Annotated in this window: 43 protein-coding genes (1 of these 43 running past the window's edge); 16 read left to right on the top strand and 27 right to left on the bottom strand. The window is 61.4% G+C overall.

Annotated features, from left to right (window positions below; genetic code table 11):
• From KY459_04490 to KY459_04510, 5 genes are all read right to left on the bottom strand, one after another.
• Positions 1-210: hypothetical protein (locus KY459_04490; protein MBW3563961.1), on the bottom strand; the 210-nt coding region annotated here is incomplete at its 3' end.
• A 366-nt stretch (positions 211-576) separates the two neighbouring features.
• Positions 577-1,329, bottom strand: a complete 753-nt coding sequence (locus KY459_04495) for a hypothetical protein (GenBank protein MBW3563962.1) — start codon at positions 1,327-1,329, stop codon at positions 577-579.
• A 37-nt stretch (positions 1,330-1,366) separates the two neighbouring features.
• Positions 1,367-2,497 carry a cysteine desulfurase gene (locus tag KY459_04500; GenBank protein MBW3563963.1) on the bottom strand — a complete coding sequence of 377 codons (1,131 nt, stop codon included), beginning with the start codon at positions 2,495-2,497 and terminating at the stop codon, positions 1,367-1,369.
• Positions 2,497-3,777 carry a polynucleotide adenylyltransferase PcnB gene (gene pcnB / locus KY459_04505; GenBank protein MBW3563964.1) on the bottom strand — a complete coding sequence of 427 codons (1,281 nt, stop codon included), beginning with the start codon at positions 3,775-3,777 and terminating at the stop codon, positions 2,497-2,499. Before pcnB ends, KY459_04500 begins: the two co-directional genes overlap by 1 nt.
• Complete coding sequence (locus KY459_04510) at positions 3,774-5,084, bottom strand: hypothetical protein (GenBank protein MBW3563965.1); 1,311 nt, start codon at positions 5,082-5,084, stop codon at positions 3,774-3,776. Before KY459_04510 ends, pcnB begins: the two co-directional genes overlap by 4 nt.
• A 139-nt stretch (positions 5,085-5,223) precedes the next feature.
• Between KY459_04510 and KY459_04515 the strand changes: the two genes are divergently transcribed.
• Positions 5,224-5,985: a hypothetical protein gene (locus KY459_04515; GenBank protein ID MBW3563966.1), complete on the top strand. Its 762-nt coding sequence runs from the start codon at positions 5,224-5,226 to the stop codon at positions 5,983-5,985.
• 17 nt (positions 5,986-6,002) lie between these two features.
• On the opposite strand, the gene KY459_04520 is transcribed toward KY459_04515, so the two are convergent.
• On the bottom strand, positions 6,003-8,861 hold the full coding sequence (locus tag KY459_04520; GenBank protein MBW3563967.1) for a hypothetical protein: 2,859 nt from the start codon (positions 8,859-8,861) through the stop codon (positions 6,003-6,005).
• Positions 8,862-9,502: 641 nt separating this feature from the next.
• Between KY459_04520 and KY459_04525 the strand changes: the two genes are divergently transcribed.
• Positions 9,503-11,281 carry a hypothetical protein gene (locus KY459_04525; GenBank protein MBW3563968.1) on the top strand — a complete coding sequence of 593 codons (1,779 nt, stop codon included), beginning with the start codon at positions 9,503-9,505 and terminating at the stop codon, positions 11,279-11,281.
• 1,105 nt (positions 11,282-12,386) lie between these two features.
• Positions 12,387-12,665 carry a hypothetical protein gene (locus tag KY459_04530; GenBank protein ID MBW3563969.1) on the top strand — a complete coding sequence of 93 codons (279 nt, stop codon included), beginning with the start codon at positions 12,387-12,389 and terminating at the stop codon, positions 12,663-12,665.
• Between the two features lie 239 nt (positions 12,666-12,904).
• Here the strand turns inward: KY459_04530 and KY459_04535 are convergent, their stop codons facing one another.
• Together KY459_04535 and KY459_04540 are read right to left on the bottom strand one after the other, a co-directional pair.
• Positions 12,905-13,987: a calcium/sodium antiporter gene (locus tag KY459_04535; protein ID MBW3563970.1), complete on the bottom strand. Its 1,083-nt coding sequence runs from the start codon at positions 13,985-13,987 to the stop codon at positions 12,905-12,907.
• A 28-nt stretch (positions 13,988-14,015) separates the two neighbouring features.
• Positions 14,016-15,389, bottom strand: a complete 1,374-nt coding sequence (locus KY459_04540; GenBank protein ID MBW3563971.1) for an MBL fold metallo-hydrolase — start codon at positions 15,387-15,389, stop codon at positions 14,016-14,018.
• 340 nt (positions 15,390-15,729) lie between these two features.
• Between KY459_04540 and KY459_04545 the strand changes: the two genes are divergently transcribed.
• Positions 15,730-18,825 carry a BamA/TamA family outer membrane protein gene (locus tag KY459_04545; protein ID MBW3563972.1) on the top strand — a complete coding sequence of 1,032 codons (3,096 nt, stop codon included), beginning with the start codon at positions 15,730-15,732 and terminating at the stop codon, positions 18,823-18,825.
• A 245-nt stretch (positions 18,826-19,070) separates the two neighbouring features.
• Here KY459_04545 and KY459_04550 read toward each other — a convergent pair whose 3' ends face one another.
• From KY459_04550 to KY459_04560, 3 genes are all read right to left on the bottom strand, one after another.
• Entirely contained in the window at positions 19,071-23,876 is a 4,806-nt protein-coding gene (locus KY459_04550; protein ID MBW3563973.1) for an NAD-glutamate dehydrogenase, read from the bottom strand.
• Between the two features lie 213 nt (positions 23,877-24,089).
• On the bottom strand, positions 24,090-25,052 hold the full coding sequence (locus KY459_04555) for a hypothetical protein (GenBank protein ID MBW3563974.1): 963 nt from the start codon (positions 25,050-25,052) through the stop codon (positions 24,090-24,092).
• Positions 25,049-25,453: an acyl-CoA thioesterase gene (locus tag KY459_04560; GenBank protein MBW3563975.1), complete on the bottom strand. Its 405-nt coding sequence runs from the start codon at positions 25,451-25,453 to the stop codon at positions 25,049-25,051. The genes KY459_04555 and KY459_04560 overlap by 4 nt, the downstream gene beginning before the upstream one ends.
• 88 nt (positions 25,454-25,541) lie before the next feature.
• Between KY459_04560 and KY459_04565 the strand changes: the two genes are divergently transcribed.
• Entirely contained in the window at positions 25,542-26,654 is a 1,113-nt protein-coding gene (locus KY459_04565; GenBank protein ID MBW3563976.1) for an alcohol dehydrogenase catalytic domain-containing protein, read from the top strand.
• 8 nt (positions 26,655-26,662) lie between these two features.
• Here KY459_04565 and KY459_04570 read toward each other — a convergent pair whose 3' ends face one another.
• Both KY459_04570 and KY459_04575 read right to left on the bottom strand, forming a co-directional pair.
• Entirely contained in the window at positions 26,663-27,367 is a 705-nt protein-coding gene (locus tag KY459_04570; protein ID MBW3563977.1) for a M23 family metallopeptidase, read from the bottom strand.
• A 478-nt stretch (positions 27,368-27,845) separates the two neighbouring features.
• On the bottom strand, positions 27,846-29,495 hold the full coding sequence (locus KY459_04575) for a S41 family peptidase (protein MBW3563978.1): 1,650 nt from the start codon (positions 29,493-29,495) through the stop codon (positions 27,846-27,848).
• 84 nt (positions 29,496-29,579) lie between these two features.
• On the opposite strand from KY459_04575, the gene KY459_04580 reads away from it, so the two are divergent.
• From KY459_04580 to KY459_04600, 5 genes are all read left to right on the top strand, one after another.
• A complete protein-coding gene (locus tag KY459_04580) occupies positions 29,580-29,819 on the top strand; it encodes a twin-arginine translocase TatA/TatE family subunit (GenBank protein MBW3563979.1) in 240 nt (79 codons plus the stop codon).
• Between the two features lie 17 nt (positions 29,820-29,836).
• On the top strand, positions 29,837-30,583 hold the full coding sequence (tatC, locus tag KY459_04585) for a twin-arginine translocase subunit TatC (GenBank protein ID MBW3563980.1): 747 nt from the start codon (positions 29,837-29,839) through the stop codon (positions 30,581-30,583).
• Positions 30,584-30,585: 2 nt separating this feature from the next.
• Complete coding sequence (locus KY459_04590) at positions 30,586-31,017, top strand: histidine phosphatase family protein (GenBank protein MBW3563981.1); 432 nt, start codon at positions 30,586-30,588, stop codon at positions 31,015-31,017.
• Positions 31,018-31,333: 316 nt separating this feature from the next.
• Positions 31,334-33,490, top strand: a complete 2,157-nt coding sequence (locus tag KY459_04595) for a DUF2330 domain-containing protein (GenBank protein ID MBW3563982.1) — start codon at positions 31,334-31,336, stop codon at positions 33,488-33,490.
• A gap of 251 nt (positions 33,491-33,741) precedes the next feature.
• Positions 33,742-34,710, top strand: coding sequence for a pyridoxal-phosphate dependent enzyme (locus tag KY459_04600; protein MBW3563983.1), 969 nt, complete (start codon positions 33,742-33,744; stop codon positions 34,708-34,710).
• On the opposite strand, the gene KY459_04605 is transcribed toward KY459_04600, so the two are convergent.
• Together KY459_04605 and KY459_04610 are read right to left on the bottom strand one after the other, a co-directional pair.
• Complete coding sequence (locus tag KY459_04605; GenBank protein ID MBW3563984.1) at positions 34,699-35,142, bottom strand: VOC family protein; 444 nt, start codon at positions 35,140-35,142, stop codon at positions 34,699-34,701. The genes KY459_04600 and KY459_04605 overlap by 12 nt on opposite strands.
• Positions 35,143-35,144: 2 nt before the next feature.
• On the bottom strand, positions 35,145-36,230 hold the full coding sequence (locus KY459_04610) for a transporter substrate-binding domain-containing protein (protein MBW3563985.1): 1,086 nt from the start codon (positions 36,228-36,230) through the stop codon (positions 35,145-35,147).
• A gap of 122 nt (positions 36,231-36,352) precedes the next feature.
• On the opposite strand from KY459_04610, the gene KY459_04615 reads away from it, so the two are divergent.
• Together KY459_04615 and KY459_04620 are read left to right on the top strand one after the other, a co-directional pair.
• Entirely contained in the window at positions 36,353-36,901 is a 549-nt protein-coding gene (locus KY459_04615) for a dienelactone hydrolase family protein (GenBank protein MBW3563986.1), read from the top strand.
• A gap of 81 nt (positions 36,902-36,982) precedes the next feature.
• Positions 36,983-37,426 carry a hypothetical protein gene (locus tag KY459_04620; protein ID MBW3563987.1) on the top strand — a complete coding sequence of 148 codons (444 nt, stop codon included), beginning with the start codon at positions 36,983-36,985 and terminating at the stop codon, positions 37,424-37,426.
• Between the two features lie 60 nt (positions 37,427-37,486).
• Here KY459_04620 and KY459_04625 read toward each other — a convergent pair whose 3' ends face one another.
• The gene (locus KY459_04625; GenBank protein ID MBW3563988.1) at positions 37,487-39,400 is read right to left on the bottom strand and encodes an endonuclease/exonuclease/phosphatase family protein; all 1,914 of its coding nucleotides are present in this window, start codon (positions 39,398-39,400) and stop codon (positions 37,487-37,489) included.
• Between the two features lie 57 nt (positions 39,401-39,457).
• Between KY459_04625 and efp the strand changes: the two genes are divergently transcribed.
• The gene (gene efp, locus KY459_04630) at positions 39,458-40,015 is read left to right on the top strand and encodes an elongation factor P (GenBank protein ID MBW3563989.1); all 558 of its coding nucleotides are present in this window, start codon (positions 39,458-39,460) and stop codon (positions 40,013-40,015) included.
• Positions 40,016-40,293: 278 nt separating this feature from the next.
• Here efp and KY459_04635 read toward each other — a convergent pair whose 3' ends face one another.
• From KY459_04635 to KY459_04655, 5 genes are all read right to left on the bottom strand, one after another.
• The gene (locus tag KY459_04635; protein MBW3563990.1) at positions 40,294-41,070 is read right to left on the bottom strand and encodes a helical backbone metal receptor; all 777 of its coding nucleotides are present in this window, start codon (positions 41,068-41,070) and stop codon (positions 40,294-40,296) included.
• Entirely contained in the window at positions 41,067-41,285 is a 219-nt protein-coding gene (locus KY459_04640) for a hypothetical protein (protein MBW3563991.1), read from the bottom strand. Before KY459_04640 ends, KY459_04635 begins: the two co-directional genes overlap by 4 nt.
• Positions 41,286-41,297: 12 nt before the next feature.
• Entirely contained in the window at positions 41,298-42,350 is a 1,053-nt protein-coding gene (locus KY459_04645) for a 2-oxoacid:ferredoxin oxidoreductase subunit beta (GenBank protein ID MBW3563992.1), read from the bottom strand.
• On the bottom strand, positions 42,343-44,190 hold the full coding sequence (locus KY459_04650) for a 2-oxoacid:acceptor oxidoreductase subunit alpha (protein MBW3563993.1): 1,848 nt from the start codon (positions 44,188-44,190) through the stop codon (positions 42,343-42,345). The genes KY459_04645 and KY459_04650 overlap by 8 nt, the downstream gene beginning before the upstream one ends.
• An 80-nt stretch (positions 44,191-44,270) precedes the next feature.
• On the bottom strand, positions 44,271-45,542 hold the full coding sequence (locus KY459_04655; GenBank protein ID MBW3563994.1) for a pyridoxal phosphate-dependent aminotransferase: 1,272 nt from the start codon (positions 45,540-45,542) through the stop codon (positions 44,271-44,273).
• Between the two features lie 655 nt (positions 45,543-46,197).
• On the opposite strand from KY459_04655, the gene KY459_04660 reads away from it, so the two are divergent.
• On the top strand, positions 46,198-46,677 hold the full coding sequence (locus KY459_04660; protein MBW3563995.1) for a prepilin-type N-terminal cleavage/methylation domain-containing protein: 480 nt from the start codon (positions 46,198-46,200) through the stop codon (positions 46,675-46,677).
• On the opposite strand, the gene KY459_04665 is transcribed toward KY459_04660, so the two are convergent.
• Genes KY459_04665 through KY459_04680 form a run of 4 tightly spaced genes read right to left on the bottom strand, consistent with a single transcriptional unit; the run spans position 46,678 to position 52,243 of the window.
• Positions 46,678-47,781, bottom strand: a complete 1,104-nt coding sequence (locus KY459_04665) for an AI-2E family transporter (protein MBW3563996.1) — start codon at positions 47,779-47,781, stop codon at positions 46,678-46,680. It abuts the gene before it with no gap.
• A gap of 60 nt (positions 47,782-47,841) precedes the next feature.
• Positions 47,842-48,996 carry a carotenoid 1,2-hydratase gene (locus KY459_04670; protein MBW3563997.1) on the bottom strand — a complete coding sequence of 385 codons (1,155 nt, stop codon included), beginning with the start codon at positions 48,994-48,996 and terminating at the stop codon, positions 47,842-47,844.
• Positions 48,993-51,614 (bottom strand): ABC transporter permease, encoded by a 2,622-nt coding sequence (locus tag KY459_04675; GenBank protein MBW3563998.1) that lies wholly within the window; start codon positions 51,612-51,614, stop codon positions 48,993-48,995. Before KY459_04675 ends, KY459_04670 begins: the two co-directional genes overlap by 4 nt.
• On the bottom strand, positions 51,575-52,243 hold the full coding sequence (locus tag KY459_04680) for an ABC transporter ATP-binding protein (GenBank protein ID MBW3563999.1): 669 nt from the start codon (positions 52,241-52,243) through the stop codon (positions 51,575-51,577). Before KY459_04680 ends, KY459_04675 begins: the two co-directional genes overlap by 40 nt.
• Positions 52,244-52,339: 96 nt before the next feature.
• Here KY459_04680 and KY459_04685 point away from each other — a divergent pair, with 96 nt between their 5' ends.
• Positions 52,340-54,865 carry a response regulator gene (locus tag KY459_04685; GenBank protein ID MBW3564000.1) on the top strand — a complete coding sequence of 842 codons (2,526 nt, stop codon included), beginning with the start codon at positions 52,340-52,342 and terminating at the stop codon, positions 54,863-54,865.
• A gap of 23 nt (positions 54,866-54,888) precedes the next feature.
• Here the strand turns inward: KY459_04685 and KY459_04690 are convergent, their stop codons facing one another.
• Both KY459_04690 and KY459_04695 read right to left on the bottom strand, forming a co-directional pair.
• Positions 54,889-55,533 (bottom strand): O-methyltransferase, encoded by a 645-nt coding sequence (locus KY459_04690; protein ID MBW3564001.1) that lies wholly within the window; start codon positions 55,531-55,533, stop codon positions 54,889-54,891.
• Between the two features lie 100 nt (positions 55,534-55,633).
• Positions 55,634-56,665 (bottom strand): DUF1573 domain-containing protein, encoded by a 1,032-nt coding sequence (locus KY459_04695; protein ID MBW3564002.1) that lies wholly within the window; start codon positions 56,663-56,665, stop codon positions 55,634-55,636.
• A 135-nt stretch (positions 56,666-56,800) separates the two neighbouring features.
• Between KY459_04695 and mpl the strand changes: the two genes are divergently transcribed.
• On the top strand, positions 56,801-57,671 hold the 5' portion of the coding sequence (gene mpl / locus KY459_04700) for a UDP-N-acetylmuramate:L-alanyl-gamma-D-glutamyl-meso-diaminopimelate ligase (GenBank protein ID MBW3564003.1). It continues 575 nt past the right edge of the window; the window shows 871 of its 1,446 coding nt (coding positions 1-871); its start codon is at positions 56,801-56,803; the stop codon falls past the right edge of the window.

The following is a 57,671-nucleotide window of genomic DNA, read 5'->3' on the forward strand; positions in this document are numbered from 1 at the left end:
GGCGTCGCCGACATTGTCGGCGCTGTGACCGATCTTCACCGGGATACCCGCTTTGCGAAGGTTCTCGACGACATAGCCGTCGGCGACGTCGGAGCCTTGAACCGAATAGCCGAGCTGATGCATCACCTCTGGCTCCACAACGAACGATTCATTGCTCACCCGGGAAGGCCCAAAGCCATCGCTTCCTGACCGAAAAAACAAAAAACTCATCAAAGGAAAAGACACAACCCAGACTCGAAGCCCAACTCAACGATCCAGTACGATCGAGTCGACCTCGAAAGGATCTCGCGGCGAGCAGCAGTCACCGCTTCGACCGCGTCCCCAGAGTGAGGCGGCTCAACCATTCAGGATCTCCCTCTGCACCTCGAGTGCGTATAGAAGAAGCCGAGACGGCTCGTTGAGCTGACAAAAAAACAAAGACAAAACCCGGGGGGCTTGACATGGCCTACTCATAGAAGATCCTTCGCCCGTGCTCCGCCGGGCTCAGGATGACGAGTGTTGGATGGGGCAGAGCAAAACGAATCGACCCTCCCCGCTTCGCTCGCAACCCGCAACCGGCAACCGGCTACCGTCTTTTCATCGGAACGAAGGCTCGATGTATCGCGCGTGGTGGGTCTCGTTGTCGAGGATCGTCGCGTAAACGACGACGCCGTCGTCGGAGGGTTCCGCGACGAGTGTCAGATCGCTTCCCGAACCGAGAACGGAAAAATATTCGGGAAGACCGCGATGGATGAGCTCACCGGGACCGAGGACGATCGTCGTGATGCCGATGCTTCGATTGTCGACTCGCTGGAGCGCGAGGGTCACGATGCGCACTCCATCGCTCGCGTTCGCGATTCCGACGTTGGTCCGGTACTCCTCGTCCGAGCGAAGGCCGCGGAGCACCGCGTTCACCGGACCGATCGACGCGGGATAGGAAGGGATGTTCTGGCTCGTGATTGCCTTTCCGTCCTTCCATCCGGTGACGATGGTACGCACGGATACCGGCGCCGTCCCGATCGAATTGACCTCGAGAACGCCCTTCACCCCCGGGCTCGAAAGAACCCCGCCGACGAGCTCCGCGAGAGGGATGACCTGGCCCGGTTCCATCGTCGTGAAAAAGAAGGGTTCATTGGCCGCGAGGAGGGTCAGCCCGACGGTCAGCTCGCCAGCAGTTCGGTTCTGCAGAGCGAGATCGGTCTTCCACAGCACCTCGCCGACACCAACGAGATGCCCGACGACGGGAACGAACATCCTGTGGGTTCGAGGAGCCGCCGCCTCCTGTGCCGAAAGCGTCGATGCCGTCAGTGCAATCGCGACTGCCAGCCCGCATGTGAGCGAACTTCTCATCTGTAACTCAGACGACCCGGCAGCGCGCTGGTTCGCGTCACAACTCCATCTCCCGCAGCTTCGGAATCAGGCGGGCGGCATCCGCGCAGAACGCGGCGACCTCATCCATCGTGTTGCCTCGTCCGAGACCGACGCGGATGGTACTGAGCGCCGCCCGGTCGTCGAGTCCGATCGCGCGAAGCACGTGAGAGGGCTGCCGGTCGCCCGAACTGCACGCCGAGCCCGTCGATAATGCGAACTTCTCCATCGCCATGATGAAAGCCTCGGCGTCCACCCGCTCGAGGGTGAAACTGAGGTTGCCGGGAAGCCGATGGTCCTCGTCGGCGGGACCGTTGATGGAGACGCCGCCGATGCTGTCGAGGCAGTCGACGAGCGCGTCCCTCAGCTCTCGAAGCTTCTCCGCCTCGCTCGTCATCCGCTGCTTCCGCAAGTCGAGCGCGGCTGCCATTCCGACGATCCCCGGAACGTTCAGCGTGCCCGATCTGAGCTTCCGCTCCTGCCCGCCCCCTTCCATCATCGCGGTGAGTCGCATCGGTTTCCGAGCCACCAACGCTCCCACCCCCTTCGGCCCATAACACTTGTGCGCGGACATCGAAAGGTAATCACACGGAACCACCGAGAGATCCGTCTCGATCTTTCCGACTGCCTGGGTCGCGTCGGTATGAAAGGGAACGTTCTTCTCGCGGCAGAGCCGGGCGATCTGCTCGACAGGCTGGATGGTTCCGATCTCTCCGTTTGCCCAGCCGATCGTGACGAGCTTCGTTCGCGCTTCGATCGCGCTCTCGATCCGCGCGGGATCGACGAAACCCTGGGAGTCGACGTCGATCACCGTGACGGCCGCACCTGAACGCTCGAGTGTCCGGATCGGTTCGAGGACCGATTTGTGCTCGACGGCTGAAGTGACGACGTGGGCACCTTCGCTGACGAGGCTCCGGATGACGAGATTGTTCGACTCGGTGGCTCCGGCCGTGAAGATCACGCAGTCGGCCGCTACTCCGAAGAAGCTTGCGATCCGCTCCCGAGCCTCCCGGACGGCCATGGCCGCCGCCCGCCCCTGAACGTGAGTGATCGCCGACGGGTTGCCGTACCCCTCCGTGAAGAAGGGCAACATTTTCTCCACCGCGTCCGGATCGCAGGGAGTCGTTGCATGGTGGTCGAAGTAGGCCATCAGCGGCGGCGTCTTCTTCTTGCTCTGCGGCGAGCGGGGCGTTCACCCGCCCTGACTCGCCTGGCGAGAGCATGCCATTCGGTGAACGCATCGGCGTGTCTGCCGGATGAAATCGCATAGAGCTCGAACAGCGCCAGCGCATCCGAGCTTCGATCCCGCAGCATGAGTCTCAGATCGCGACGGTTGTCCGAGGGTGGCTCCTGAAAGCGCCAGACGAGCTCCAGATTCTGCTCGATCTCATGTCGCATCCAGGCAGGGATGACGAGCCTCCGCATCAGCAGTTCGATCCGTTCACGAATGAATGGAAGAACTTCGAGCGGTTGCATCCTCTCCCGCCTCGCGGTCTCGAGCTCGAACACCGCCTCCACGACCGTCGGCATCGCCACGACACTCAGAAGCATCGTGTCCTGAAGCACCTTTCCGGCGCGGGTGGTGCGGTCCAGAACCTCGAGCATCTTCCAGAAATAGGCCCCGCGCCCGCTCTCGAGAAGCTCCGACACCTCCGGAATGAGAGATCGCAGCACCTGGGTGTCGTCGAGAAGATGAATCGACTCGAGCGCAAAACCTCGCCTGAGGAGCTCGAGCAACTCGTCGGTCACTCGCGCCGGCGAGGCTTTGAGGATCTCCTCCCGGTGCTCGACGATTGCGTCGAAGGTGGCCGCTTCGATCTCGAAGTCGAGCCGTGCCGCGAACTCGATCGCGCGCAACATTCTCACGGGGTCTTCGCGAAAGCGGAGGTCGGGATCCCCGATCACGCGGATCAGCCTCGCTTCGAGGTCCGCGACTCCGTCCACGTAGTCGAGAACACGGTAATCGGCAATGTCGTAGAACAGACCGTTGACCGTGAAATCCCGACGACGAGCATCCTGCTGCGGACTGCCGAAAACGTTGTCGCTGCGCACGAGCACTTCGCCCTCGGCCGGATTGGCTTCCGGCTCCCGTCGGAACGTGGCGACCTCGACCACCATGTCCTGAAAGAGGATGTGGACCAGGCGAAACCGGCGACCGATGATGCGGCTGTTTCGAAACAACCTTCGCAGTTCCTGCGGCCGCGCGTCGGTCACGACATCGAAGTCCTTCGGAACACGTCCCAGAAGCAGATCGCGGACGCTTCCGCCGCACAGGTACGCCCGGTGGCCGCTGCGGTGGAGCCGATAGAGAACCTTCAGAACGCTTTCGGGAATCGCCTTTCGGGAGATTCCGTGCTCCTCCCGGGGAAGGACGCGTTCCGGATCGGAATCGCGAGTTCGCTCCCTGCCGGCCCGCTCGACGTCGGTCACCGCTCGTCTCTCCCGCGCACGGCGTTGCTCAGCGCATCCGTCCCGCTGGTTCCGATCCTCACTCCCAATCGGCAATCCCTCCCGATGGAGTCGATCACTCTCGACACTTCATCGGGAATCTGCCGCGAGAGCTCGTCGCACGAGCCTGAAAAATACAGAATGATCGCCTCGGAATCGATCCAGGCGATTTCACGAATTGATTCGATCGCCGATTCAGCGTCATCGCTGAAGACGATTCCGATGTCCTTGCTGTTGGCGAGCGCCGACAGCTCCGCGTCGAACCGATCGGGGGACTCGACGATGACGACCGAATACCGCTGTCCGTAACGGATCGCACGGGGCTGGACGAGAACCGACTTTCCGTCCGAAAGGACGACCGCCTCTCCCTCGAATCTCGACTCGGGCTCGAGCGCGGTCCTAACGTGCTCACCTCGAAAGCTGTAAATCTCGACGGCGTCCCCGCTCAGAAGACTCCGGGTGATCACAGCGATTCGCTCCCCGTCCTGATGCCAGTCATACGATCCGATCGACGTACCCGGAGCGACGTGCTGCGTCGCGGCGGTCGGCACGTGAACGCTCCGGATCGCATCGCGATAACCCTCGACGATGAACGAGACCTTGTACCCTCGCGGTGCCCAGCGGGGCATCGTCTGCGGAAGACCTTCCCCGGGAATCCAGTTGAGCGCGGGCCTCGTCGCGGAGACGATCGCCGCGTCGAGCGTACCCTCGCGGTTCACGATCACGACGGCTTCCTCGCCGTCCGGGGCGAGATCCCATCCTGCGAAGCGCCCTTCGAGACTCGATAGTTTCGTCTGGCCCAGCGGATCCATCCGCACTCGAACGAGCTCGTCCGCCTCCTCGCCCCGCCGCACGGCAAGCGCCTCGTCACCTCCCGGAAGAAGCGCGACGGCGACGATGTCGCCGACCTCCGGGACCAGTATTTCCTGACCAGCTGTTTTCCACCGAACATCGTCGTTCACGGCAGCGATGAAGCTCTGCCGGCTCTGCCACGCCAGCACCGCGTCGGCGATCAGCGCACCCTCCCGGTCATGAACGCGTCCCCCACCCTGACTGCCGAGAAGAAGGTCGCCCTCCAGCGTGATCTCGATCCAATCCGGGCAAGGCGCCTCGGACCGGCCAGCGGGGCGGCCGTCCTCGCCAACCCTCAGCAAACGGCACTTCCCGTCATCCGCTTCGACCGCCACCCAGAGTGCATCCCCCTCCCAGCCGACCGCGGCATAACGGGCGGCGACATGAGCCGGCTGGACGAGCCCGGTCGCGGGCGGGGCGCTTGCACACCCCGACAACGGCACCAGGGAGGCGCAGAGCAGGATAATGGAGCTCGTTGGGAGCGCTGACCGGAAAAAACGTCCTGTCATTCGAATGGATGACCTTCCCTCACCGGGAACGCCGGGCGCGCATCTCATGATCGAAAAGCGACGACCCATGGTACTCCAACAGAGTCGGGCTGCGCGAGTTGCAGCGGCGCTTCTCCTTGCCACGCTGTGTGGCTGTTCCGGCGTCCGCAATCTCGCGAAGGAGATTTCCGGCCAGCCCTGGGAACAGAACCTCTCCATCCGCTTCGAGAACAATCTTCCGATCCTGCCGAGCACATCGATCAACGGGTTCACAGGACGATTCTCGCTCGCGACCGCCCTCCCCACGACCGTCATCGACACCGAATTCGCCGCCGGTGCCGGGATCGAGGGCCAGCTCCGCGTGCGGGTGACCTTTCGGGAGCTCGACACGTCGTTCGTCAGAGCCGAGCTTCTGGATATGGATGGAGTCGTCGATGCCATGATCGGTGCGGACGCGCTCGGGCCGGTTCTCGTCGTCGACTTCCCCCGCCGGGTCCTGACACGCGTCCGGACGCTCGCCGTTTCCGACGCGCTCGAGATTCACGAATGGGAAATCGTCCCCTCCCTCCCCGTCACCATAGACGGCGTCGGCTACGACGCCATCGTCGACACGATGAATCCCGACACGATCCATGTACCCGCCGGAATCCTCGGTTTGAGCTCCGGGGCACGCAAGGGGATCAACCTGAAGATCGGGCAACTCGATTCCGCGCCGGTCGAAGCCCTCGCCACATCCGGCGACAGAATCCGGCTCGGAAATCTCGTTCTGAAGGATCTTCTGATCGGCATCGACTACAACGCCCGGCTGATCGCGGTCTGGGATCTCGACGGACCCTTTGATCGACCCTGAGAGCTCGCTGCCGGTGATCAATTGCCCCAGCGAACGTTGAGCCACCACTCGATGTCGTCGGCATTCGCGCCCTTCAGAATCTGCGCCGCACCGAGCTCGAGCGCCCCTCGCGGAATCGCCAGAATCGGCATCGCCGGAATATCGACAGAGACTCTCAGCCCTGCGAGCTCGGTCCAATCGCCCTTCCCGGAGCCATCCATCCATGCCCGATGAGCAGACCAGAAGGGCCGGAGAGGACCGCCCCATCTCAGTTCCCCCGAGACTCCTTCGTAGCGATCACCCGCCAGTGAGCCGAGCGACAGCGCGGGCTCGTCGATGCGGCTCAGCTGGTCCGTGGAGGGCTCCAGAACCGATTGCAGACCGCCGACACGGATCAGGTCGCGCGGATCGATGACCTCATCGACCTCCGCGATTCGTCCTCCGAGCAGAACGCCGAAATCCTCTGTTCCCGCCCCGAGCTCGAGTGCGGCGTTCAATCCGGTGAGGTCGTGGCGGGATGTCGTGGCCAGCAGTTGCCCGCCGGCTCCGAGGCGCATGCTTCCCGGGCTCCACCTCCGGCGTCCCGCGATCTCTGCTCCGGCACGCCAGAGGCTGTCGTCATCGAAGACCGGTGAGCCGCGTTCCTCGAAGAGTCCCGAGAGCCCGACCTTCACGAAGCCGTCCCTCCAGAGTCGATCCCAGCTCGCCATCGCTTCGATTCCGGTCCGCTCCTCCTCGAGGTTCAGCGTCGAAGGGGTATCCGAGGGGGCGAAGGTCGGTTCGAGCGAGAACGAATAGATTCGGGTGCCGAGCTCGACGGGCCAGCGTTGCGTCCGTGCCAGGATCGCACCCCCTTCAGCGCGCCCGTCGGAGATCGAACCGATGACGAGCGTCTCAATTCGACCGACGACGTCGCCGATTCGCACGCCCGCTTCGAACGTCTCCTGCCCCGCCGCGCGTCCGCCGCCGGTGAGAAAGCTCAGCTCCTGTCTGCCGAACCCATATGGTTCCGGAGCCCCCGGATCCTCGAGCTCCAGCGCCACGACGTCCGTCAGCGGTGGTCTGGCGAGGGGCGTGGCATTCTCGGGCAGCCGCAGCCCATCCTCCACACTGGCCGGATCGAGCACATGGAGGTCGAGTCCATCGGGATCGAGCGAGAGAAAGAACAACCGCTCGCCTCCTCCGATCGCAGGACCGAGCGACGCTCCGAGGCTTCGCGTCAGAAGACGGACAGGGGAAGATCCGTCGACGTCGATCTCGTGGATCTCGATGAATCCCTGCCGCCCCAGCGCCTGGTATATTCTCTCCCCGTCCGCGGTCCATTCCGGCGTACCGATCACGGTCGCTCCCTCCGGAAGAGTGACCTCGGTCATCGAATCCGCCCGAAGATCGCCGACGACGAGACGCCATCGACCGGATCGATGCTCCACGAATGCCAGCCTGTCGCCAGCCGGCGATACGCTCGGCGCGGAAGCGACGACGTCGATCGACGGCTCCGTGATCTCGATCGTCTCGCCCCACTCGAGGCTCACCCGCACCAGTTGCGAGAACCCATGCCTGTTGCGTACAGCGATGACGTCGCGCGTGCCGGCCACCGGCGCCGGATCGCGAAAGTCCCCGCCCCGGGTCGCCCGCCTCACCGCTCCCGTCTCGACCGACCAGACGAAGAGGTCGGGGTGGAGAACACCGCGCGAGTCCGGCTCGAAGCGGACGTAAACGATCTCGTCGCCGTTGAGCCATCGAGGTGAATGCAGCTCGACGTCATGGGGGGCCTCGAGCGTGTACTCCGGATCCCGCCTCAGCGGATGCCGGAGGACCGGAGCGACGTCGAGAGGATCCTTCTCGAGGATCTTCTCCAGTCGCTCGTTGAACTTTTCCTCCGCCTCGTCATCGTCCCCGGTTTTCCACACGACCAGTTTCGACCGCCCCTCCCGTTGCCGCTCGACGATGACGAGTCTCGATCCATCGGGGGAGACATCCGGCGCCGAGGTCGACCATGAGAGATCCTGCCACTCCGCCCCCTGAACGTCCGGACCGATCTCTTCCTCCAGCGACAGCGCCTCGTGGATCAGCTCGGCCAGGAATCGGGCATACAGCGTTTCGGGCGACTCCCCGAAAACGCCGCGGAAGGCTTCGGAGAATGATCGTCCCTGCCGGGCGCTCATCCGGCGCCAGAGATTCTTCAGACTCTCCGGCCCTTCCCGCTGCTGCAGCCACTCGAGGTAGGCAGACCCGGTCAGGTACGCCATCGACATGCCGAGAAAGCTCCTCGAGTCGGACGAGAGCTGCCCGTAGGTCGGAAGCCGGCCGGCCCTCGCCCATTCACGAAGGATCGCGCTTCTAAGATCGCTCTGCGGCCGCCCGCTTCCGGTCAGCTCCCCCTCGATCACCGTCGCATAACCTTCGATCACCCATCGCGGTGACTTCGTCATCAGCGGGCCGAGACGGGTGTACGCCGAAAAGAGCCGGTCGATCCCGCGCCGCGACGGGATCAGCAGATGGGTCAGGTGAGCCTGCTCGTGAATCGTGACCAGGTCGACCCAGTCGTTGTACGTTCCGATGACCGAGCCGGAGTCGGGCGGTGACGCCCAGAGCACCATGCGCGCCCGGCCGAGAAATGGCCAGGCCGAACCGTTTGCGGTCGACATCGGATCCATGACGAGAACGTCGATCACCTCGTCGGTCTCGAACCCGATCTTCTCGCCGACGATCTCGCGAACCGACTCGAGCCGGGAAGTGACTTTCCGAGCCCACGCCTCCATCTCCGCCGGGAAGTGAACGCGATAGTGCTCGGTCTCGAACGTCATCCACTCTTCGGAGGGTGCCTGCGCGACGATCGGGATCGCGATCAATGAAAGCAGGAGAAGCGTGACGAACAACCGACGAGGAGCGCGCATAGACAAACCTACGAAATCGACCCTCCTCGGTTCTCATTCCGCAAAGGGCGGGGCATGAGGATTTGAATCACGGCGTCTGGAGTCAGGCGATGCGCTCTTCGAACCATCGTGTCGGCCGCCGGAATTGAGCCGTCCGACCCGTCCGACAGGTCCGACAGTATCCCATTCCCTCGCCCGGCACTGGTCGTCCCTGTGGGTTGTCCAACGGACCGCTTCCGCCTCTTTTCCCGACCGTATGATCAGGTGAGTGAAGTGGCGGAATGAAACAGAATGCTCTCGAGCCCGAAAATGCGCAACGAAGCGAGAAACGAAGGTGCCACCGCCACCGAAAGAGCTACCCCGAATGCGCCACTATCCCTCCTCTTTTCAAAGCTTTACTCCCCCACGGACAGGAACTAGGTTAGAATTCTGGCTGTGATGACCTTTTTTCATGGGTCACCATATACTAGCCAACCAAATACAATGAGAGTATGATCTCGTCATCGCCCTTCATCCGGTCCTGACGGTCCAAAAGGAGAAAAGAGTGCAGAATGTTGTTAGAGCAGCTCTCGTGTTGCTGACATTGTTTTTGTCGCAATTCCCTCTTTTTGCTCAATCAGATCTAGTTCAACCGAGCAGTGGCGTGCATTTCCAGTAACTGGTTGGATGAGAACGGCAAACGAGTCACGAGTGAGACAAAACTAAAACCAGCAGTGCCGTGTATCGACTGCCCGGAGATTATACGAGTAGATGTGCGGCCGCCTTCGGGCGTAACGAAGATAAAAGTGAGTCCGTCGCTCACCGAGTATGTATCGACGACGAAGGCAGAAGTTCTAGATGTGCTTATCCGCTTCGTCGACGACCGACCACTCCCTAGGTTCCCCGAATATCTAAAATCGCTGCCGCCCTCACATCCCAAGAATACTGCTGTTTTAGAGCGCCGCCGAGAGCTGGCTCGTAGGGCGGTTGACGAGAACCGGGTCGCCAATGCGCAAATACTGTCAGCACTCAAAGCCGAAGGTGCGGCCATCACCGAATATTTTTGGATCGTCAACGGCGTCGCCGCGAGTATTCCACTTGAAGCACTTCCTCGAATTGCAGCACTCCCAAAGGTAAAGTATGTGGAACTTGCTCGTACGGCAGTACCACCCCCGACGATCTTCCAGGGAAGGACTGCAATCCGGAGTGACTTGTTCTACGACGCAGCGACCTACGCGTTGGAATACTGGCGCATTGCTCTTCTCGATACGGGGATGCCGATCACGGCAGGTGGCAGCATAACGCACACCTTGTTCAACAACGACCCTATTCGAATCAGGGGGTTCGATTGCGTAAACGCCGCAGCAGATTCCTTGTGTGATGCTCCGGCTCCGGGACTCGTCTTAAACCCGACCGACGATTGCTGGAACCACGGAATAAGTTCGGCGTCTATTTTGACGGCCAATGGAGCATTGGGTAACGATTACCGGGGAGTTACGCGCTTCTCAGTGGATGGGTACAAGGTGTACGACCAGAATGGAAGCGGGTCAGACTGCGATAACGGACTTGGCCTCAACCTCACGGCTGCGTCCAGAGCTTTTGAGGTCGCGGTCATTAATGGCGCAGACGTGATTGTCGCAGAAATGCAAGACCATAAAGGTTCCATTGTTACGGAGGCTGCGGACCGGGCGTTCGATGCTGGTTGCCTCATTATCGCGGCGGCGGGGAATTTCCCCGGTGAAATCAGAGCTCCAGGTGAAGGCCATAAGTCAATCGCCGTCGGAGCCGTGGATGCGTGGAGTCTCGAGCAATATGCCGGTCAGGGCACAGGACCCGAAGCGGACGGCCGAACGAAGCCGGAGATACAGGGACCGACCAACACCACTACGGCCAGCAATGAAGGGTACTCTGCGACAAGATCATTCTGTTGTACGAGTGGATCCACGCCATATCTCGGTGGTGCGGCGGCTCTTTTTGCTTGGTGGCTTGATGCGGATGATTCGTGGAACAGACCTCCTGGATGGATATACTCCTACATAATTCTTAACGGCAACAACTATAGCGATCCTACATCTAACAATACACGCGGCTCTGGACTGCTCAGGATGCCACTTTGGGGACGGCCCGGGGGCTCCGGGTACGTATGGCTGGGCCAGGGAGAGGTGACAGACATTTGGCGAGAGATCACTAACTCCCATGCCTATGACTTGACCGCGGCGCTGTGGTGGCCGGAGACTGCATCACAATCTCATAATGATGTCGATTTGTACTTGGTTACTCCGGACAGTGTGCAGATCGCGTACAGCCTGTCCACGAGTAGTATTTTTGAGAAGGCACGTGCGGCCGGAAACTTGCAATTGGGCTGGTGGCGCGTGCGGATCGTAAGAAAGTTGGGAGGAACTTCTGGGGGCCAAAAAGTGTTCTACTCTTACTATTATAAGGAACAGCAACAACCCGATTAAGATGATGTTGATGAGAGCCGTCTTTAGCCTCGTAACGCTTTCGTCGCTGCTAATTGCAGTGCCGCTGCGAGCGGAACGGCTGATTATACCCGTTCCGCCGATTGGAGTGATTAACGGTGCCTTCGGCACGCAATGGCAGGCAGAACTGTGGGTATACAATGGCAGCGAGACGAGTGTAGAGATAGTCGCCGGTCCGGCCGAGCACTGGGAAGTCTCTATCCCCCCCGCGGGGGTTGTGAGGATTACTGAGGTGCCGACGAGGTCCGACCGCACATCATTTCTCCTGGTGCCGCGGGAAGAACAAATATGCCGCTCGCTTCACTTTTTGCTGAATGTAAGCGAGCTTAGCAGAGGGCGGGACAGACGACTCCGGGTTCCGCTTGTGCCCCTAACGGATTTTCACCAGGGTAGTCTGCAATTGCTTGACCTGCCTCTCGACGTGCAGCGTAGATTGTCCCTCAGGATTTTCGCCGACTTTCGTGATCGTTCACCAGCCCATTTTATTCTACGATTATACGAATTTGAGCGTGACGGAGTTCTGATTGAGGAAGTCACAGTGGCAATAGCCTCGCCACCGCAGTTGCCGCCTTCGTGGCTCGACACGACAGTGGCATCAGTCATCGAAACAGAGATATTCTCCCGAGCATTAGCCAGCGGAGTTGGTCGTGCCAGACTCGAGATCGTCCCCGATGATCCGGAGATGAGTTATTGGGCAATGGCAACAGCCGTCGATAACCAAACTCAGAAAGTAACCATGTTTAGTTCAGGAGTGGCGCACGCGTCCCGGTGCGAGCAAAACGCACAGAGAGAACTCGAATCGCGGGCGCCGCAGGGGCCGGTCTCAAATGAGTCTCTCGATACCCATTCCTGGCCTCGGGGAGATCCCGATGAAAGTGGCGAACGATCGAGTCAGAGAGCCACCATGGCGCCCGCTCGGGCCCCGCACTCGCCCGGTAGCTCGACCAACGGCGTGAAAGGGTCTACCATCGGATTTTGAGTGGCGGCGGAGGTTGTGGGCGTTGGAGGATCCACCCATCCGTACAACGGAACGTCGGTAACATACGATCCCTTGCGCGATTCGAGAACGGAGGTGCTCGCGGAATTCATGAGAGATAATGGCGAGGTCCTCGCCAGTACCGTCCTTCGGCCCGGCGCAGACCCTGTGGTCGCCCGAACGGACGACGACGCCGAATTCCTTCCCGGCTTCGACGTGGTCTACGACATCGAGAGCGCTTTCCCCGTTTTGCGGACGATCACGGCGGATTTTCGGGAGCAGTTGATCTATAACGTGCGATTGACTTCTCTCGTCGAAGGTACCGTGTTTTGGGGATTCGTCTCCGTCACCCATAACGAAACTCAGGACGTCCTGCTTATTTCTCCGTGAGAATTGTCCCACTGAACAGATAGTAGCCCGCTGGAGGACTCTCCGACCTCTCCAGCAGGCACCTCGATAGAAGAGGAGAGAGGGTCTACCATCGGATCTTGAGTGCGGCGGAGGTTGTGGGCGTAAGAGAAGGATGTGGTAGTGATTGCCCATCAGGACCCAGGCGTGGATGCGCCAGTTGGAGAGGGCGACGACCCTTCCATGACTGGGGCGGTTCGGACCCGCGCGAAAATCCGACGTCAGGCTTCTCCCGGCTTCCTCCATTGGCGCAGCGTCGTCACGATCAGGGTCAGAACGGTCAGCGGGACGACGAAAGCCAGCATCACGAAACGAAGCTCGTCGGTCGCCGGGTGACGCGTACTGTTCATGAGGAGGAATGCCGTGTAGGCGACGTAGTACCCGAGAAACACGAAGCCCTCCCATCGGGCGATCGTCGACCCAGTGAAGAAGATCGGGAGGCATGCGACCGCGACCGCGATCATGATCGGAATGTCGAACTGAAGGGCGTACGCCGAAACAGCGATGCCATCGGGCGCGACGATCGAAGCGAGACCGAGCACCGCGAGAAGGTTGAAGATGTTGCTTCCGACGACGTTGCCGACCGCGATGTCGCGCTCACCCCGAATGCTCGCCATGATCGACGTTGCCACTTCCGGCAGCGACGTTCCTCCCGCGACGATGGTCAGACCGATGACGAGCTCGCTCACCCCGAGCGAGGTCGCGATCGAGATCGCGCCGTCGACGAGCCACCGCGACCCGATGACGAGCAGACCGAGCCCGGCGACGACGAACACGATATTCAGCCAGACCGGATGCGTCCGCCCATCGACCGGTTCCGCAAGGGCATCGAGTGCATCCCGATCGATGCGCGAATCCCGCCGCCCTCTCACGATCGCGACGACTGTATAAACGAGAATTCCGGTGAAGAGGATCGCTCCGTCGCCACGACCGACCTTTCCGTCCATCGTGATCAGGAGCAGCAGGACCGAAGCAGCGATCATGATCGGGACATCGATCCGGATGATCTGCCTGGAAACCACCAGCGGAGTGATCACCGCCGACACCCCGAGGATCAGGAGCACGTTGAAAATGTTGCTGCCGACCACATTTCCGATGGCGACATCCGCCCCCGCCTCTCCGCCGAGCGCCGACACGACACTCACGGCCATCTCCGGCGCACTCGTGCCGAACGCGACGAGCGTCAGGCCGATGACCAGCGGCGAGATCCCCACCCTTGCCGCGAGCCTGGAGGAACCGCTCACCAGCAGCTCGGCTCCGCCCACGAGCAGGACCAGCCCGACCACGAAGAGCACGATCGTCATGATTCGTCGAACCGGCTCCGGCCGTTGATCAACGCTCTACTTCCATCCCCGCTTTTCGCCACGCCGAGGTTCCTCCTTCGACATTGAAGAGATGACTGAACCCCTGCGATCTCAAAATGCTCGCGGCCGCGGAGGACCTGTAGCCGCCCTCGCAGATCACCGCGATCTCGCCATCGCGTGGAATCTCGTCGAGCCGCGACCGGATCTCGGGAAGCGGCACACTGATCGCCCCCGGGACGTGTCCCGATGCGTACTCCCCCGGGCCTCGCACGTCGACGACTCTGAGACGCGCTTCTCCGGCGAGCCGATTCTCGAGCTCGTCGACGCTTCTCTGGGGCAGGGTCTCGACATCTCTTCCGGAAGCCGTCCAGGCTTCGACGCCACCCTTCAGATACCCGACGACATTCTCGAGGCCGACACGCGCGAGTCGCATCGTCGCTTCCTGAGCTGCGTCGTCGGCATCGACAATGAGCACGATCGGCGTCGTCGGATCGAGCAACGACCCCGCCCATGAGGCGTACTCGCCCTTGAGGCCGATGTTGACCGATCCGGGGAGGTGTCCCGAGCCGAACTCGGCCTGCCTTCGTGTATCGAGCGGAGTCGCTCCGTTCGCGATGAGCCTCGCCGCTTCTTCGGGATCGAGCGCACGGATCGGGATCTCTCCGAGGTCCCGCGCTCCCACGCGATTGATCTCGGCATCCATCGAGAAATATCGAGGGGCGCGAGGAAGATCGGCTGCGACGGTCCGGATGAACTCCTCTCGCGATTCGATTCGAAGCGCATAATTCGTCGCCTTCTGAACGCCGATCGTCGAGAAGCGCTCCTTCGAGATGTTCTTTCCGCACGCCGATCCCGCTCCGTGAGCCGGCCACACTTCCACCGAGTCGGGCAGAGTCATCAGCTTCTCGTGGAGGGAGTCGTAGAGCATTCCCGCCATCTCCTCGGGGGTATGCCCTTTGCCTCCGGCGAGATCCGGCCGGCCGACATCGCCGATGAAGAGCGTATCGCCAGTGAGGACTTTCACGGGCTCACCGCGTTCGTCGAGCAGCAGCCAGGAGATCCCCTCAGGCGTGTGCCCCGGCGTCTCCAGCGCGCGCATCGTCACATTTCCGAGCCGGAGCTCGTCGCCGTCGCGCACGGCGCGATGCGGAAATTCGGCTCCGGCTCTTTCGCCGATCAGGATCTCGGCCCCCGTTCGCCGCGCCAGCTCGGCATGGCCGCTGACGAAATCGGCATGAAGGTGCGTCTCGACGACATACCGGATCTCTGCCTCGAGCTCCTCGGCCTCCTCAATGTACTCATCGACATCTCTTCTGGGGTCGACGACGGCGGCAACGCCTTCACTGGCGATCATGTACGAAGCGTGTGCCAGACAGCCGAGGTAGTGTTGCTTGAAGATCATGCGACTCCTCCCGAATCGAGATCGGTAACAGCAGCGCAGGGATCTCCAATCCCTGCCCTCCGGTGAGGACGCCCGCGGCGTCGGGAGAGGACATCCTCGAATGCGCGGGCACGGGGTGAAAACCACGCCTCCGTTCGGCCATTCGGAAATCCGAATCCCCTCGTTTGCACCCGTCGACGACGGGGCACCCTGCGAACACGGTCATCACCCCGGATCCTGCACCACCCCGGACAATCGGTTGGATCCACGAGCTCCTGCGGTGCGCCGAGGGACAGCTCCGGGGCAACGGTCTTGCAGCGGGAACATCGGCAACTGTGGATCCACGTCGAAAGGACCAGCCATGAAACACGCAATTCGCCTGCTTGCGCTTCTGATCATCGTCACCTCGACCGTTCATCTTCAGGCACAGTATTTCGGTCGCAACAAGGTTCAGTACGAGCAATTCGAGTTCAAGGTCCTGAAAACGGACCACTTCGACATTTACTACTACTTCGATGACGAGCAGACGGTGGAGGACATCGCGCGCCAGGCGGAACGCTGGTACGACCGGCTCTCGACGCTGTTCGAGCACGAGCTTCCGCGGAAGCCGATCGTCATTTACGCCGACCACCCCGACTTTCAGCAGACGACGACCACCGGCGGGCTGATCGGCGAAGGAACGGGCGGGTTCACCGACTCGTTCAAAAACCGGATCGTCATGCCGCTCACGGGCAGCTACGCCGACAACGACCACGTGCTCGGGCATGAAATGGTCCACGTGTTCCAGTACGACATCGCCCAGACGATCTCACGCTCCGGAACGGGGGGGCGCTTCCAGCTGCAGCAGCTGCCGCTCTGGATGATCGAAGGGCTCGCGGAGTATCTCTCTCAGGGCCGGATCGACGCTCAGACGGCGATGTGGATGCGCGACGCGGTAGCCCAGGACGATCTGCCGGACTTCACTACTCTTTCCCGAGACCTTCGTTACACTCCGTATCAGTACGGACAAGCCGTCTGGGCTTATGTGGCCGGTCGCTGGGGCGATCGCGCGGCGGTTCAGACATTCATCGCGTCGGGCGTACTCGGTCCCGAGGCTGGTTTCAGCCGGGTTCTCGACATGACACCCGATGAGCTGTTCGAAGCGTGGCATGCGGCAACGCGGGAAGCGTTCGCGCCGGTCATTTCGGCGAGATTCCCTCCCGGTTACACCTCGCGCCCGCTTCTGACTTCCGAGATCACCGGCGGACGCGTCAACATCGCTCCGTCAATCAGCCCGGACGGGAGTCAGGTCGCTTTTCTTTCGACGCGCGACCTCTTCTCTCTCGACCTCTTTCTCGCTGACGCCCGGACCGGGGAAGTCTCGCGGAAACTGATCAGCGCGGACGCCGACCCACACTTCGATGCTCTCCGCTTCATTGATTCCTCCGGAACATGGTCACCAGACGGCCGGAAGTTCGCCCTTTCGGTTTTCGAGGACGGCAACAACACGATCGCCATCCTCGACGTCGAGTCTCGCGCGGTCGAGCGGCGGATCAGGGTAGGGTCGGTAGGCTCGATCTCCAATCCGGCATGGTCACCCGATGGAGAGACGATTGCGTTTTCCGGGATGCGGGGAGGAATCAGCGACCTCTATCTTCTCGACCTCGAGTCCAACAATGTCACCCAGCTGACCAACGATCGATATGCCGACCTTCAGCCAGCGTGGGCGCCGAATGGGCGCATGATCGCCTTCGTCACCGATCGAGGGCCGGGCACCGATCTCGGTGACCTCGATTACCACCAGATGAGGCTCGCGATCTACGACCTCGACTCGAACAACGTGCAGGTCGTCTCGCTCTTCAACGAGACGCGCCATTCGAACCCGCAGTTTTCCCCCAACGGTTCAGAAATTTTCTTCATCGCCGATCCCGACGGCGTGGCCAACGTATACGTCTACGACCTCGGAACCGGCTCCGTCGGCCAGCTCACCAACGTCCAGACGGGAGTCACTGGAATTACCGACCTCTCCCCCGCAATCTCGGTCGCCGCATCGACCGGTGATCTGATGTACTCGGTTCTCGAGGATGCGCGGTGGAACATCTACGGAATCCAGCGAGACGAGCTGCGCAGAACCAGCATTGCTCAGAACATCTCCGGAAGAGCCGAGGCTTCAGAGATCCTTCCGCCAGTGGAAGCCATTGGCGACACTGCGGTCGCGAGCTACCTGTCGCGTCCGACGCGTGGTTTGCCGAGCGAAGACGTCGACTACGCCGTCGGCCGTTACTTCCCTAAACTGAGTCTCGACTACATCGGTCCGCCCGCAATCGGCCTCACCTCCGACGAGTTCGGCACCGGACTTTCCGGAGCGATCAGCGCTTACTTCAGCGACGTTCTGGGCCAGCATCAGCTCGGAGTGGCTCTCCAGACGGGAAACACCTCGTCCTCAGAGGGGACATCCTTCGCCGAACAGATCGGCGGGCAGCTTTTCTATCTCAATCAGTCTCACCGCTTCAACTGGGGCACCGTCCTCATGCACGTCCCATATGTGGATCAGTTCACGACGGGTGTCGACAGGAACGTCGATCTCGGAGGCGGAGTGCGAGGGGATGTCGTTCAGCAGCTTCGGAGAATCGTCACGATCGACGAGCTGTCTCTGATCGCGCAATACCCCTTCACGCAGACGAGACGTTTCGAGACCGAAGTGGGGTACACCCGATACCAGGACTCCCGGGATCTGATCGAATACACCCTGGTTGGAGGGCGGATCGCCGACATCCAGGTCGTCGATTCCGCGGAGATCGATCCACTCGATTACTACCACGGCTCGATTGCCCTGGTCGGCGATTCATCAGCTTTCGGTTTCGTTTCCCCCGTGCGAGGTACTCGGTATCGCCTCGAGGCGGAAGTCAACGAGGGAGACATCAACTTCACGACCGGCCTCGCCGATTACCGTCGCTACGTCTTCTTCCGCCCGGTGACCTTCGCGGTCCGCGCAATCCACTTCGGCCGGTACGGTGACGGCGCCGAGGACAACCGGCTGTCGGATCTCTATCTCGGCAGGACGAGCCTGGTCCGCGGCTATGACGACTTCTCGGCCAGCGAATGCACCTTCTCGCCGGCGAATCCCGAGATCTGTCCGGAGTTCGAGCGGCTGCTCGGCAGCAAGATCGGCGTGGTCAACCTCGAGGTCCGAGCGCCTCTGTTCGGCAACGAGGAGTTCGGTCTGTTTCAGGTCGAGTTCCTTCCGACCGAGATGTACGCCTTCGCCGACGGGGGTGTCGCATGGACGGAAGACGAATCACCGACGTTCAGGTTCGATCAGGATTCGCTCGAGCGCATCCCGGTCTTCAGTGCCGGAGTTGGCCTTCGGATGGTTCTCGGTGGCTATCTCCCGCTCAACTTCTACTACGCATTCCCGTTCCAGCGGCCTGCGGAAGAAGGTGGCAAATTCGGCTTCGCGATTCAGGTCGGATGGTAACGACGGTTGGAGGTTTGAGGTTTGAGGTACTCGATTTTCGGAAGCGAGACGGGGTCGGGTCTGAACTTGGAACTTAACTCGCTCTGATCTCGCGAGCTCTGGCGAACACTCAAGTTAAGTTCCAAGTTCAGACCCGACCCCGTTTCCACGTCATTTCTGAGCGGGCAAACCTCGGCGGCGGCTCGTGAAGCCGCTGGTCACGATCTACCTGGGTGGGCCTCCTCCAACCTCCAACCTCCAACCCTCTATGCCTGCGCGATGCGACGGAGGGTCCGCGCCGCGACCGCGAGCATCGAAAGATCCATCGCGGACGCGGAGCGGAGCTCGGTGAGCACACGCTCGGTTCTCTCGACCACCGGCCCACGTTCGGCGAGCCACTCTGCAATCGCGACTTCCACCTCGCCATTCGGTGAGCTCGCGAGGATGTCGCTGGCGATGTCGCTCTGGTACCCGAAAAGGTCGTCGATCAGGCCCGCGAGGGCGGCTCTCTGCCAGGCGGATTCGGCAGCAATCCCCGAAGCCGCCTCGCGCAATGCATCGAAACCGAGACGCGCCCCGAGGTCGAAGTAGACCTTGCCCGCTTCCCGGACGTCACGATCGGTCCTCATCGCAATCCGGACGATGTCGGGAAACGAGCCGACGATATCGAGACTCGCGAGGCGGTTCGCGAGCGATTTCGGGATGCCCAGCATTTCGTGATCCCGCGCCTCCTCGCGCAACGAAAGGAGTCTTTCGTCAGACAGCGTGTCGTCGAGGGATTTCGCCAGCGTCATGATGCGCTCGTTGAAATTCTGCTGATTACGCGTGATGTCGAGGTCCTCGACGGTTCGCAACAGCCACCGGGTGGTCCGCTCGAGCAGACCCTGCATTGCGATGAACATGTCGGTCTGCATTCCGGAGGCGACTTTGTTGTCGAGGCCCTCGATCTTCGCCCAGGTCTTCCGCATCGCGAAGGCATCCCGCGCGATCGTGTAAGCCCTGGCGATGTCACTGACTGTCCGGCCCGTTTCCTCGATCATCTGAGACACGAACGTAGCGCCGACACGGTTGACCATGCTGTTGGTGACATGAGTCGCAATGATCTCGCGTCGGAGCCGGTGTTGCTCGATCGCCTCCCGATAGCGTTCGCGCAGCTCCATAGGAAAGTAGAGGAGCAGATCTTTGACCAGAAGCGGGTCATCAGGGAGGTTCGACTCCAGCAGCTCTTCGTATGTGTCGATTTTCGCGTACGCCAGCAGGACCGCGATCTCGGGTCTGGTGAGGCCCTGACCGGCGGTTGCACGCTCGGTGATCTCTTCGTCGTTCGGCAAAAACTCCAGCGCGCGATCGAGTCTCCCTTTCCTCTCGAGCAACTTCATCAGACGAGCATGCTGATCGAGGATCTCGGGGGCAAGTCTTTCGATGACGCTGATCGCCTGGGTCTGCTGGTAATTGTCCCTGAGAACCAGCTCGGCAACCTCGTTGGTCATGTCGGCAAGAAGCTCGTTGCGCTGGGTCTGGTCGAGGGCACCCTGGCGCACCCGCGTATCCAGCGCAATCTTGATGTTGACCTCGTGATCGGATGTGTCGACCCCGGCCGAATTGTCGATGGCGTCCGTATTGATCTTTCCGCCTCTCCGAGCGAACTCGATCCGGGCTTCCTGAGTAAATCCGAGATTTGCGCCCTCGCCCACCACCCGTGTACGAAGCTCGTCCGCATTGACTCGCAGCGCGTCGTTCGCACGGTCGTGAGCTTCGGCATGAGTCTGCTCGCTCGACTTCACGTACGTTCCGATCCCGCCGAGCCAGAGGAGATCGACCCTCGCTCGCAGCATCGCCTTGATCAGATCATTGGGAGTCGTCGTTTCCGATTCGAGCCCGTAGAGCTCGCGAATCTGCGGGGACACCCGGATCGTCTTGGACGACCGATCGAAAACACTGCCTCCCTCGGACATCACTGAACGGTCGTAATCCGCCCATGTCGTTCTCGGTGTGTCGAACAGACGCTTTCGTTCGTTGAAGCTGGTCGCCGGATCCGGATCGGGGTCGACGAATATGTGCATGTGATTGAACGCACCCACCAGTCGTATGTGCTGGGAGAGGAGCATCCCGTTGCCGAAGACGTCGCCAGCCATGTCCCCAACTCCGACGACCGTGAAGTCCGCAGCCTGAGTGTCGTGGCCGAGCTCGCGGAAGTGTCGCTTGACGGCCTCCCAGGCTCCGCGGGCCGTGATTCCCATTTTCTTGTGGTCGTATCCGGCCGAGCCGCCCGACGCGAATGCGTCCCCGAGCCAGAAGTCATACTCGGCCGCAACTGCGTTCGCGTAGTCGGAAAACGTCGCGGTCCCCTTGTCCGCGGCCACGACCAGATATGAATCATCCGGGTCCCGCCTCACGACATTCTTCGGAGGCACGAGAACATCGCCGACCAGGTTGTCCGTCAGGTCGAGCAGGCCTCGAAGAAAGTTCTGATAGCAGTGGATTCCCTCTTCGAGAAAGGCGTCCCGGTCAGACGCCGGAGGCGCCTGCTTCAGAACGAATCCACCCTTGGAGCCGACGGGTACGATGACCGCGTTTTTCACGATCTGCGCTTTGACGAGCCCCAGGATCTCCTGGCGAAAATCCTCTCGCCGGTCGGACCACCGCAAGCCTCCACGCGCGACGCGGCCCCCGCGCAGGTGAACGCCTTCGAAGCGCGGGGAATAGACGAATATCTCGAACATCGGCTTGGGCGCCGGCATGAACGAGACTGATCTCGAGTCGAATTTCATCGACAGATAGCGTTTGCGTTCGCCATTTTCCAGAGGCTGAAAAAAGTTGGTTCGGAGCGTCGCATCGATCACTTCGAGGTAATGCCTCAGAATCCGGTCTTCGTCGACATTGGAGACGCCGTCGAGATGGCCCTCGATCTGGTCCCGGATCTCGTCGACGCGATCACGCTCCTCCTCGGAGGCTTCAGGATCGAACATGGCGTTGAAGAGCCTGACGAGCAGATAGGCGATCGTCGGGTTGTTCGCGAGGGTTACCTGCATGTAGGTCTCGCTGAACGTCACTCCGAGCTGTCTGAGGTATTTGCAGTACGCTCTGAGAATGATGATCTCGTACCATTCGAGTCCCGCGCACAGCACCAGCCGGTTGAAGCCGTCATCCTCGGTGTCGCCCTTCCAGGCGCGAATGAATGCCTCCTGAAACGGCTCTTTGACGGGCGCGATCTCGATGTCCGCCATCGGCATGATCAGGGTGAAATCCCGAATCCGGACGGTCCGCTCCTCTCCCGCGACGTGAAGCTCGTGAGGTGTCGCCATCTCAACGCGGAGTCCCATGTTCTCGAGCCGCGGGACGATGTCGGAGAGCGCAAGCGGGTCGCCGAGATTGATGAATTTACAGTGCAGATCGAGCAGTTCTCCCGATTCCTCGCTCGGCTGCTCGTAGAGCTCCACGATCAGATCTCCACGTTCGATGAGCGCATCGATTGACTGAATGTCCCGCACTGCATCCGCAGCGGTGAATTTTTCTTTGTAGGCGACCGGAAAAGCTTCGCGGAACCGGGAAAATTGTTCTCGTCCCTCCTCCTCGCCGAGCTTCTCGATCAACACCGCCCGAAGGTGGTCGTTCCAGCTTCTGGCAGCTTCCGCGATGAGCGTTTCGACGGCCTTCAGGTCGTACTCGGGGATCTTGCCCGGCTCGGTCTTGACGATGAAGTGGGCTCTCGCCAGCGGAGAGTCGGTCATCTGCGTATAGAACGCCGTGACCACGCCGTTGAACGCGACCTCGAGAATGACCCGGATCTTCTCACGAAGGTTCGAGTCGTAGTGATCTCGCGGAACGAATACCAGACACGACAGGAACCGCTCGAACACGTCTCGTCGGACGAAGAGCGCGGTCCTCTGCCGCTCCTGCAGCTGCAGGATCCCGAGGCTCATTTCATAAAGCTCGTCCTCCGTAATCTGGAAGAGCTCGTCCCGCGGCAGCGTCTCGAGTATCTGAGCGAGCGCTTTTCCCGCATGCGAATTCGGGGCGAGCTCGGCCCTCTCCAGCGTCCTCGAAGCTTTTCTCCTCAGCAGCGGAATGAACTTGACGCTCCGCGAATATGCCGTCGAGGTGAACAGCCCGAGAAAACGATGCTCGCCGATGACGCGTCCGTCTTCCGCGAAGCGTTTGACGCTGATCCGGTCCATGTGAACCGGTCGATGGACGCGACTCCGGCTGTTCGCCTTCGCAACGATGATCATTTCGTTGCGCCGGGCGAACTGGCTGAACTCTTCGGTGAACGGCTGCGCGCCTCTCTCGGCGCTCTCCGGTCGGACTTCCCGGAGGATACCGAGTCCCGACTCCGGATCGAGCTTCAGATAGTCGTCACCCTTCTCGGTGACGAAGTCGTAGCGGCGGTAGCCGAGAAACGTGAAATGCTCGTCATCGAGCCATTTGAGGAATTCGACCGCTTCATCGACTTCCTCCTCGGCCACCGGGGGATGTCGCTCGCTTAGCTCCCTGAGGCTCTCGCGCATCTGCTCCCGCATCGCTTTCCAGTCGCGAACCGCGACGCGAACGTCCGCGAGCACATCGAGGATGCTCGCCCGCATTGATTCGAGAACGTCGGGGCTGGTCTCCCGGTTGAGCTCCAACTGCATGTACGACTCGGAGATCGGCTCTCCATCGGCGCTCCGTACGCCCTCGGGAGTTCGTCTGATTTCGACGACGGGGTGAATCACGAGCTGCAGTGTGTGTTCCGAACTGACGATGGCGGCCGTGATCGAGTCGACGAGAAAAGGCATGTCGTCATTGACGATCTCGAGAACGGTCCGATCGTGTGCCCATCCACCTTCCTCCGAGGGATTCTTGAATCGGAGTTTCGGCGTGTCGGGTTCTCTTTTCTCGCCAAACTCCCAGAGCGAGAGCACCGCGCTCAGCAGATTGTCGAGCGAGCGGGGAATGATGTCCGCAGGAGAAACGAGCTCGTAGAATTTTCGAATGAATCGTTCGAGACCGTACTGATCCCCCTCGACCGATCTCAGTGCCTTGTCGACGATGTCATCGACGATCTCCGCTTTTCGCGCCTCGTCTGCAATCACTTTTTCTCGCCCCCCGGGAACATCCGAGAGGTGATTCTCGCACCCCGGCGGACAAAGTGGAAGGCCTGTGGCAGGTTGGAGGTTTGAGGTTGGAGGTTGGAGGAGCCAGTCAGACGACGCGAAGCGCCGAGTCTTCGGGGGGCACCGGCGCTGCGCCTGGATTGACCGTAGGCGGGGCGGGTCGGAAGGCTGCGAAAACCGGCTGTGGTCCGGTCAACCGGGTGAGGCGGTCACCACCGCGGCGTCGATTCCTTCGGCGTAAACCATCAGAAATCTGAACGCGCGGATCTCGGGAAGGTCGACGACCGTCTCCTCATCCGCGGTCGAGATCATCACCGGAGCCACCACCTCGTCGAGCTCGGAACGCTCCAGCGCCATCCGGACCGGAACGGCTCTCGCGGGCCCGGGCTCGAGAATCAGACGCGGCCTTCCGACGACTTCCCTTCCGAAGTCGAAAAGCGTCCCCGGGACGTGCCGGCTCCCCGCAACGGCGACCCCCGCGATCACCTCGATGTCGGGGAGCGCTCCCTCCACCGCCATCGCGCTGACCGCGGTGCGCGTATACGTAACGGTCGGCTCGACCTGCCGGACGGCGAGCGAGGGATAGTTCCACTTCCCCACCGGAGGCGGGCCGAGCGCGATCGGCCGCTCCCCCTCGTCCGGATCCCGAACGAGCAGATCCTCGGTTCGACGCCTGAAAATGCGCCAATCCGTATCCGAGACCACCATTGCACCCATCATCGGCCCGAAGTCGATCGAGACGATCAGCCCTCCGACACCCTCAGCACTCCTGCAGGCCACCACGATCCGGTTCACATCCTCCCGGCGGATGATGTCACTCACATTCCACTGATCGATCGCCTGACGCCCGGCCCAGCCTCCCGCTCCGATCTGGCGCTCGTTCAGATAGAGGGTGTACCAGGGATCAGCGCCAATCCGGATGACTGCCCCTCGTGCCTTCGCAGGAACCCGGAAGTTCTTCGTCGCGAAGAATGTGACCGGTTCCTGATCGATGATCGGGCGATCCATCCAGATCCACTGGGCGTTGCCCGTCAGCGTGTGAATCTTGCGCTCGTAGAAACCCCTCAGGGAGGTGAAAGACACAAAAGCGGCGAGCGCGAGAGCTCCGAAACCAAGCCACTTTCGGAGCGAGCTCCGGATTCGACCCTCGATCAACCCGCCTTCCCTTCCAGCATCGCGACAATCTCCGCGGAAGCCACCACCGGCCTGCGCGACCCTCGATCCACCCAGACGTGCTCACTGTAGCCGAGCCCGTGCAGGGTTCCGGCAGAGGAATCGGTGAGCCGGTAATCGAACCTCACTCTACGGCTTCCGTTGCGGGCCAGCGTGGTTTCGATCCGAACCTCGTCGTCATATCCATAGGGAGCTCGGTACTCGCAATGCACCGCCGTCACGACCAGAAGATAACCGCGCTGTTCGATCTCCCGGTAGGTGATTCCGGCCGCCCGGCAGAGGTCCGTCCGTCCAATTTCGAACCATACGATGTAGTTCGAGTGATGGGCGATGCCCATCTGATCGGTGTCCTTGTAACGGACTCTGGTGCGGCTTTCAATCATGTTTTCCGGGTCCCTCCGTCGGGCGTCGTTCGTGCTAGTGTAGTCGGTCGCTCGCGCTCCACGGAGGATCAAACTGGCCAGAGAAACGATGAAAGCAGTCGTCAAGACCGAGCCGATCCCCGGACCGGAGGGAACGGACATTCTCGACAGGGAGATCCCGAGCCCGGGATCCGACGAGGTCCTCGTTCGAGTCGGTGCGACCGCGATCTGCGGCACCGACAAGCACATTTTCAAGTGGGATGAATCGATTCGACGCTCGGTCGTACCTCCTCGAGTCTACGGTCATGAGTTCTGCGGCTTCGTCGAACGGATCGGCGAGGGTGTCCGCAACCCCGCGGTCCAGTCGGGCGCCTACGTATCGGCGGAGATGCATTCGGTCTGCGGAATGTGCGACCAGTGCAGAACGGGCAACGGCCATCTCTGCGTCAATACGAGGATCCTGGGAGTCCATGCCGACGGGGCGTTCGCCGAGTTTGTCGTCGTTCCCGCTTCCAACATCATCCCGCTCGACCCGAGGATCGTTCCGCCACGAGTCGGGGCATTTCTCGACGCTCTCGGTAACGCCGTCCATGCAACGCAGGTTTTCGATCTCGTCGGAAAGACCGTGATGATCACGGGCTTCGGCCCGATCGGCGCAGCTGCAGCCGCGATCGCCGAGCACTCGGGTGCATCACTGATCATCGTCACCGACATCAGTGACCACGCTCTCGAGACCGCCCGGCGCTGGGCGGCGCATCTGAATTTCCCGAATCTCCATGCGTTCAACGTCCGGACCACCGACCCGCGCGATGTGCTGGAAGCGGTCCGTGCGCTCACCGGCGGCGGGGTCGACGTGACTCTCGAGATGTCGGGAGCGCCGTCCGCACTGAACTTCGCGCTCGATGCGGCCCGGATGGGAGGAAGTCTCGCGCTTCTCGGCCTTCCCGCGCAGGAGAGCCTCACGATCGAAAATTACGCGCGCAACGTCGTTTTCAAGGGGCTGGACCTGCGAGGCATCATCGGCCGGAGGATGTACGACACCTGGGATCGGATGCTTGCGATGCTCGCCGGTGGCCTCGATGTCTCATGGATCGTGCAGGGAGAATTCGACGGTCTGGATTCGTTCAGCGAGGCGATGGAGCTGTTCGAGACGGGAAATGCGTTGAAGGTCGTTCTCTATCCCGAGGGGTCCGCGGACGCGATCCGACGCGTCACGAGCTGAGCGGCGGATCAGTGGCTCGAGGCGGCTGCCCTGCCGAAACCGCCTCCGAGCAGCGGGCGCGAGACGGCCACGGCCGACTTCACCAGCACCGGATAGGGATTGACGGTCGTGCTACGGCTGACGATCTGGAAATGGAGGTGGGGTGGTGTCGTCCGGGCATTTCCCGTGTTACCGACGTATCCGAGCGTCTCCCCCTTCGACACTTCCATCCCCTCGCGCAGCCCTCCGACCCATCGGTCGAGATGTGCGTAGTAGAACATCGACCCATCGGGAGCACGAAGCCAGATGCATTTGCCTCCGAGTCGCTGCTCGCCGATATAGGTGATCACTCCCGGGCTCACGGCGACGACCTTCGTCCCCTTCGGCGCAAAGATGTCGATCCCCTTGTGCTTCCGCTTTCCCGCGTCTCGCGGCGCCCCGAAGCTGTCGCGAAGGTCGCGTCCCCGGACACCCTCGACTGGAATCATCAGATCGGCCAGAACCGAACCGGGGCGCAACTCCTCTCCGAGCCTTCGTGAGATCGACTTGCCGGTTCTCCGCCAGGCGTCCCGTTCGTCGAGGACGGCGAGGTCCTCGGCGAGTTGCGCATCGAGGGATGTCCAGTCAGGGTCGACGCGGACGGGGGGCTCGGTCACTGCCGGGCCGGCAGAAGAGCAGGCCTGCGCGATCAGTGCTGCAGCAAGGACCAACCCGATACGGAGCCTGGACGCCATCCTTCACAATTGTAGCAAGACGGCGAGCAATGTGGGAAGAGGCTGTTCCGCCGGGCTCGGGGTTTGAGGTTGGAGGTTCGAGGTTTTAAGCCGAAGCACTCGATTCTCGCGTGATCGAGCCGCCGAAGGCGAAGGATCTGGGGACGGTCGTGGTCAACGTGACCAGCGCCTGCACCGATGATTCACGACCCCCCTGCCCCCCTCGCTTCGCCGGGCTCCTAATGAAACGACCACGAAATTGTTAGACTTCGACCCTTTTGCAGCGCTTCGCTTGGGCTGATGTCCCACCCTGCAAGGTTCCTCGCTTGCCCGCCCGACCACCCGCTCGGGATGACGTCGGTTTGAGTACGCGAGTGCGGTTGTTCCTGCACTCACGGGTGTCATTTGCGATTCACCGTCGCAACGCGCCGGTCAATTGCTCAGGATGGCGAGCGCTTGGATGGCTGCAACCTCCAACCTCGAACCTCGAACCTCGAGCTCAGTTCCGGCCGACCGAGGTCCCGCCTTCGGCCCGCTCGGCCGAGGCCATTCGCTCCGCCCTGATCCTTCGCACCTCGTTGGCGAGCCTCTCGGCTGCCGGCATCAGCTCGATTGCACGCTCGACCTGCTCGTCACCGAGAAGTCTGTAAGGATACGAAGCGTCGTAACCGAATTTGGCGGCGACGATCTCGGCTTTGAGCTGACGTTCCACGTAATCCCGGCTCAGCGGATCCGACTCGAACAATTCGAGGATCTCCTCCTGGGAGGCAATCTCCACCGATTCGGCATAGGCCGCGAAATCTCGAATCATCGCGTCGGAGATCATCAGTTCGCGGGTCGTTTCGGGATGATCGGCGACGTACTGCACGGCGAAGTTGAAGATGGCGCTTCGCACCTGGAGAAGCTGGACCAGATTCGGGAGCTCGCGAGGCTCGACCAGTACGTCCGGCTCGATGCCACCGCCGCCGAAAACCTTTCTTCCGGATTCCGTTTCGAAAGAACCGTCCTCGAGACTCGATTCGGTGGCTTCGCCGAGGTAGTAATCGTAAAACGACGAGTAATCCCTCTGAATGTTCCGACCGGAGGGAGTGTAGTAACGGGATGTGGTCAACGCGAGGCCCGCGCCGTACTGGAGTGAGAAGACGCTCTGTACGAGCCCCTTCCCCCAGCTCGTCTGACCGACGACCAGTCCCCGATCATGATCCTGGATGGCCCCGGCGACGATCTCGGAGGCAGATGCGCTCTCCCGATTGATCAGAATGACGACCGGAATGTCGAGGTTCCGGTGCTTCCCGGGAGCTCGATACTCCTGATAGTTATCCTCGTTACGCCCCCGGTGGTAGACGATCATCTCACCTTTTCTGATGAAGAAATCGGAGACTCCTACGGCCGCGTCGAGAAGTCCACCGGGATTCGTACGGAGATCGAGCACGAGCTTCTTCATTCCCTGTTCTTCGAGTCGCGCGAGCGCATCGTCGAACTCTCTGACGGTGGTGTAGGTGAAGTCCTTGAGTCGAATGTAGCCCACGTCCGGACGGACCATCTCGACGACGGTCACCGAGTTGGTCGGGATGGCCGCACGCTCGATCTCCATCGGGATCGGTTCCTTGATTCCGACGCGAACGATCTTGATGTTGACCGTGGTTCCCTTCGGACCTTTCAGCTTGCCGACGACTTCGTCAACGGGCATCTCCTCGGTGCTCTCCCCTTCGATCTCGGAGATGATGTCTCCCGCCCGGATTCCGAGGCGTGACGCCGGCGTCCCCTCGAGCGGGGTAATGACGGTGATCTGGTTGTTTCGCTTGGTGATCAGGATGCCGAGTCCGTAGAAGCTACCCTTCTGGCGGTCCTGCATCTCGCCGAAATCCCGTGGTTTGAGGAAGGTCGTGTGGGGATCGAGGGTCCGCAACATTCCGTCGATGGACGAAAAGACGAGATTTTCCGATTCGACCGGGGCGGCGGCCCAGTAACGTGCAGCGGTGATCAGGTCGGTGTACTCCTCGAGTCTGCCGTGGAGCTCGTCTTCCCCCTTGGATTCGGTGATCCGATCGCCGAACAGCGCTCCCGCCGCTGCGGAAGCGACGAGGGTGATGAGTACGACTCCCAGGAAGCCCGACTTGCGTTTCTGCACGTTTTGATTGTATTTCATCTCGACTCCTTCAACTCCCGCCCGCGTGGAACTATTCATCATCCAGGCTGCGTTCGGGACAATTGCAACAAAGGTGCTACCAGGATGGGACCACTCGGATTTCCGGAACTGCTACTGATCTTTGCCATTGCACTGATCGTCTTCGGCCCTCGCAAGCTGCCCGAGATCGGGCGGACGATCGGGCGGGCCTTCGGTGAGTTTCGGCGCGCCACCAACGAGCTCAAGTCGAGCCTCGAGGACGACATCGATGCCGAGCAGGGCCGTTCCACCCGACCGAAACCCGACTCGAGATCCATCCCGGCCGAGCCCTCCTCGAAACCCTGATGACGGTTTCTCACCCGGTGAGCGACGAACGAGTGCCCGAGCAGGATGAGCTCGAGGAACTGAGTTTCCTCCACCATCTGGACGAGCTTCGCCGCCGCCTGATCGTCGTCATCGTCAGCCTTCTGGTCGCATTCCTGCTCTGCTGGTCATTCGCTCCGGCGATCTTCACCATCATCCAGGCGCCTGTGGTCCAGTACCTCCCCGACGGACAGCTCGCATTCACCAGCCTCACCGCTCCCTTCTTTCTCTACATGAAGGTCGCCCTCTTCGCCGGTGTCTTTCTCGCCTCCCCGGTGATCATTCTGCAGGTCTGGCTCTTCATCCGGCCCGGTCTCTACCGGCGGGAGCGCCGCTATGCCGTCCCGTTCATTCTGTTCTCCTCGATCTTTTTCATTGCGGGTGGTTACTTCGGCTACAAGGTAGTTCTTCCTCTCGCCTGCAATTTCTTCGTCGAGATGGGATCCGGCTTCGACGACGTGATCACGATCGATGATTACTTTTCGTTCGCGTCCCGGCTCGTTCTCGGTCTCGGGCTCGTTTTCGAAACGCCCATTCTGATCTTTTTCCTCGCCAGGCTCGGTCTGGTGACTCCGGCCTTTCTTCTGAAGAACCTGAAATATGCGATCCTGATCATCTTCATCATCGCCGCGATGATCACGCCGACTCCCGACATCGTCACGCAGTCGGCCCTCGCCATCCCGATGATCGCTCTTTATCTTCTGGGTATCATGATCGCCTGGATTTTCGAGAAGAAAGAGGAGTGACGATGGATCTGCTCGTGCTCGTGCGACACGGCCACGCCCGGAACGGGAAGAACGACTCGGAGAGATCGCTCTCCGATCAGGGCCGCGAGGAAGTCGAGTCGCTCGCGGAAAAACTGGCCGCCCGCAGGATTGATCCCGTAAAAATCATCCACAGCCCCAAATTGCGCGCCATGGAGACGGCACAGCTGCTCCAGCGACGGCTCGGAGGGGCGCTCGAGGTGGACTCGAACGTTTCACCCGATTCGGATTCAGATGTGATCGCGACGGACTTCGAGTCGGCGGAGGGGACATTCATCGTGGTGAGCCATCTGCCCTTTCTCCCCTCCCTGACTCAACGACTGATCGGAAGCGCTCTTTCGTTCTCCACGGCCGGCGCGATCGGAATCGAGCAGACCGACGCGGGTCCCCGGCTCGCCTGGAAAGAGGGTCCCTGACGACAGCAGGAATCAGGATCCAGGATCCAGGTTGAGGGCAGCGTTTAATTCGTCATCCTGAGCCGCCGAAGGACGGCGAAGGATCTGGGGGCGGCTCGTGAGTCAACATGGCGAGTGGATGCAAGGGTGACTCACGATCCCCCGCCAGATTCTTCGCCCGTGCTCCGCCGGGCTCAGAATGACGAGTGCTTCGCTCTTCAACTCTGGCTCCTGATTCCTGTCCTGGCTCCTGATTCCTGAATCCTGGCTCCTGATTCCTGAATCCTGGCTCCTCTCTGCCGGTTTACTTTCCGCCTCTGGCCGTGTCAAAGGGAGCGTGAAGAAGCTCCAGTCCATCGATCCCCGATATTTTCAGATCGCATCGCTCGGAGCGCTCGTGGCGTGGGGCGGGCTCGGGCTCGGCCTCGATCTTCGGTTCGCGCATGTCGCAGCCGCATTCGCCGGCGCCATCGGCGCCCAGGCGATCGGGTCACGGTGGGCAGGAATCCCGTTCGAAGCGAAAAGCGCGTTCATCTCCGCGCTCTCGATCATCGTTCTGCTGCGAGCGGAGAGCTGGCTGACGATCCTGCTGGCCGCCGGGCTGGCGGTCGGATCGAAGTTCATCCTGAGGATCGATGGCCGGCACGTCTTCAATCCGACAAACATCGCAATCGTTGCGGTGCTCGCCACCGGGTGGGACGGCTGGGTTTCGAGCGGCCGGTGGGGCAGCGAGACGTGGACGGTTTTTCTCATCGCGTGCGGCGGAGTACTCGTGGTCCATCGCGCTGCGCGATCAGACGTCACATGGGCGTTTCTGCTCTCCTGGACGGCTCTCGTCTTCGGACGTGCAATCTATCTCGGGGACCCGCTCGCCATCCCGCTCCATCAGCTTCAGAACGGCACCCTTCTGATCTTTTCGTTTTTCATGATCTCCGACCCGAAGACCACACCCGACTCCCGGATCGCGAGAATTCTCTGGGCCGTGGCAGTCGCCGCGCTCGCCGGCTATCTGCGCTTTCACCATCAGCAACCAAACGCGCTCCTTCTGGCGCTCGCCTTTTCCTCGCCGTTCGTTCCGGTACTGAACCGTCTGATCCGAGCTCGTCGTTTCGAGTGGCCCGGTGACGACTCAACCGCTCCCGCTCGGCGTGGAGCCCTGCTCACACCGCTTCACTTCCCGAAAGGAGATCTTTCCATGATTCGAATCTCGTTGATGTTCCTCGTGTCACTCACTCTGGCGATGCCAGCGTTCGCATTCTGCGGCTTCTATGTCGGCAAGGCAGGATCGAATCTTTACAACAATGCCTCGAAAGCCGTCCTGGTCCGCGATGGCGATCGGACCGTGATCACGATGGCTAACGATTACGAGGGGGATCTCGACGAGTTCGCGATCGTCATTCCGGTTCCGACCGTCATTCAAAGAAGCCAGATCAATCTCGCCGATCCGGCGCTGCTCGAACGGCTCGATACATTTACGGCACCCAGGCTCGTCGAGTACCACGACGAGAATCCATGTCAGATCGCACTGAGACGGCAGCAGTCACCGTTCCCGGCCACGGCGAAGATGGCCGACGCGTCTTCCGTGAGAGAAGAAGCACTCGGCGTGACGGTCGAGGCTTCGTACAGCATCGGCGAGTACGAGATCGTCGTTCTCTCCGCGAAACAGAGTGACGGCCTTCAGACCTGGCTCCGGGAAAACGGCTACCGGATTCCCGAGGGAGCGACCGCCACGCTTCAGAGCTACATCCGGCAGAATACGAAGTTCTTCGTCGCCAGGGTCAACATCGAGGAACAGAGACGTCTCGGATTCACCTATCTGCGGCCGATCCAGATCGCGTTCGAGACGCCGAAGTTCATGCTCCCGATCCGCCTCGGTACGGTCAATGCCAGAGGCCCCCAGGATCTGATCATCCACACGCTCACTCGAAAAGGTCGCGTCGAGACGACGAACTATCGGACCGTCAGAATTCCGACCGACGCCGAGGTTCCGATGTTCGTACGAGATGAATTCGGCGAGTTTTACTCGGCGATGTTCGATCGCCAGGTCCGCGAGGAGCGGATGCGGGCGGTGTTCCTCGAATATGCATGGAACGCCGCCTGGTGCGATCCATGCCCGACAAACCCACTCACCCGCGATGAGCTCCGCGCACTCGGTGTCTTCTGGCTCGACGGCGGAGGCCCCGACGTCTTCGTGACGCGGCTCCACGTCCGCTACGACGCCCGCTCCTTTCCGGAGGATCTGGTCTTCCAGGAGACGAACGACCAGTCGACCTTTCAGGCCCGTTACATCGTCCGTCATCCGTGGGAGGGACGCGAATGGTGCTCGGCAACCGATCGGTATCGTCGCGAGCTCGCCGAACGGGAACGGCTGCAGGCGAGAACCGCAGCGCAGCTGACCGGATGGCCGGTCGAAGCGATCTTCCGCAGGATGGACATCCGTGGAATCGACGACGAGCAGAAGCCCTGGTGGGAACAGCTCTGGGACCGATTCTGAGGTCTCGATGCAACGATTGACCGGGAGGGCGAGCCTCTGGCGAGCCGCGATTCTCGAAATCGGACCTGAAACCCGCGATCAGCCGGGCGGGCGACAAGCCGACCAATCCCGCCAGCTCGCGGCTCGCCAGAGGCTCGCCCTCCCAACGTGATGCTTGATCCCGCGAGATCGCGGCTTGCCCGGAGGCCCGCACCCCGTCGCGCGTCCCTCGCCCCGTATTCATTGCGCAAGCTCCGTTAGAATGGCCGCCAATGAAGGACACCGCTTCGGTACCGACGCTCGAGGCGATTCGCCAGGCTGCTTCGACTCTCGAGGGCATCGTCGTCCGGACTCCGCTCGTCCGGCTCGAAGGGGATTTCGAGGGACGTGAGATCTGGCTGAAGCTGGAGAACCTCCAGCCGATCAATGCTTTCAAGATCCGGGGCGCGGTCAACGCGATTGCCGAGCTCGACGAAAACAGACGGGCGCAGGGCGTCTGGACGATCAGCGCGGGAAACGCGGGACAGGGTGTCGCGTGGGCCGCCCGGCGGTATGGAATTCCCTGCACGGTCGTCGTCATCGAGACCGCGCCCGATACGAAGGTCCGGCGGATGGAGCAGCTCGGAGCCGAGCTCGTCCGCGCTCCCTTCGACGAGTGCTGGCAGGCGATGCAGGATCGCCGGTTTCCCGGCGTGGAGGGGGCGTTCATCCATCCCTTCGACGACGATGCATTCATTACCGGCAACGCGACGATCGGTCTCGAGATCCTCGACGACCTTCCGGAGGTTGACGTCGTCTGTGGCGCGATCGGCGGAGGGGGGCTGATGGCGGGTGTGGGTGCGGCGATTCGTCCCCTTCGAAGCGACGTCACGATTCTCGGCGCTGAACCCGAGACCGCTGCCCCGCTGGCCCTCTCGTTCGAGCGGGGGAGTCCTCAGGTTTTCGACCGGTGGGAAAAGTCGTTCGTCGATGGAGCCGGCGGCAAGAGCGTCTTTCCCTCGATGTGGGATCGCCTCCACCCCGTTCTCGACGGGTCGGTCGTCGTCAGCCTCGAAGAGGTCAGGGAAGCGATCCGAACGATCGCGGAGCGCGCACGCGTGATCAGCGAAGGCGCTGGAGCACTCCCGGTCGCCGCGGCGATCGCCGGTCGGACCGGCGGGCGGAAGATCGTCGCCATCGTGTCCGGCGGCAACATCGATCTTCGCGATCTCGCCGGAATCCTGACCGGATCAGCCCGCTGAATCGCGAACTCTCCGTCGGATCTCTTCCTCTTCGAGATCTTCCGTCCTGGCGGCAATCGACCAGATGTGTCCGAACGGATCCTCGACCTCTCCGAATCGTTCGCCCCACGCGGTGTCCTGGATCGGGACCACCACTTTCGCACCCTCGCTCAAAGCTCTGGAAAACATCCGATCCGGGTCTGTGCACCAGAGCTTCAGAACGACCGGCGTTCCACCGAGGGATCGCGGATCCGACTCCCGCTCCATCGTGTCCGCGACCTGAAAGAGCGATTCGCCGATTCTCAGCTCCGCGTGAAGCACGCCCTGCCCCATCGGATCTTCGATCACCGAGATCCGCTTTGCTCCGAAGGCACGCTCGTAATACTCGATGGCTCTCCTGCCGCCTTCGACGAGGAGCCGGGGAACAAGAACCGGACCAGACGGGTCATCCACGATCACTGCTCCTCGTCGCCGAGATACCGAATTCTGATCGCCCTGAACTCTTCCCCTTCGATCAGCTCCAGAATCTTCCGGTTGACGGGCTCCCTGAGCGGGCTCCCCGAAGGAAATGCGATCCCGTAAGTCTGCAGGCCCAGATTCTGGTCGAGCACTCGGAGATCCTCGAACCGGTGGCGCGACATATATCGCAGGATGGGCGAGTCGTAGACGACCGCATCGAGCTCTCCGGCGCTGAGCTCGTCCAGGGCCTCTTCGATCCTCGAAAAGCCTCGATGGCGGATCGCGCGGGCGGTGAGCCATTCATTGCTGGTCGAGCCGGATACCGTACCGACGGTCACGCCCGGAAGGTCCTCGGGTCCGTCGATGCTCCCCTGCAATTCGTTCAGCGTGAGCGCCGAAGCCATCGACGCCGTCAGCGTCGAAATGGCGATGAGGCCTGCCACCATCCACACCAGAGCGATGATTCTTCCGCCCGAGGTGACCGGTGACTTGTCCCCGTATCCCACCGTAGTCATGGTGACCGCGGACCACCAGAGTCCCGACCAGAGTCCTTCTCGGGCTGAGCCTCCGAACTGATCCGGATTCCTTCGTCTTTCGAACAGCCAGACGAGAGCGCCGACGACGAAAGCCACCAGAATGATCATGCCGAGAGTCTTCAGCAATTGCTTCGAGAAGAGTGCTCTGACCAGCACGAGCGGCGTATCTTTCGCGCCCGACTTCACTGCGATGCCCAGTCCGCTCGCATAATAAGGATGGCTGAAGTCGACTCGCCTCTCCCGTTCTTCGGTGATTGTCAGAGCCGATACAGCAAGGTCCAGATCATTCGTCTCGACCCCGGAGATGAGCCCGTCGAGATCCCTTTCGACATACCGGAATTCGATGCCGGCTTCGTTCGCGATCTCGTTCCAGAGGTCGATACTCATTCCGGTCCATTCGTCTCCGGCACGCATAGCAAACGGAACGGCCTCCCTTGTACCAACCACTAATGGTTCGGACGAGGAGATCTCAGGCGGATCTTCTCCCGTCTGCGCCTGAAGGGCAGAACTGAAGACAATGGTGAGAATCAGAATGACGTTCCTCATCGGATGGTCATTATAACGACGGGCAACTCCGCCTCTGTTAGTATCGTGCGGTGCAATTTATTTTTGACGGTCCGGAGGCCGCGCCGGCCACTCTGATCCTCGCTCATGGCGCCGGTGCTCCAATGGATTCACCGTTCATGAACGACATCGCCTCCGGCATCAGCAAAGAAGGGATACGCGTTGCACGCTTCGAATTCCCCTACATGGCCCAAAGGCGAACCGGTAAGAAGAAGGGTCCTGACCGCCCCGCCATTCTCGAGGCGACATGGATCGATGCAATTGCAAGCCTCGAACAGGCAGGCAGGACCTTCATCGGTGGTAAGTCGATGGGAGGGCGGATCGCAACCATGGTCGCGGACGATTCGGTCGCGGCAGGAGTCATCTGCTACGGATACCCCTTTCATCCCCCCGGCAAGCCGCAACAGACACGAACCTCACACCTCGAGACTCTGCGGGCTCCGACGCTGATCCTCCAGGGGACGAGGGATCCATTCGGGAAGCCGGAGGAGGTCGCTCGCTACGCACTCTCCGACGCCATCCGGGTCGAGTGGCTCGAAGGAGGCGATCACTCTTACAAAGCCCCCGCTCGCGCAGCCAATTCGACCAGAGACCTGATCGCTATGGCGATCGAAAGGTCGATTGCCTTCATCAGACGAACACTTTCCGATTGAGATGAACATTGATTCTACCAATTTGCTATGATCTTTAAAGTGGTATCGACACATCCCTTCAATCAACAGTAAGGACGGTCTATGAATCTCACCGAGGCGCAGGCACATTACGTAGTTGAAAAGATGCTCGAGGATCGCAAGATCTCACAACGAGACGTCGATCGCTATCTCAAGAGCATGCATTCGGATATCGATGATCTCGAGCGCCGGCTCGATCGATTGCGAGAGGCCGCCGGCTCCTCAGCCGGGTCCTCTTCAAAAACGCGCAAGCGTAGATCCGGAACCGGAAAGAAACGCGGCAGAAAGAAGCGCGCCACTGGCAAAACCTCCAAAGCCGGCAGTGGAAAGAAAAAAGGGAAGAAACGAAATCTTTCGCCCGAAGTGAAAGCGAGCCGGGCGCTTCAGGGGAGATACATCTCGAACCTTCGACGTTTTTCCGGGCGCAAGAAGGCCGATTTTCAGAAAATCGCCAGGGAACAGGGCCGCGAAGAAGCGCTTCGTCAGATGCAGGCCGCCAAGTCCTGACGAATTTCCCCTAAGAACCCGAAGAAACGCACGCTCCATCGAGCGTGCGTTTTTTTGACGTCAATCCAGCCGGACGCGTACCAGCAATGGCTCGTGATCCGACGTCTGTAATGATCCCGGCTCGTCGACTGTGACGTGCACAATGTCCAGCTCCGTCCGGCTTGCAAGCTCCCGAGGAACGAGTATGTGGTCGAGGATCTGTGAGTTCCCCTGGTAATTGTAAGTGTAACGATCCTGTCCTGGATGGCGATCGACCAGAGCAACGAGACCTCGTTTCCGCAGCTCGTCGATCGGTGGGCGAAACTCGTACTCGTTCAGGTCGCCGAGAACCACCACTGCCGCCACGGGAAAGCGCGATCGAATGCGTTCTACGAATTCGCCGATCAGCGCCGTCTGACAACTTCGCTGTGCCTCGGTATGTCGAACCGGTGGCTGCACAGGGCCGAACACGGCATCGTCACCGCGCTTCGACTTGAGGTGATTGTTGATCACCACGATTCGCTTTCCACCGAGCTCGAACTCGCCGACGAGCGACTTCCGGGTCCCTTCCGCTTCATCGCTGCTCCCCTCGCCGAGAAAACAAGGCTCGCGCGTTCCGAGGCGAGCCGGATTCGTCTGCAGAATTTCTCCACCGCTCACCGCCAGGGCCGCCTCGGTCTCCGCTCCAGGCTCCCCCCGGTCAGGGAAAGATACGCGGTCCGGATTGAAGAGAAAGGCGTTCCGGATGTTCGAACCGGGGGCACCCCCGTCTGCGCTGTCGAGTGGGTCGATCTGACGAACGGCATACTCCGGACCACCGGCATCCGAAATCGCGGCGACGAGCCGTTCGAGAGTCGCTCGCGCGCTCGTGATTCCATCGTCCCGGCCACCCGAGTCGTCCTGGATTTCCTGAAGGCCGATGATGTCGGGACTCCTGAGATGTTCGACGATCACCCGGGCAATCCCTTCGAACTTCAGGGGGGGATTCGTTGCCGCGAGATTCAGGACGTTCCACGAAGCAATCGTCACCGAATCCGGGCCACCGGTCAGCCTCGTGGTCTCGCTCGCCCACCCAACGGGCCCGAGAGACTCAGGTTTTTCCACGAGCAGAACTCTCTGGATACCGAATTCCTGGCTGACGATGCCGCGGACATTTCCTCGCAATCTCTCCCCCACCCGAAAATCGGGCACTCCGCCAATGATCCGGCCGTCGATGACGACCTTCTCCGGGTTCTCGTCGTCCGGCATGACCCGGACCCCTCCTCGTGCGGTCTTCTCCGAGACACGGTGCCAGTCCGGACCGGAAATCACGACAGCGTCGCCGTAACGACTGGTCGGACCGATCACTACGGGGTCCTGGATCTCGACGAGCATTCCTTCCAGACTCTCCCAGAAATCGATCGCGTCGGAGCGAGGCTCGAATCGTGACAGCCCGTCGTCGTCGACGACGCCCGGGGGATTGCGGTGGCCCGGTATCAGAACCGGCGCGGGAAGTTCGGCCTGCCCGAGGATCTCCCAGGCGGGATCGGCCAGTTCGGTCTGGGTCAGCTCACCTCCCCTGCTCCACTCGCTGACGGTTCCTGACACGGCTACGAGCGAACCGACCGCGGGCATCGGAACGTCGACGCCACGCGTCAGGACCATCAGGCCTTCAGAGGTCGCGGGCGAGTCGTCCGGACGCCTCGACTGAATCCAGAAGCGGGGAGGTCGCTCATCCTCGAGAACGGCCGTCACGACCCCTTCGACCCGATCGACCCTCGCGTCCTTCAGAGGAGAGACGTGCCCGGCACCCTGAATCGAGGCGATCGTAGTTCCCGGCTGGACGCGCGGGGCGCAACCACCGCACAGGATGCCCAGGCCCAGGAGGGCAGCGAGCGCGACAGGGACAGTCCGCCCCCCGGGAAATTCGCCACGGGTGCGCCGAGGTTCCTCCGACTCGAAACGCGCATCGAGGTTCATCGGATTCTGCGTTCGCTCGCGAGTGGCTGGGTTCATCAAGACCTCCGTTGAGCTCTTACATACCATTCCCCGTATCCTGGAAGGAAAAATCTCATGCAGGCAACCAACATTCGAAACGGTATGGTTCTCCTCTTCAACGGGGATCTCTGCCGGGTTCTCGACTTCAGGCACCACACACCGGGAAACCTCAGGGCGATGGTTCAGACGAAAATGCGCAATCTCCGAACCGGCAACCAGTTCGAGCATCGCTTTCGATCGAACGACTCGATCGAGCAGGCTTTCATCGATACGCAGGAGATGGAGTATCTCTACTCGGACGGAGAATCCTACCACTTCATGAACACCCAGACCTTCGAGCAGATCGGCCTCAGCGACGAAGACCTCGGTGATGCCGCCCGGTGGCTTAGCGAGGGGATGAACGTCCAGGTTCAGATGTATGAGGGGAAGCCGATCGGTGTCGATCTTCCCAAGACGGTGGTCTGCCGCATCGCCGAGACCGAGCCGACCCTCAAGGGGGCGACCGCCTCGGCGTCACCGAAGCCCGCCACACTCGAGAACGGCGTCGTCATTCAGGTACCCGCTTTCATCGAGAGCGGCACCGAGATCGTCGTCGATCCAGCCGACCTGCGCTACATCGAACGCGCGAAGTAAGGGGTCGCGGAACCAAATCGGGCTGTTGCCCAAACCAATAGAGATCGATCCGCCCCGGCAGGGGCGGCCAGAAGGTAGCACGGGGTGAAGGACCGTCAGGCGACGTCCGCAACCCCGGGACGGATGGCGGGACAGGAATTCGAGCCCCGGAGGGGCGACAGACCCTTCCAATCCCGGTCACGACTCATCTGTCGCCCCTTCGGGGCTCAAAATTGCCCTCGAATTCATACCCGGGGTTGCCCGTGCCGGGTCTCTTCATCGGAAGCATTCGCCCCAGGTCAGTGGGCAACCGCATCCCGGACGAATCGAAGACCGCGCAGCGTCCGGGTCCCGTGCCACGTGATCAGATGCCCGGGGAAGGGCCCGACCATGCGAGCGGTGGTCGCCCGCCCGAGTGCGACGGCATCCTCAGTGGTGAATACGTACGGCTCGTCCGGAAGAAAGACGACGTCCGGGCGAAGATCGAGTGCCGCCCCGAGATCGACCGCCGGATAGCGGTCACGATTCCCTACCAGATTCCGCCCCCCCGCAGCCTCGATCAGGGCCGAAACATAGGTGTCTCCACCACACCACATCCAGGGGTCCTTCCAGATCGGGCAGAGAAAGGAAAAGTTATCGGTACGGCGCGCATCGAGCGCTTCGTCGCGAATGGCGGTCGACCAGCGAGCGGCCTCCGTCTCGACGCGATGAATCGTCCCGAGCGTGGTGATCAGTGCACAGACATCCTCCACGGTGCGAGGCTCAGTCGCGAAGACCGGAGAGAACTCGGCGATCCGCTGCGCGTGACGTTCGAGGTTTTCTTCGACGTTGACGTAGACGAGATCGGGCTCGAGCTCCCGGATCCGCACGACCTTCGGATTCTTCGTTCCGCCAATCCGCGGCAGCCGTCCGGTCTCGAGCTCCGGAAAAATGCAGTAGTCGGTGATTCCGACGACGCAATCACCGGCTCCGATGTCGAACAGCGTCTCGGTGAGGGATGGGACGAGTGAAACGACGCGCCTGGGTGACGCGCTCAGATCGTGCTGCACACCGAGCCGATCCTCGACAGCGGTCACTTTCCGGGTTTCTGCTTCGGCGGAATCTCGTCCGGTTCGTTGTCCGCCAGATCGTGATCGGGATCGAGATGAGGCACCGGCTCGTTCTGCCCACTGTGCTCTTCGCGGGACTCTCCGTCGTATCCGAGGGCCTCGGTGCGGTCGATCGATTCGATCCGGTTCACCTGGTCCTCGGTTGCGCCCTTCCCGTCCGCTTCCTTCTCACCTTTGCTCATCTGGCTCTCCGGTTACATCAACTCGGCCATGATCTGATCGAGAGCTTCCTTCGGAGGACGGATGACGTCCTGACTCAGAGTCCCGAGTGGCTCGTCCACGATTCCGAGCTGAGAAGTGAAGCTCTTCTTCGCGGGGTCGAGGTAGACGATCCCGGTGAGCATCTGTCCTGCCGAGACGGCGCGGTGAAGGCGGGTCATCGCCTGGTTCGCGTCGCCGGGATCGTAATCTTCCTCGAGCTTTTTCAACAGCACCCTCGAGCCGTCGTGAAGTGAAACGTCACGAACCTCACCCGGCTCGTAATCGATCTCGATCGGTTCGAACGACGGGACGAAGCCGACCTGGTGGAGGATCTCGTCGTGCTCTTTGGCGTAAGGGTAGCTCTTCGTCGAGCCTTCATGGTTATTGAACGTCACACAGGGGGAGATCACGTCGATGAAAGCCAGGCCGTCGTACGCGATCGCCGCCTTGAGCATCGTCACCATCTGCTTCGGATCCCCGGCGAAGCCGCGGGCGACGAATCCGGCGCCGCACGTAATGGCGAGCGCACAAAGATCCATCGGGGGAAGATCGTTGATGACGCCGTTCTTGAGCTGGGACCCTTCGTCGGCCGTCGCCGAGAACTGCCCTTTGGTCAATCCGTAGACACCGTTGTTCTCGACGATGTAGACCATCGAAATGTTGCGGCGAATCATGTGGAGGAGTTGCCCGAGACCGATGGATGCCGAATCGCCGTCGCCGGAAACCCCGATCGAGACGAGCTTCCGGTTCGCCAGTGTCGCGCCCGTTGCGACCGCCGGCATCCTTCCGTGGACAGCATTGAAACCATGCGCACGCGACATGAAGTACGCCGGGGTCTTCGAGGAGCAACCGATTCCGGAGAATTTCGCCACGCTTTCCGGCTTGACGCTCATTTCATAGAACGCTCGAATGATCTGGTTCGAGATCGCGTCGTGACCGCAACCGGCGCAGAGCGTCGACTTCCCCCCTTTGTAATCGAGAGCCGAAAGTCCGACGCGATTTTCCTTCGCTACCGGGCCGGTCAGATTGAGAACGCTGTCAGCCATTTCGCTTCTCCCCCTCCATCGCAACCACCGATTCGACGACGAACCGCGCATAGAGTGGTAACCCGTCGAAGTGAAGAATACTTCTCAGATCCGGGTCACCCTTCAGCTCGAGGCGGATCAGGGAGCGTAGCTGCCCGTCGCGGTTCTGTTCGATGACGTAGATCCGGTCGTGATCGGCGACGAACGCCTCGAGATCCTTCGTGAACGGAAGAGCGCGAAGTCTCAGGTAACTGGTCGCGAGATCATGATCCCGTCGCAGAACGTGTCGCGCCTCCTGAACGGCAACGTCGCTCGAACCGAAAGCGATCAGACCGACTCTTGCCCCTTCCTCCCGTTCGATCACCGGCCGCGGGACATGTCCTCGCGCCGTTTCGAATTTCTTCCTGAGCCGTTCCATCAGATTGACGTAATCCTCGGGCTTTTCGGTGTAACGAGCTTCCTCGTTGTGGCCCGAGCCTCTGGTGAAGTAGGCGGCGTCGGGATGATCGGTGCCGGGAAGAGTCCGCCAGGGAATCCCGTCTCCGTCGACGTCGAGATACCGCCCCCACTTGCCCCCGAGCTCTTTCAGCTTCTCCGCCGTCAGGACCTTCCCGCGGTTGATCGGCTCGGTCGGATACTCGAACGGCTCCGACATCCAGCTGTTCATCCCCAGATCGAGATCGGAGAGGACGAACACGGGCGTCTGAAAGAGCTCGGCGAAATCGAGCGCCTTCATCGCGAATTCGAAGCACTCGGCAACGGATCCGGGAAACAGCACGATGTGCTCGGTGTCACCGTGCGACAGATGTGCGACCTGGAGCAGGTCCCCCTGGCTGGTCCTCGTGGGAAGGCCTGTGGACGGCCCGATTCTCTGAATGTCCCAGACGACCGCCGGGATCTCGGCGAAATATCCGAGCCCGGCGAATTCGGTCATGAGCGAGATTCCCGGTCCGGAGGTGGCCGTCATCGAACGCGCCCCCGCCCAGGCGGCCCCGATCACCATGCCGATCGCGGAGATCTCGTCCTCGGCCTGCACCACCGCGAACGTCGCCTTACCGTCATCGGCGAGACGGTAGGCCTTGAGATATTCGATGAGCGCTTCGCAGAGCGAGGACGAGGGGGTGATCGGATACCAGGTGGCGACCGTGACCCCGCCGAACATCGCTCCGAGCGCCGCCGCAGAGTTTCCGTCGATCAGGATCTGTCCCCGGGTCTTGTCCATCCGCTGCAGGCGATGGGCGACCTGGGGCTCGAGATTGTCGGCGGCATATGCGATCCCCTTGTCGATCGCCTCGACGTTCAGCTCGACCGCTTTCGCCTTGCCGCTGAACTGTCGCTCGACTGCGCTGACGAGCTCCTCCCGATCGATTCCGATCATCCACGCGACCACCCCGACGTAGACCATGTTCGCGATCAGCTTGCGAAGCCTCGAGTCCGAGGTGACCTCGCCGGCGATCTTCGAGAAGGGAATCGGGTAGAACGTGACGTCATCCCTCGATCCCTCGAGACCGAGGGCGTCGTCGAAAATGCAGATCGCGCCCGGGTTGAGCGCTTTCACGTCGTCCGCTCCCGTAGCCGGATTCATACAGACGAGGACGTCGACGTTGCGCCGCCGGCCGGTCCATCCTTCGGAGCTCGCACGGATCGTGAACCAGGTCGGCAGCCCCGCAATGTTAGAGGGAAAGAGATTCTTTCCGCTGACGGGAATGCCCATCTGGAAGATGGCGCGCATCAGTACATTATTCGACGACTGGGAACCCGATCCGTTGACGGTCGCCACGTGGATGGTGAGATCGTTTGTCCGTTCACCTGCGGCCGAGTCACGCTCCTCGGCCACCGTTGAATCGGAGAGGTTGGTCATTGCTCCTCCGGAAGGGGTCTGGACGGGCCGAAAGCCACTAGGACTCCGATTCTACCGCTTCGGGCCGCGTGTGGAAACTCTCAACTGCCGGAAACGAGTTTCTCCGAAGCAAAGGGGGGGAGGTCGTGCGCAACCCGGTAGGCCTCGAGGCCCGCCGTCAACGCCGCCACCGCCTTCTCGAGCTCCGGAACTCCCAGAACGTACGCGATCCGCACCTCGTCGTGACCGAGACCCGGATGATCGTAGAACCCCCTGGCGGGGGCCAGCATGACGGTCGCCCCCTCGAGACTGAACTCCGCCAGCATCCATCTGCAGAAGTCGGTACTGTCTTCGATCGGAAGCTGTGCGATGAAATAGAAGGCTCCCTCCGGCTTTCTCAGGAAGACTCCCGGGATCTTGCGAAGCGCGTCGTAGAGGTAGTCTCTTCGAAGCTGGTACTCCTCTCTCACGGCGGCGAGATACCGTTGCTCGAGGTCGCTGATTCCGATCGCGAGGTACTGAGCCAGACCGGGCGGTGCGAGCCGGGCCTGCGCCATCCGCGCACAGGAGAGATAGACATCCCGATTTCGGGTTACCAGGCATCCGAGTCTGATTCCGCACGAGCTGTAACGCTTGGAAAGGCTGTCGACGACGATCAGGAGCTCGTCCATCTCGTCGAGCTCCAGAGCCGAGATCGGACGGCGCCCGTCGAATGTGAATTCCCGATAGACCTCGTCCGAGAGGAGGAAGAGTCCTTTCTCCCGGCAGAACTCGGCGACCATGTCGAGCTCCTCCCGGTGATAGACGGCGCCGGTCGGGTTGTTGGGATTGCAGATGATGACGATCCGCGTCCGCGGCGTGAGCTGACGGTCCCAGACATGTCGATCGGGGAGATGAAAGCCGTCCCGACCCCGCGAAGTGACCGCGGTCACGCCGAGCGAGGCCATCTGGGCAAACCCTCGATAGTTCGCATAGAACGGCTCGACCACCATGACGTCGTCTCCCGGGTCCGCGCACGCGATCATCGCAAAGAGAATCGCTTCGCTCGCACCCGTCGTCCCGAGAATCTGATCGGTCCTCAAACGGATGCCGAGCCCGGCGTAGTAACGCCTCATCGTCTGGAGGAACTCTTCGGTTCCGGTCGCCGGCGTGTAACTCAGACACGTCGCATCGATCCGGCTGAGCCTCTCCCTCAGCTCCGGCGGCGTATCGAGATCGGGTTGCCCGATGTTCAGATGGTAAACGTGGACCCCGCGGCGTTTCGCCGCATCCGCAAACGGAACGAGATCCCGAATCGGGGACGCAGGCATCTCCCTCCCCCGCTTCGAAAGGTCGAGACTCATCACTTCCGCTCGAAGCTTGATCCGTGCCATGGAAGGTTGGAGGTTGGAGGTTCGAGGTTCGAGGTTGCCGGTTGCCGGTAGCCGGTAGCCGGTTGCGCGCAACGCCGCCTACGTCGAATCGTTTGCTCTCGCCACATCAAGACACTCGTCATCCTGAGCAATTGACCGGCGCGTTGCGCCGGTGAAGCGGGAATGAAAACCGGAGCCCGCAAAACTCCGCACCCCATACTCAAACCGGCGTCATCCCGAGCGGGCGGTCGGTGGGCAAGCGAGGGACCTTGCAGGGTGGGACATCAGGCCAAGCGAAGCGCTGCAAAAGGTCGAAGTCCACGCAATTTCGTCGTCGTTTCATTAGGAGCGCCGAAGGACGGAGAAGGATCTGGCGGCAGGCTCGTGAGTGAAGGGTGAGAGTATGCAGAGGTGACCTTCGCGGCGTCTCTTTTTTTCACTCTTCACTCTTCTCTCTTCACTCTTCTCGAACCCTCGCCCAGATTCTTCGCCCGTGCTGCGCCGGGCTCAGAATGACGTGGGGTCAATTTCGCGAGATCCGCACCGGGCTCAGAATGACGTGGGTCGGAACTGCGCGAGCTCATCTCGCCGAGCCTCCAACCGGCTACCGGTTACCGGTTACCGCATACCGGTTTATCATCTCCACGACAGGTTCGACCGGCTTCAGGAGGTTCGGATGAAGAAAGATGTAAGTAATGCCCGGGGTGATTCCGGATTCACGATCATCGAGCTTCTCGTGGTCGTCCTGATTGTTGGGATCCTCTCCGCGATTGCAATCGTCAACTACGTCAACGCGCTCGACAAGGCGAAACAGCGCCAGACGATCGCCGACATCCGCGAGATGGCGATGGCGTGGGAACGCTACTCGATCGATCACAACACCTACGCGGTCTCGGCAGCTTACGTATTTCCCGATGAGCCGGTCGCGTATCCGGATCTCGTCGCGGCGATGGTTCCAACCTACTCGAAAACTTTTCACCAGTTCGATGGCTGGGGCAATAGCTATGAGTTCTCACTCGACGGAGACCGATATGCGATTCGATCGAAGGGGAAGGACGGCGTCGCGGACGACGATTACGAGAATCCGGATCCGCGTGATTACGACACCGACATCGTCTTTTCTTCGGGATCGTTCGTCGTCTATCCGGCTGAATGATCAGCGCATACGCTTCTTGTGATCCGTCGCGACGACGACGCCTGTTCGATCGCCGCTCTTCCTTCGCTCGCGCCGCGCGAGAAACGACTCCTCGAAAATCACCTGAATGATCGCCGCCGTGGGAACTGCCAGGATCGCACCGATGATCCCGAAAAGAGTCGCTCCGATGAGAAACGCAATGAAGACTGCCAGCGGAGAGATCGACACCTTGTGCCCCATGATTCTCGGGACCAGCAGATAGTTCTCGACCTGCTGAATCAGAATCGCGAGCACCAGAGCCGCCCAGAAATGGCTGGGTGACTGGAGAAGCGCCACCAGACAAAGCGGAACCGCGCCCACGATCGGTCCGATGACCGGAACGACCTCCCCCACCGCCGCGATCAGGGCGAGAGGTACCGCGTAGGGAATCCCGAGGGCCGTCGCCCCGATGCCGGTGGCCAGGCCGACGATCGCCGCGAGTGTGATCTGGCCGCCGAGCCACGAGCTCATCCGTCGCGAGACCCTCCGAATCGTCGCCTGCCGGGCCGAACGGCTGCTCGCCGGAAAGAGAAGAAGAAAGACGCTCCGCAACCGATCGGCATCGACCAGCATGTAGGCGACCATGAAGAGAGTCGCAACGATCGCCGTCACGACCGCCACGACGTTCCAGACATAACTGAAGAGCTGGTTCGGGCTCGCGTTCCCGTACCGCTCGAACCACGCGACGATTGCGTCGACGGGAACTCCGTAAGCCCGAGCGGGCCCGAGCAGATTCTGCTCGATCAGCGCCGGAAGATCGGACGCCATCTCCTGGACTTCGAGGACCATCGTCGGAACGATTACCGCGAAGAAAATCGCGGCGAAAATGAGAAGCGGAAGGTAGACCACGAACACCGCCACACCTTTTCGGATCCGCCGCCCCAGCCACGCTCTCCCGATGACACGCACTCTCCGAACGACCGGCGAGATTCCTGCGGCGAGAACTGCCGAGATGTAAATCAGGAGAAGAATGTAGCGAATCGACCACGCAAGAACGAGCCCTACAATAATCGCGGCGACGATGAGAGCCTTCTTCGCGAACAGAAGCAGCTCCTCCTGTCGTTCGTCGCTCGACCGCTCATCCATTTCATCCATTCCGGTTCACCCTTCCAGCTGCGCCGCGCCGATGCGAAGCAGGCGCCATGATCAACGCTGCCCGACGATACTGAAGATCTCCGCGTAGCCGGTCATCTCGACATATCCTCGACCTCGTACAGGCGTACCCCCCGACCTCCCGGCCGCCGAGACCATCCCTTCCCAGTAGGTGATACCCGTCGACGAGCGGGTGACGAGCTCCTGATTCTTCTGCAACGCACGCACTTCGAGATCGAGCCCGATTGCCCCAGCGATCACTCTCCATCGTACCGGATATGCCGCCGCGGTTTCGCTCGAAGTCCAGTGCTCGAGATCTTCGATCAGGAAGTCCTCGCTCCGGAGATGAATCACTTCTCCGCTTCGCGCAACGAAGGAACCGGATGACATCGGCTCCCTCGACCCGTCCTCCCGCCGGATCTGATACAGCATCAGCTCCGTACCATCGTCGAGTTGCAGCGAGAACCAGTCCCATCCGACCTGGTCGCTGCGGAGAACCGCGCTGCCGAACTCGTGATCCATCCACGCCGAGCCCGTCACATCCATTACGTTTCCCTCGTCTCGCAGCTCCCCCGTCGCGGAAAGCCTGGTCAGCGAGTAGTAGTGCGAGCTATAGCCAACCCCTTCGGCCTTGAGACTCACACCATCGACCCCGTTCACCACGGGATCCTTCTCAGGTCGGAGCCGGAGGCTCAGACCGTCGCCCTCGTCGACCGACGCCTTCAGCTCGATCGTGCCGTCCGAAGTCAGCCTCGCGCGCCATCCTTCGTTGAAGACATCGAGACGATCGGTCGCCGCGTCGGCGGTGAACGGGCTGCCGCGATTCAGCTTTTCGTAATATCGGAAATCTCCGTCCTCCAGATCCGTCACAGCGAAGTGTGCCAGCATGATCTCCTCGAGCTCCCACGCGCTTTCGCTGATCCGCCTCTTCGGAGGTGGAACCACACCGACTCGGAAGAAGGTCAGCTCGAATCCGAAGCGCAATCCCTCGTCGCTTCGCAGGTGTCCGGTGAAGTACCACCACTCCGTACTGAAATCGCGATGGGCGCCGTGATCGCGCGGAAAACGGAATTCGTAGCCGGGCTCGGCTGCCTTCCAACCCTCGCGCACCGGAGGGGCAATCTCCGCGGGGGACTTCGCGCGCGTTCTCTCCTGCGCCTCCGGGCTCCATGCGACCAGGAGCGCCGCCGCCAGGATCCAGCGACTCATTCGGCACGCACCTCTCTCGCCGGATCGATCGTGTCGACCAGCTTCGCGGCGAACATCCCCGAAGCGAGCACCGAGGCAGCAACGATGAGCGCGGTGAAAACGATCGTGTTCCAGGGAGGACTGAAGTCGATCGTCCACCCAAACGACTGGACGTTGATGACGTAAACGAGTACCAGAGCGATCACCCACCCGGCCGCCGCACCGATGACGATGGCGGTCAGTCCGATCGGCACCGACTCGAGGACGATCATCGTACGGATCTGCCGCCGGGTCAGCCCGGCGACGCGCAGCAGAGCAATTTCCCGTTTTCGTTCGAGAATGATCGCCCCGAGAGTATTGAAGGTTCCGAGAACCGCGACCGCCACCGCAATCGCCAGAAGAACCCAGGTGACCCGGAACGTTTCGTCGAAGATCTTCATTACTTCCAGCCGGATCGTCCGGTTCGTGAAGACGAAGGCGTTCCATTCCGAAAGCTCCCGCTGGATTTCAACCCCCGCCTCCTCCGGATCGACGCCGTCGCGAAGGTAAACGGCAATGGTGCTGATCCCATCATCCGAGTAGAGTCTCTCGTACAGCCGTCGATCCATGACGACGACGCCTCGGTCGGTCGAATAGTCGCGGTAGACGCCCGTCACGGGAAAGCGCCGCAATCCATCCCTCACCGGCAGCTCGATCTCGCTGCCACGATCGAGCCGGTGCCGTCGCGCCAGCGATTCCGAGATCACGACGCCATTGCTGTCGACAGCTTCGCGCAGAGCAACCGACCTCGGTACGCCGTCGAGCATCGGCAGCTGACCGTATTGCGAGGCGACATCGAAATCGGAACCGCCGACGTAGATCGGCAGGTCGTTCCAGATGAGCTCCCTCCCCCGAATCCTGTCGAACGCTGCGATCAGCCCGATCTTCTCGATGTCCGACGCGATCGCGGCGGGGAACGTGGCGGCCGCTGCGTTCGAGAGATCGCGGGCAGGCCGGATCCAGAGATCCGACTGAAGCGTCTGCCCCATCCAGATCTCGACCGTCGATCGAAAGCTTCCGACCATCAGGGCAACAGCGATGACCATGGCGACGGCCGTCGCGAGCGCAGCGGTCGCAACGGCGATCCTTCTCAGCGAGGCGATCGCGCTCCCGGCACTGATCGCCCCGACCACCCCCCACAGCCGGTTGAGAACCGGCCGCAGGAACCTCGCCGACAAATAGAGCACGGCCGGCGTGCCGAGAACCATTGTGACGACGATCGCGAGAACCGAGCCGTATCCTCCGAGCGGCCGGCCGTCGATCGGTGGCACGAGCGACAACAGCCAGGCCACAATCGCGGTCGCGACCGCGGCTCCGGCAAACAGCCAGATCCTTCCCGTCGAAACCCTTCCCACCATTGCATTCAACCGGTGCTGCAGAGGACTCGACCGGGACGCTTCGAGGGCCGGCTGAAGCGATGAGAGTAATGACACCGCAACGCCGATCGCGAACGCCGACAGAACGAGCTCCGGCGTGAGATTCACGCTGGAAGGATTCGTCGGAAGATAGAGCGCATTGATCGTCCCGGACACCGCGGAGAGAATCGACCGGGCCATCAGGACACCGAGCGCGATCCCCAGCAACGAGCCGAGCACCCCGAGCAGCACCCCCTCGAGAACGAACACGGTCGCGATCTGAGAGCGAGACACCCCGAGAGTCCGCAGCATCGCAACGGTTCGCCGTCGCCTCAGATAAGAGAGCAGCACGGTGTTGTGCACCAGGAACATCCCGACCAGAACGGAGATCCCGGCGAGTGCCGTCAGGTTCGTCCGGAATGCCTCGAGCATCTCCACCGCCCGCTCGCTCCGTCTCGAGGGCCTCTCGATTCGCAGCGGCGTTCTCAGCGAGCCGCGCAGATCCTCGACGACCGATTCCTCGATCCCGGCCGGAATCATCAGATCGATTCGACTGAGCTCACCTCCGAGGCCGAAAGCTCTCTGCGCAGTGGCGATGTCGAGGATCGCGATGTTGCCGCCGAATGCGGCTCCCGGTCCTTCGCTCTCCAGTATTCCGCGCAGCGTGAACGCGACGCTCCGGCCGTTCAGCTCCAGCCGCACGCGCTGGCCGACTCTGAGCCCGTGAGATTCCGCGAAACGATCGGGCAGTACCACCGAGTCGTCCTCGAACAGCTCGAGAAACCAGGCTGCGTCCTCCGACCGCGCTTCGCGGTTCGCCCGCATCACCGTGGCGTAACGGTAGTCGCGAAAATGGATGTCCGAGAGTAGATCGACTGCAAGAATCCGAATCGGCTCCGACGACTCATACATCCCGTCCCGGTCGATCACCGGCGCGAAGCGCACCCCGAGCGGCCAGAGGTGCCGGAGGCGAAGCAGGGTTCGCTCATCCATCGCGCCGACGTCGGAGGCAATCTGCCAGTTCGCCCTCCCCGCCACCAGCTCGACCGTCTCGGAAAAGGAGCGGAGCGCGCTCGCGTTGACGAGCTGGATCGAAAGCAGCGTCGCGACTCCGATCGCGATTCCGGAGAGCGTCATCGCCAGCCGGGCCAGGTCCCGGCGCGAGAACCGAGCGACGAGAGCACGGAAGAGTACCCTCAGCGCGGTCACCCGGACACCACCACTCCATCCACCATCTCGATACATACGGTTCCGCGCTCGGCCGCCTCCTCGGCGTGAGTTGCCATCACGATCGTCGGGGCATCGTCACGATGAATCTCCGAGATCAGATCGAGAATCGACTGACCGGTCTTACGATCGAGATTTCCGGTGGGTTCGTCGGCGACGATAAGCCGGGGCCGGTGAACCACCGCCCGCAGGACCGCCAGCCTCTGCATCTCTCCGCCGCTGAGCTCCGCGGGGAGATGTCCGGCTCGATTCGAAACGCCCGCGCGATCGAGCAGTTCGCTGACGAGCTCCGGGTCCCGGATCCCGTTGAGCTGCAGGGGCAGCTCGAGATTCTCCCGAACGCTGAGGGTCGGCACGAGGTTGAAGAACTGAAAGATGAACCCGACGTTTCGACGCCGATGAAGAGTCAGCTCGCTCTCGGTCATCGCCGTCAGCTCGAGCTCGTCGTGGAGCACGGTGCCGCTGGTGGGCGTGTCCATCGCTCCCGCCAGATGCAGAAGAGTCGACTTGCCGCTTCCCGAGGGCCCCATGATCGTGAGGAACGTGCCGTCGGCCACCTCGAGATCGAGATCGCGCAGCGCATGAACCGTCGCCCGGTCGCTCGCGCCGGGATAATCGTGAGATACACCTTTGAAGGAGATCCTCATTTCGACCGCTCAACCGCCTTCTGCGGGAAGCGAACCATGCCGTCCCGGAAACCGATCAGTGTGTGTTATACACTCCGGCGAATTCGCGTCGCTCCCATGACAGTTCCGACATCTCCAGAACAGCGTCTCGAGGCACTCGGGCGATACAACCGACAGGCTCTCGCTGGAAGCCCGTCGCTCACCCAGCTGGTCAGCCTCGCAGCCGGCGTCGCCCGGACCCCCGTGGCGCTTTTGAGCCTCCTCGAGAAGGATCAGGAGGTCGTACTCGCGAACTATCGGTGGAACCTCTCGAAGATTCCGTTCGAGAGCTCGTTCATCCCGCGTGTAATCGACAGCGTCGAGCCGGTCCTGATCGGCGACACGACCGCCGACGAGATGGCGCGATCGAACCCGCTCGTTACGGAAAGGCCATACATCCGGTTCTACGGCGGGTTCCCGCTCACGACCACCGACGGTAGGAGAATTGGCGCGCTCCAGGTTCTCGACACCACTTCGAGGCAGCTCGAGTCCGGGCAGGTGGAGCATCTTTCGACCATCGCTTCCCTGGCCATCCGCGAGCTCGATGACGCCCGGCGCATCGCGCAGCTCGAGGAAGCGGTTCGTTCCGAAGAGCTGACGCGCGAAGCGCTCAAAGAGAGCGAAGACCGCATCAGAGATCTCTTCGAGAGCCTCGACGACATCATCATGACGCTGTTCGCCGATGGGCGGATCTTCAATCTCAACAAGGCCGGAGCCGAGCATTTAGGCTTTTTCGAACCCAAGGATCATCCGCGATCGATTTTCGATCTCGTCGGGCATGCCGACCTCCCCGAGTTTCGCGAAACGTTCAGCGGAGTCGTCCAGTCCCAGATCCGGCAACCGGTGCAGACCACCTTCGTGACCGAGCATGGAAAGGTCGTCATCGTCGAAGGAACCCTTATTCCGAAGGTCGAGGACGGAGAGACCCGCTTCATCCGTGTCATCTTCCGCGACGTAACCGACCGCGTGGGCACGGAAAAGGAGCTCGGCAAGGCGCGCGATCAGGCCCTGACCGCGGCACGCGCGAAAATGAGCTTCCTCACGAACATGTCTCACGAGATCCGGACGCCGATGAACATCGTCATCGGAATGACGGAGCTTCTCCTCTCGACCGACCTCGACGACGACCAGAAGGATCTCGCACAGACGTCGCTCGCAAACGCCGAGCAACTGCTCACCACTCTCGACAACGTTCTCCACGTCTCGAAGCTGGAGTCCGGAAATCTGTCGGTCACCGAAGCCGACTTCGACCCGCGGACGACCCTGACACGGCTCGTGGACGTGACCAACATCATGGCGAGCGAAAAGAACGTCCGGCTCCAGCTCGACATCGAAGACGACCTCCCGCTCGTCCTCCGGGGAGACGTTGCACGAGTCCGACAGGTTCTGGGGAACCTGATCGCGAATGCCGTCAAGTTCAACCGGGACACGAAGGTCACGGTCTCTGCAAAAGTCGCCGACGAGACCGCCACCCACTCGATCGTCCGATTCGAAGTGGCCGACAAGGGAGTCGGGATTCCACAGGAAAAGCTCGGGAGCCTCTTCGATCCCTTCACTCAGGTCGACGACTCGGTACGCCGTGCCCAAGGCGGAATGGGACTCGGCCTCGCCACCGCGAAACAGCTCGTCGAGCTGATGGGCGGCGCCATCGGCGTCAAGAGCAAGGTCGGCGATGGATCGACATTCTGGTTCAACATTCCTTTTCAGAAACTCTCGAGCGATTCGATCTCGGTGACCGCGAGGAAGAGAGGCTTTCCCGGGCTCCGGGTCCTCGTGCTCGACCGCACCTACACCAGCCGGAAAATTCTCGAACATTACTTCGCCGACTGGGGCGTCAGGCCGAGGCTCGAAACCACTCTCGAATCGGCGCTTCAGCGGCTCAACAGCCAGGCCTCGCTCGGCGAACCCTACGATCTGTTCATGTTCGATTACCGGCTCGGCGACAAAACCGGGATCGAAGTCGCCGAAAAAATCCGATCCGATCCGGCGACTGCCGACACCCACCTCATCACGATGATTCCTCTCGGGGAGTCGCTCGATGACACGAAGATCCGCGCTCACGGGATCTCCGGCTACGTCTCGAAGCCCGTCGAACAGTGGGAGCTGTTCGACAGACTCTCTGCAGCGCTCGCTGCCCGCATCGGCGCTTCGGTGGCAAAGGGTTACGAACCATCAGCCCCAACAGTCAGAACCACGACTGTGGCGCCCCCCGACGCGTCCACCCCTCGCCCTGCGCGAACCACCGAGCTGCGTATCCTTCTCGCGGAGGACAAGCCGCTCAATCAGAAACTGACTCTCAGTCAGCTGAAGGCTCTCGGTTTCACCGCCGATGTCGCCGGCAATGGCGAACAGGTGCTGGAAGCGCTCTCCCGCAAGAGTTATGACGTCATTCTGATGGACTGCCAGATGCCCGTCATCGACGGTTATGAAGCTACGATGCGGATCCGTCAGGACGAGGGACCGGAGCGGCGGGTTCGAATCATCGCGCTCACCGCTCACGCCGTCGCCGGTGAGCGGGAGAAATGTCTCGCCGCAGGTATGGATGATTACCTCTCAAAGCCTACCCGTCAGGCGGATCTCAAGGCTGCGCTCGAAAAGATCTGACACCGCGGAACCCGCGGCCGGGTTCAGCCGTCGACGACCGCCAATCCGATTCCGTCGCTCATCGGAACCACGACCGAGGTGAGTCGGGGATCCTTCATCAGGAAATGATTGACCTCGTGAAGCGCCTCCGCCTCGGCGCTTCTTTCTGTTCCTGCCACTTCCCCTTTCCAGAGAAGGTTGTCGAGCGCGATCATTCCACCGCGGCGCATCCTCGGGATCAACAGCTCGAGGTACTGGAGATACTCGGTCTTGACGCAGTCGATGAAGGCGAGATCGATCCCGCCGGCGAGCCCCGGAAGAACGTCGAGTGCAGCGCCTTCGTGAAGCTCGATGGTGCATTCGAGACGCGCCTCATCGATGAAACGCCGGGCATCCTCGAGCGTGTCGTGATCGATCTCGATCGACTCGATGACGGCGCCGGCCGGCAGATGCCTTCCCATTGCAACGACCGAGTAGCCGATGTTGGTCCCGACCTCCACGACCCGGTTCGGGCGGAAACCGATCGTGAGAATCTCCAGCAGGCGCGCCACGTCACGGTCGGCGATCGGATGACCGTGCTCGCTCGCGAACTTCTCCATCTTCGCCAGCAGCAGATCCGCCGGGGGAAGAAGCGCATCGAGATAACGGGTGATCGGTTCCTGAAGGATGGCATCGGGACTGGATCTCATGGGGGGCTCCTCTCAAAGACTCGGGGACGGGGTCGGGAAAATAGAAAGGGCGGTTCGTTCGAACCGCCCTCCGGGTGAATCAATCTGATGTCACTGGCGCTCAGCCCTTGACGACTCCCTTGACGGGAAGCGTGAAAACCGGCGTCCCCATGTCGGTCGTGTAGATCTTGAGCTGGCCATCGACGTTGCCTGCTTTTGCTCCGTCGCGAACCCGCACCTCGATCTCGTAACGGCCGGGCGTGTCGGTTGCGCGGCTGTTGACCACGAGAACTCCCGGAATCGTCGACTCCACCTTCTCGATCATGAACGAACCCGGCGCCTCGCGATCATTCGACATCACCGTGACCACACGCGAGGAGGCTACGTCACCGCTGTTGACCTCACCGAAGTTGAGCACTGTCGGCATCACGTTGTAGCTCGGGCGGACGATGCCGGAGAGATTCAGCGTGTAGACGGGCTGTCTGACGGAGTTGCTGTGGATGTAAATCTTGTCGACCAGCGGTCCGACCGGAACGTCGGGACCACCCACGGTCACGTCGACCCGGTACTGATTCTGCCCCTTCCGGCCAGCGTTGACGCGATCCGCCTCGCCGAGCTTCTCGAACTCCGCTTTCGCCCACGAACCGGGCACTTCAATCCGCGTGACTTCGAACGGCGTCTCCTCCTCGGAGAAGATCACCACACTCTGCTTGTCGGCCTGCCCCTGGAGGATGTTGTAGCGAAGGAAGCCGGCGGGCCAGGCCTCGACGAAGGGCTGCACGACCGCCTTGATCGTGACCATCGTCGTCGGCGTAGTCGGATCGTTCGAGGTGATCGTCACGCTCTTGCTGATCGGACCGTTGAACGCATTCGTATCGACGACCGCCTTGATGTCTCCGGTGGTACCCGGGCGGATGACGGAGTCGAAATCCGCAACCGTACAGCCACAGGCGGGTTGAACCTTCAGAATCTCGAGATCGTTCGCTCCGGTGTTTTTCACCTTGAAGGTCCACTCGAGCGTTTCGCCCTTGGCAACTGTGCCGAAATCCTTGACGGGATTCTCGACGGTGATCTTCGCCTCGGCGAGCGCCACGGTGGCGACCATCAGCACGAGCGCGAGCATGAACAGCGTACGCACAGACTTCGACTGCATCAGAAAATCCTCCTTACTTGTAGAACCGTTCGGTCGCTCGTTCGAACGACCCCCAAAACAACGCTATTCCCAACGAAGCACGGGATTTGCTTCGAGCATGCTCCGCGACGAGCATCTTCCCGAGAGGAGCTTCAATTGCCACGGATCACCTCATTCAACGACATCAAAAAGGTCTACCTCATCGGTATCTGCGGTACCGCGATGGCCTCGCTCGCAGGCATGCTGCAGAAGCGCGGATACGAGGTAACGGGCTCGGACGAGAACGTCTATCCCCCGATGTCGACCTATCTCGAGAGTCTCGGCATCCCGATCCTCGAAGGGTATACGGGCGAGCACCTCGATACGTTCCGCCCCGACCTGGTCGTGGTCGGAAATGCGGCTGCCATGACCAACCCGGAAGCCGCACGGGTCCTCGAGAACGACCTCCCCTACACGTCGATGCCCGAGGCGATCTACCAGCTCTTCATCCACGGAAAACACTCGATCGTGATCACCGGAACCCACGGCAAGACCTCGACAACGTCGCTCATGGCCTGGCTTCTCGAAGCTGCCGGACGCGATCCCGGATACGTCGTCGGGGGCATCCCGGTCAACTTCGGCCACAACTTCAAGCTCGGCGAAGGGCCGGAATTCGTCATCGAAGGCGACGAGTACAACACGGCGTTCTTCGACAAGGGCCCGAAGTTCCTCCATTACCATGCCGACAGCCTGCTGCTGAACAACATCGAGTTCGATCATGCCGATATCTATGACTCGCTCGATACGATCATCGCCTCGTTCCGAGCCGCGGTGGAACAGACCGGCAGAGACGATCTGATCGTCGCGAATGGCGATGACGACAACGTCGAGGGACTGCGGCAATATGCGCGCGGTGAATGGCTGACGTTTGGCCAGTCCGAGGCCTGCGATGTCCGCGTCACCGATATCGACCTCAGTCCCGAGGGGGCGTCGTTTCGCATCCTATGGGAAGGAAAGGAGTGGGCCGGGTTGCGCGCGCCGATCTCTG

This window comes from Acidobacteriota bacterium, from assembly GCA_019347945.1.
GTDB lineage: Bacteria > Acidobacteriota > Thermoanaerobaculia > Gp7-AA8 > JAHWKK01 > JAHWKK01.

Bases quoted from the DNA above. Each gene is read 5' to 3' on its own strand.
- KY459_04495 (MBW3563962.1), bottom strand. From the start codon at position 1,329: ATGAGAAGTTCGCTCACATGCGGGCTGGCAGTCGCGATTGCACTGACG.
- KY459_04500 (MBW3563963.1), bottom strand. From the start codon at position 2,497: ATGGCCTACTTCGACCACCATGCAACGACTCCCTGCGATCCGGACGCG.
- KY459_04515 (MBW3563966.1), top strand. From the start codon at position 5,224: ATGGTACTCCAACAGAGTCGGGCTGCGCGAGTTGCAGCGGCGCTTCTC.
- KY459_04520 (MBW3563967.1), bottom strand. From the start codon at position 8,861: ATGCGCGCTCCTCGTCGGTTGTTCGTCACGCTTCTCCTGCTTTCATTG.
- KY459_04530 (MBW3563969.1), top strand. From the start codon at position 12,387: ATGAGAGATAATGGCGAGGTCCTCGCCAGTACCGTCCTTCGGCCCGGC.
- KY459_04535 (MBW3563970.1), bottom strand. From the start codon at position 13,987: ATGACGATCGTGCTCTTCGTGGTCGGGCTGGTCCTGCTCGTGGGCGGA.
- KY459_04540 (MBW3563971.1), bottom strand. From the start codon at position 15,389: ATGATCTTCAAGCAACACTACCTCGGCTGTCTGGCACACGCTTCGTAC.
- KY459_04545 (MBW3563972.1), top strand. From the start codon at position 15,730: ATGAAACACGCAATTCGCCTGCTTGCGCTTCTGATCATCGTCACCTCG.
- KY459_04560 (MBW3563975.1), bottom strand. From the start codon at position 25,453: ATGATTGAAAGCCGCACCAGAGTCCGTTACAAGGACACCGATCAGATG.
- KY459_04565 (MBW3563976.1), top strand. From the start codon at position 25,542: ATGAAAGCAGTCGTCAAGACCGAGCCGATCCCCGGACCGGAGGGAACG.
- KY459_04570 (MBW3563977.1), bottom strand. From the start codon at position 27,367: ATGGCGTCCAGGCTCCGTATCGGGTTGGTCCTTGCTGCAGCACTGATC.
- KY459_04575 (MBW3563978.1), bottom strand. From the start codon at position 29,495: ATGAAATACAATCAAAACGTGCAGAAACGCAAGTCGGGCTTCCTGGGA.
- KY459_04580 (MBW3563979.1), top strand. From the start codon at position 29,580: ATGGGACCACTCGGATTTCCGGAACTGCTACTGATCTTTGCCATTGCA.
- KY459_04590 (MBW3563981.1), top strand. From the start codon at position 30,586: ATGGATCTGCTCGTGCTCGTGCGACACGGCCACGCCCGGAACGGGAAG.
- KY459_04600 (MBW3563983.1), top strand. From the start codon at position 33,742: ATGAAGGACACCGCTTCGGTACCGACGCTCGAGGCGATTCGCCAGGCT.
- KY459_04610 (MBW3563985.1), bottom strand. From the start codon at position 36,230: ATGAGGAACGTCATTCTGATTCTCACCATTGTCTTCAGTTCTGCCCTT.
- KY459_04615 (MBW3563986.1), top strand. From the start codon at position 36,353: ATGGATTCACCGTTCATGAACGACATCGCCTCCGGCATCAGCAAAGAA.
- KY459_04620 (MBW3563987.1), top strand. From the start codon at position 36,983: ATGAATCTCACCGAGGCGCAGGCACATTACGTAGTTGAAAAGATGCTC.
- KY459_04625 (MBW3563988.1), bottom strand. From the start codon at position 39,400: ATGAACCCAGCCACTCGCGAGCGAACGCAGAATCCGATGAACCTCGAT.
- efp (MBW3563989.1), top strand. From the start codon at position 39,458: ATGCAGGCAACCAACATTCGAAACGGTATGGTTCTCCTCTTCAACGGG.
- KY459_04640 (MBW3563991.1), bottom strand. From the start codon at position 41,285: ATGAGCAAAGGTGAGAAGGAAGCGGACGGGAAGGGCGCAACCGAGGAC.
- KY459_04645 (MBW3563992.1), bottom strand. From the start codon at position 42,350: ATGGCTGACAGCGTTCTCAATCTGACCGGCCCGGTAGCGAAGGAAAAT.
- KY459_04650 (MBW3563993.1), bottom strand. From the start codon at position 44,190: ATGACCAACCTCTCCGATTCAACGGTGGCCGAGGAGCGTGACTCGGCC.
- KY459_04655 (MBW3563994.1), bottom strand. From the start codon at position 45,542: ATGGCACGGATCAAGCTTCGAGCGGAAGTGATGAGTCTCGACCTTTCG.
- KY459_04660 (MBW3563995.1), top strand. From the start codon at position 46,198: ATGAAGAAAGATGTAAGTAATGCCCGGGGTGATTCCGGATTCACGATC.
- KY459_04665 (MBW3563996.1), bottom strand. From the start codon at position 47,781: ATGGATGAGCGGTCGAGCGACGAACGACAGGAGGAGCTGCTTCTGTTC.
- KY459_04670 (MBW3563997.1), bottom strand. From the start codon at position 48,996: ATGAGTCGCTGGATCCTGGCGGCGGCGCTCCTGGTCGCATGGAGCCCG.
- KY459_04675 (MBW3563998.1), bottom strand. From the start codon at position 51,614: ATGTATCGAGATGGTGGATGGAGTGGTGGTGTCCGGGTGACCGCGCTG.
- KY459_04680 (MBW3563999.1), bottom strand. From the start codon at position 52,243: ATGAGGATCTCCTTCAAAGGTGTATCTCACGATTATCCCGGCGCGAGC.
- KY459_04685 (MBW3564000.1), top strand. From the start codon at position 52,340: ATGACAGTTCCGACATCTCCAGAACAGCGTCTCGAGGCACTCGGGCGA.
- KY459_04690 (MBW3564001.1), bottom strand. From the start codon at position 55,533: ATGAGATCCAGTCCCGATGCCATCCTTCAGGAACCGATCACCCGTTAT.
- KY459_04695 (MBW3564002.1), bottom strand. From the start codon at position 56,665: ATGCAGTCGAAGTCTGTGCGTACGCTGTTCATGCTCGCGCTCGTGCTG.